52 protein-coding genes (2 of these 52 cut by a window edge) are annotated in these 57,203 nt (G+C 68.5%); 23 read left to right on the forward strand and 29 right to left on the reverse strand.

The window, feature by feature from the left end:
* On the reverse strand, positions 1-1,372 hold the 5' end (the start) of the coding sequence (locus tag ASF23_RS17360; protein ID WP_055956754.1) for a botulinum neurotoxin N-terminal receptor binding domain-containing protein. 1,748 nt of this gene lie to the left of the window's left edge; only the first 1,372 of its 3,120 coding nucleotides appear in the window; its start codon is at positions 1,370-1,372; its stop codon lies beyond the left edge, outside the window.
* A 745-nt stretch (positions 1,373-2,117) separates the two neighbouring features.
* Here ASF23_RS17360 and ASF23_RS17365 point away from each other — a divergent pair.
* The 3 genes from ASF23_RS17365 to ASF23_RS17370 all read left to right on the forward strand — a co-directional run bounded on the left by ASF23_RS17365 (position 2,118) and on the right by ASF23_RS17370 (position 10,837).
* Positions 2,118-8,348, forward strand: coding sequence for an RHS repeat-associated core domain-containing protein (locus ASF23_RS17365; protein WP_055956757.1), 6,231 nt, complete (start codon positions 2,118-2,120; stop codon positions 8,346-8,348).
* A gap of 1,212 nt (positions 8,349-9,560) precedes the next feature.
* Positions 9,561-9,995, forward strand: coding sequence for a hypothetical protein (locus tag ASF23_RS18475; protein WP_156364606.1), 435 nt, complete (start codon positions 9,561-9,563; stop codon positions 9,993-9,995).
* Positions 9,996-10,423: 428 nt separating this feature from the next.
* Complete coding sequence (locus ASF23_RS17370) at positions 10,424-10,837, forward strand: hypothetical protein (RefSeq protein ID WP_055956760.1); 414 nt, start codon at positions 10,424-10,426, stop codon at positions 10,835-10,837.
* A 51-nt stretch (positions 10,838-10,888) separates the two neighbouring features.
* Here ASF23_RS17370 and ASF23_RS17375 read toward each other — a convergent pair whose 3' ends face one another.
* Both ASF23_RS17375 and ASF23_RS17380 read right to left on the reverse strand, forming a co-directional pair.
* Positions 10,889-11,128 carry a hypothetical protein gene (locus tag ASF23_RS17375; protein ID WP_156364607.1) on the reverse strand — a complete coding sequence of 80 codons (240 nt, stop codon included), beginning with the start codon at positions 11,126-11,128 and terminating at the stop codon, positions 10,889-10,891.
* A 241-nt stretch (positions 11,129-11,369) separates the two neighbouring features.
* Positions 11,370-11,654, reverse strand: a complete 285-nt coding sequence (locus ASF23_RS17380) for a hypothetical protein (RefSeq protein ID WP_055956766.1) — start codon at positions 11,652-11,654, stop codon at positions 11,370-11,372.
* A 116-nt stretch (positions 11,655-11,770) separates the two neighbouring features.
* Here ASF23_RS17380 and ASF23_RS17385 point away from each other — a divergent pair, with 116 nt between their 5' ends.
* Both ASF23_RS17385 and ASF23_RS17390 read left to right on the forward strand, forming a co-directional pair.
* Positions 11,771-12,316 carry a TIR domain-containing protein gene (locus ASF23_RS17385; RefSeq protein ID WP_055956769.1) on the forward strand — a complete coding sequence of 182 codons (546 nt, stop codon included), beginning with the start codon at positions 11,771-11,773 and terminating at the stop codon, positions 12,314-12,316.
* Entirely contained in the window at positions 12,288-13,214 is a 927-nt protein-coding gene (locus ASF23_RS17390) for a DUF4231 domain-containing protein (RefSeq protein WP_200919398.1), read from the forward strand. Before ASF23_RS17385 ends, ASF23_RS17390 begins: the two co-directional genes overlap by 29 nt.
* 98 nt (positions 13,215-13,312) lie before the next feature.
* Here the strand turns inward: ASF23_RS17390 and ASF23_RS17395 are convergent, their stop codons facing one another.
* On the reverse strand, positions 13,313-13,939 hold the full coding sequence (locus ASF23_RS17395) for a hypothetical protein (protein ID WP_156364608.1): 627 nt from the start codon (positions 13,937-13,939) through the stop codon (positions 13,313-13,315).
* 106 nt (positions 13,940-14,045) lie between these two features.
* Between ASF23_RS17395 and ASF23_RS18730 the strand changes: the two genes are divergently transcribed.
* The 3 genes from ASF23_RS18730 to ASF23_RS17405 are packed head-to-tail and all read left to right on the forward strand — an operon-like array spanning position 14,046 to position 15,547.
* A complete protein-coding gene (locus tag ASF23_RS18730) occupies positions 14,046-14,675 on the forward strand; it encodes an N-6 DNA methylase (RefSeq protein WP_200919399.1) in 630 nt (209 codons plus the stop codon).
* Positions 14,587-15,309 (forward strand): hypothetical protein, encoded by a 723-nt coding sequence (locus ASF23_RS18735; protein WP_200919400.1) that lies wholly within the window; start codon positions 14,587-14,589, stop codon positions 15,307-15,309. Before ASF23_RS18730 ends, ASF23_RS18735 begins: the two co-directional genes overlap by 89 nt.
* 52 nt (positions 15,310-15,361) lie before the next feature.
* On the forward strand, positions 15,362-15,547 hold the full coding sequence (locus tag ASF23_RS17405; RefSeq protein ID WP_055956783.1) for a hypothetical protein: 186 nt from the start codon (positions 15,362-15,364) through the stop codon (positions 15,545-15,547).
* 136 nt (positions 15,548-15,683) lie between these two features.
* Here ASF23_RS17405 and ASF23_RS17410 read toward each other — a convergent pair whose 3' ends face one another.
* Positions 15,684-16,769, reverse strand: coding sequence for a PDDEXK nuclease domain-containing protein (locus tag ASF23_RS17410; protein WP_055956897.1), 1,086 nt, complete (start codon positions 16,767-16,769; stop codon positions 15,684-15,686).
* Positions 16,770-16,897: 128 nt separating this feature from the next.
* Between ASF23_RS17410 and ASF23_RS17415 the strand changes: the two genes are divergently transcribed.
* Positions 16,898-17,242: a histone-like nucleoid-structuring protein Lsr2 gene (locus tag ASF23_RS17415; RefSeq protein ID WP_055956786.1), complete on the forward strand. Its 345-nt coding sequence runs from the start codon at positions 16,898-16,900 to the stop codon at positions 17,240-17,242.
* A 76-nt stretch (positions 17,243-17,318) separates the two neighbouring features.
* Here the strand turns inward: ASF23_RS17415 and ASF23_RS17420 are convergent, their stop codons facing one another.
* The 3 genes from ASF23_RS17420 to ASF23_RS17430 form a co-directional block, all read right to left on the reverse strand.
* Positions 17,319-18,542: a toll/interleukin-1 receptor domain-containing protein gene (locus ASF23_RS17420; protein WP_055956789.1), complete on the reverse strand. Its 1,224-nt coding sequence runs from the start codon at positions 18,540-18,542 to the stop codon at positions 17,319-17,321.
* 180 nt (positions 18,543-18,722) lie between these two features.
* Positions 18,723-19,334 carry a recombinase family protein gene (locus ASF23_RS17425; RefSeq protein ID WP_055956791.1) on the reverse strand — a complete coding sequence of 204 codons (612 nt, stop codon included), beginning with the start codon at positions 19,332-19,334 and terminating at the stop codon, positions 18,723-18,725.
* Between the two features lie 678 nt (positions 19,335-20,012).
* Positions 20,013-20,849, reverse strand: coding sequence for an alpha/beta fold hydrolase (locus ASF23_RS17430; protein WP_055956794.1), 837 nt, complete (start codon positions 20,847-20,849; stop codon positions 20,013-20,015).
* 241 nt (positions 20,850-21,090) lie between these two features.
* Between ASF23_RS17430 and ASF23_RS18480 the strand changes: the two genes are divergently transcribed.
* The gene (locus tag ASF23_RS18480; RefSeq protein WP_156364609.1) at positions 21,091-21,243 is read left to right on the forward strand and encodes a hypothetical protein; all 153 of its coding nucleotides are present in this window, start codon (positions 21,091-21,093) and stop codon (positions 21,241-21,243) included.
* 75 nt (positions 21,244-21,318) lie between these two features.
* Here ASF23_RS18480 and ASF23_RS17435 read toward each other — a convergent pair whose 3' ends face one another.
* Together ASF23_RS17435 and ASF23_RS17440 are read right to left on the reverse strand one after the other, a co-directional pair.
* Positions 21,319-22,794, reverse strand: coding sequence for an MFS transporter (locus ASF23_RS17435; RefSeq protein ID WP_055956797.1), 1,476 nt, complete (start codon positions 22,792-22,794; stop codon positions 21,319-21,321).
* 182 nt (positions 22,795-22,976) lie between these two features.
* A complete protein-coding gene (locus ASF23_RS17440; protein ID WP_055956800.1) occupies positions 22,977-24,236 on the reverse strand; it encodes an FAD-dependent monooxygenase in 1,260 nt (419 codons plus the stop codon).
* A 64-nt stretch (positions 24,237-24,300) separates the two neighbouring features.
* Between ASF23_RS17440 and ASF23_RS17445 the strand changes: the two genes are divergently transcribed.
* Positions 24,301-24,804 (forward strand): hypothetical protein, encoded by a 504-nt coding sequence (locus ASF23_RS17445; RefSeq protein WP_156364610.1) that lies wholly within the window; start codon positions 24,301-24,303, stop codon positions 24,802-24,804.
* Between the two features lie 22 nt (positions 24,805-24,826).
* Here the strand turns inward: ASF23_RS17445 and ASF23_RS18485 are convergent, their stop codons facing one another.
* The 3 genes from ASF23_RS18485 to ASF23_RS17455 all read right to left on the reverse strand — a co-directional run bounded on the left by ASF23_RS18485 (position 24,827) and on the right by ASF23_RS17455 (position 27,761).
* Positions 24,827-25,024 carry a hypothetical protein gene (locus ASF23_RS18485; RefSeq protein WP_156364611.1) on the reverse strand — a complete coding sequence of 66 codons (198 nt, stop codon included), beginning with the start codon at positions 25,022-25,024 and terminating at the stop codon, positions 24,827-24,829.
* 112 nt (positions 25,025-25,136) lie between these two features.
* On the reverse strand, positions 25,137-27,068 hold the full coding sequence (locus ASF23_RS17450; protein ID WP_055956806.1) for an ABC transporter ATP-binding protein: 1,932 nt from the start codon (positions 27,066-27,068) through the stop codon (positions 25,137-25,139).
* Between the two features lie 132 nt (positions 27,069-27,200).
* Positions 27,201-27,761 carry a TetR/AcrR family transcriptional regulator gene (locus tag ASF23_RS17455; protein ID WP_055956808.1) on the reverse strand — a complete coding sequence of 187 codons (561 nt, stop codon included), beginning with the start codon at positions 27,759-27,761 and terminating at the stop codon, positions 27,201-27,203.
* A 61-nt stretch (positions 27,762-27,822) separates the two neighbouring features.
* Between ASF23_RS17455 and ASF23_RS17460 the strand changes: the two genes are divergently transcribed.
* A complete protein-coding gene (locus tag ASF23_RS17460) occupies positions 27,823-28,560 on the forward strand; it encodes an SDR family oxidoreductase (RefSeq protein WP_055956811.1) in 738 nt (245 codons plus the stop codon).
* A 39-nt stretch (positions 28,561-28,599) separates the two neighbouring features.
* Here the strand turns inward: ASF23_RS17460 and ASF23_RS17465 are convergent, their stop codons facing one another.
* The 4 genes from ASF23_RS17465 to ASF23_RS17480 form a co-directional block, all read right to left on the reverse strand.
* Positions 28,600-29,499, reverse strand: a complete 900-nt coding sequence (locus ASF23_RS17465; protein ID WP_082474291.1) for a carbohydrate ABC transporter permease — start codon at positions 29,497-29,499, stop codon at positions 28,600-28,602.
* Entirely contained in the window at positions 29,499-30,452 is a 954-nt protein-coding gene (locus tag ASF23_RS17470; RefSeq protein WP_055956814.1) for a carbohydrate ABC transporter permease, read from the reverse strand. Before ASF23_RS17470 ends, ASF23_RS17465 begins: the two co-directional genes overlap by 1 nt.
* A gap of 11 nt (positions 30,453-30,463) precedes the next feature.
* Positions 30,464-31,792 (reverse strand): extracellular solute-binding protein, encoded by a 1,329-nt coding sequence (locus tag ASF23_RS17475; protein WP_055956817.1) that lies wholly within the window; start codon positions 31,790-31,792, stop codon positions 30,464-30,466.
* Between the two features lie 94 nt (positions 31,793-31,886).
* On the reverse strand, positions 31,887-32,675 hold the full coding sequence (locus ASF23_RS17480) for a DeoR/GlpR family DNA-binding transcription regulator (RefSeq protein WP_055956820.1): 789 nt from the start codon (positions 32,673-32,675) through the stop codon (positions 31,887-31,889).
* Positions 32,676-32,822: 147 nt separating this feature from the next.
* Between ASF23_RS17480 and ASF23_RS17485 the strand changes: the two genes are divergently transcribed.
* The gene (locus tag ASF23_RS17485; protein ID WP_055956822.1) at positions 32,823-33,950 is read left to right on the forward strand and encodes an SIS domain-containing protein; all 1,128 of its coding nucleotides are present in this window, start codon (positions 32,823-32,825) and stop codon (positions 33,948-33,950) included.
* 89 nt (positions 33,951-34,039) lie between these two features.
* Entirely contained in the window at positions 34,040-34,777 is a 738-nt protein-coding gene (locus ASF23_RS17490) for a sulfite exporter TauE/SafE family protein (RefSeq protein WP_055956824.1), read from the forward strand.
* A 108-nt stretch (positions 34,778-34,885) separates the two neighbouring features.
* Here the strand turns inward: ASF23_RS17490 and ASF23_RS17495 are convergent, their stop codons facing one another.
* Genes ASF23_RS17495 through ASF23_RS17520 form a run of 6 tightly spaced genes read right to left on the reverse strand, consistent with a single transcriptional unit; the run spans position 34,886 to position 41,063 of the window.
* Entirely contained in the window at positions 34,886-35,773 is an 888-nt protein-coding gene (locus ASF23_RS17495) for a phosphogluconate dehydrogenase C-terminal domain-containing protein (RefSeq protein WP_055956826.1), read from the reverse strand.
* A complete protein-coding gene (locus ASF23_RS17500) occupies positions 35,770-36,609 on the reverse strand; it encodes a sugar phosphate isomerase/epimerase family protein (protein WP_156364612.1) in 840 nt (279 codons plus the stop codon). Before ASF23_RS17500 ends, ASF23_RS17495 begins: the two co-directional genes overlap by 4 nt.
* Positions 36,606-37,415: a triose-phosphate isomerase family protein gene (locus tag ASF23_RS17505; RefSeq protein WP_055956829.1), complete on the reverse strand. Its 810-nt coding sequence runs from the start codon at positions 37,413-37,415 to the stop codon at positions 36,606-36,608. Before ASF23_RS17505 ends, ASF23_RS17500 begins: the two co-directional genes overlap by 4 nt.
* Positions 37,415-37,906 carry a ribose-5-phosphate isomerase gene (locus ASF23_RS17510; protein ID WP_055956832.1) on the reverse strand — a complete coding sequence of 164 codons (492 nt, stop codon included), beginning with the start codon at positions 37,904-37,906 and terminating at the stop codon, positions 37,415-37,417. Before ASF23_RS17510 ends, ASF23_RS17505 begins: the two co-directional genes overlap by 1 nt.
* Entirely contained in the window at positions 37,903-39,669 is a 1,767-nt protein-coding gene (locus ASF23_RS17515; RefSeq protein ID WP_055956834.1) for a dihydroxyacetone kinase family protein, read from the reverse strand. Before ASF23_RS17515 ends, ASF23_RS17510 begins: the two co-directional genes overlap by 4 nt.
* Complete coding sequence (locus ASF23_RS17520) at positions 39,666-41,063, reverse strand: MFS transporter (RefSeq protein ID WP_055956836.1); 1,398 nt, start codon at positions 41,061-41,063, stop codon at positions 39,666-39,668. The genes ASF23_RS17515 and ASF23_RS17520 overlap by 4 nt, the downstream gene beginning before the upstream one ends.
* A 159-nt stretch (positions 41,064-41,222) precedes the next feature.
* Here ASF23_RS17520 and ASF23_RS17525 point away from each other — a divergent pair, with 159 nt between their 5' ends.
* On the forward strand, positions 41,223-41,972 hold the full coding sequence (locus ASF23_RS17525) for a FadR/GntR family transcriptional regulator (protein WP_055956906.1): 750 nt from the start codon (positions 41,223-41,225) through the stop codon (positions 41,970-41,972).
* A gap of 141 nt (positions 41,973-42,113) precedes the next feature.
* Here ASF23_RS17525 and ASF23_RS17530 read toward each other — a convergent pair whose 3' ends face one another.
* Both ASF23_RS17530 and ASF23_RS17535 read right to left on the reverse strand, forming a co-directional pair.
* On the reverse strand, positions 42,114-43,757 hold the full coding sequence (locus ASF23_RS17530; protein WP_055956839.1) for a hypothetical protein: 1,644 nt from the start codon (positions 43,755-43,757) through the stop codon (positions 42,114-42,116).
* 31 nt (positions 43,758-43,788) lie between these two features.
* On the reverse strand, positions 43,789-44,550 hold the full coding sequence (locus ASF23_RS17535) for an SDR family NAD(P)-dependent oxidoreductase (RefSeq protein ID WP_055956842.1): 762 nt from the start codon (positions 44,548-44,550) through the stop codon (positions 43,789-43,791).
* 263 nt (positions 44,551-44,813) lie between these two features.
* Here ASF23_RS17535 and ASF23_RS18490 point away from each other — a divergent pair, with 263 nt between their 5' ends.
* From ASF23_RS18490 to ASF23_RS17565, 6 genes are all read left to right on the forward strand, one after another.
* Positions 44,814-45,203: a Dabb family protein gene (locus tag ASF23_RS18490; protein WP_055956846.1), complete on the forward strand. Its 390-nt coding sequence runs from the start codon at positions 44,814-44,816 to the stop codon at positions 45,201-45,203.
* 119 nt (positions 45,204-45,322) lie between these two features.
* Complete coding sequence (locus ASF23_RS17545; protein ID WP_055956849.1) at positions 45,323-46,621, forward strand: ABC transporter substrate-binding protein; 1,299 nt, start codon at positions 45,323-45,325, stop codon at positions 46,619-46,621.
* On the forward strand, positions 46,618-47,520 hold the full coding sequence (locus ASF23_RS17550; protein WP_055956851.1) for a carbohydrate ABC transporter permease: 903 nt from the start codon (positions 46,618-46,620) through the stop codon (positions 47,518-47,520). Before ASF23_RS17545 ends, ASF23_RS17550 begins: the two co-directional genes overlap by 4 nt.
* A 134-nt stretch (positions 47,521-47,654) precedes the next feature.
* A complete protein-coding gene (locus ASF23_RS17555) occupies positions 47,655-48,455 on the forward strand; it encodes a carbohydrate ABC transporter permease (RefSeq protein ID WP_442855043.1) in 801 nt (266 codons plus the stop codon).
* Between the two features lie 66 nt (positions 48,456-48,521).
* A complete protein-coding gene (locus tag ASF23_RS17560) occupies positions 48,522-51,110 on the forward strand; it encodes a glycoside hydrolase family 31 protein (RefSeq protein ID WP_055956853.1) in 2,589 nt (862 codons plus the stop codon).
* A 13-nt stretch (positions 51,111-51,123) separates the two neighbouring features.
* Positions 51,124-51,492 (forward strand): GNAT family N-acetyltransferase, encoded by a 369-nt coding sequence (locus tag ASF23_RS17565; protein ID WP_055956855.1) that lies wholly within the window; start codon positions 51,124-51,126, stop codon positions 51,490-51,492.
* Between the two features lie 11 nt (positions 51,493-51,503).
* On the opposite strand, the gene ASF23_RS17570 is transcribed toward ASF23_RS17565, so the two are convergent.
* Together ASF23_RS17570 and ASF23_RS17575 are read right to left on the reverse strand one after the other, a co-directional pair.
* The gene (locus ASF23_RS17570; RefSeq protein WP_200919401.1) at positions 51,504-52,358 is read right to left on the reverse strand and encodes a Fic family protein; all 855 of its coding nucleotides are present in this window, start codon (positions 52,356-52,358) and stop codon (positions 51,504-51,506) included.
* Complete coding sequence (locus ASF23_RS17575) at positions 52,355-53,116, reverse strand: helix-turn-helix domain-containing protein (RefSeq protein ID WP_082474294.1); 762 nt, start codon at positions 53,114-53,116, stop codon at positions 52,355-52,357. Before ASF23_RS17575 ends, ASF23_RS17570 begins: the two co-directional genes overlap by 4 nt.
* A gap of 229 nt (positions 53,117-53,345) precedes the next feature.
* On the opposite strand from ASF23_RS17575, the gene ASF23_RS17580 reads away from it, so the two are divergent.
* Positions 53,346-54,716: a ricin-type beta-trefoil lectin domain protein gene (locus tag ASF23_RS17580; protein WP_055956861.1), complete on the forward strand. Its 1,371-nt coding sequence runs from the start codon at positions 53,346-53,348 to the stop codon at positions 54,714-54,716.
* A gap of 138 nt (positions 54,717-54,854) precedes the next feature.
* Here ASF23_RS17580 and ASF23_RS17585 read toward each other — a convergent pair whose 3' ends face one another.
* Positions 54,855-55,880 (reverse strand): aldo/keto reductase, encoded by a 1,026-nt coding sequence (locus ASF23_RS17585; protein ID WP_055956863.1) that lies wholly within the window; start codon positions 55,878-55,880, stop codon positions 54,855-54,857.
* A gap of 132 nt (positions 55,881-56,012) precedes the next feature.
* Between ASF23_RS17585 and ASF23_RS17590 the strand changes: the two genes are divergently transcribed.
* A complete protein-coding gene (locus tag ASF23_RS17590; protein ID WP_055956866.1) occupies positions 56,013-56,630 on the forward strand; it encodes a TetR/AcrR family transcriptional regulator in 618 nt (205 codons plus the stop codon).
* Positions 56,631-56,721: 91 nt separating this feature from the next.
* On the opposite strand, the gene ASF23_RS17595 is transcribed toward ASF23_RS17590, so the two are convergent.
* A protein-coding gene (locus ASF23_RS17595; RefSeq protein ID WP_082474295.1) for a LacI family DNA-binding transcriptional regulator crosses the window boundary here: on the reverse strand, positions 56,722-57,203 show its 3' portion. Its footprint extends 523 nt past the window's final position; only the last 482 of its 1,005 coding nucleotides appear in the window; the start codon falls outside the window, past its right edge; its stop codon occupies positions 56,722-56,724.

The following is a 57,203-nucleotide window of genomic DNA, read 5'->3' on the forward strand; positions in this document are numbered from 1 at the left end:
GGTCCGTAGCGTGGACCTGGAGAGTGAGCGCCTGTGCGCGGTTGTTGACGTAGGTCGGCGCGGACGCCGAAGTGGAGCACCCCCGTTGCGGTGACGTCATCACGGGTGCGGTGGGGGTGTTCGGACGGCTGTTGTACGTGACGATCAGGCTGGCACCGTTGTTGAAGTGCTTGCGGGAGATGTTGTTCTCATCACCCGAGCGAAGACCGATCTGGAACCGGTTCCCGCCGCTCCCGGCAATGTCGACAAGCCCGCGGGTCACGTCCCATCCGACTGCAGTGGCGGAGATTACGCATCCGCCGGTGGACGCGAAGTTCTGGGTGTCGAGCCGGTAGGTCCACTGGTTCGGGTCGGTGTTCCAGGTGAAACCAGGGTTCGCCGGCCCGTATCGCCATGCCTCGACAGCGACCGGACTGCAGCTGTACGTCGCGGTCGCGGAGAACTGGGCGCTGACGATGTGCTTGCCGACCAGCGATCCAGTTCCGAATTCCCAGAAGGCACGAGACATGTACGTCGTGCCGTCCTGCTGCGCGTATCCGACGCTCTGGAAGCCAGCGGGGGAGCCGTTGAGGTACGACTGGTTCGGGTAAGCGCGGTCGGTGAACCAGAAGTTCTGCTGGCCTGCCGACCAGTCCGGGTCGACATACAGCGGGTACTGCACGTCGCCGTCAGCGACCTTGGCGACGTCGAGGGTGACCGTGGACGCTGTGGACGAATGGGGGAGTGGTGTCGGAGCGGCGACACCACCGGGACCGTCCGCGGAGCCGTTGTCAGAGGAGTCCCACCACGTCGGCTTGGACGAGGTGACCGTTGATCCGTCCGACGCGCGGGCGGTCGAAGTGGTGTCGGACTCCGTGACCGTCGCACCACTCAACTTCAGCTCCACCGCTTCGACATCGGGGTTCGCTGCCGCCCCGGCAGTCTTGACGACCAGGACCTCCGACATGCCCGTCGCGGTCGCGTTCAGCTGCAGGTCCACATCAGGCAGGACGTCCGGGTAGGTCGCGGTCGACCCATCGACAGACGGTGCCGGAAGGTTGCCGCCATCGGGCCATGCCTCGGAGATCCACTTCCCGGTGTCTGTCTGCACCTGCGCGAGCACGTCGGAACCGCCGCGGGAGAACCGCACGGGAACGACCGTTGCCGCAGGTTCCAGCCACGACGCCGACGCCGGGTCGAGGGTCGTGTCGACAGGGATCCAGTCGTTCCCGTCCTGCACGCGGACCGGAACGGTGTCTTCCTGCAGCTTCGTCGATCCGTCCGGCTGGACGCTCACCAGGGCTGTCGGCGTTGTTTCGGACTCGACCGTGACGGGGTGCCCGTACTGCTTCGCGATCGCGTACGCCGCCACCTCATCGGTCGCCGAGGACACATCGGCGCCGGCAGGGGGTGCTGCAGGGGAGACCGTCGCAGGGGCCGCTGTCGGGGTCGCAGCTGGGGCCGGCTCTGGAGACTGATTCGTGGTCGGCTCGTCTGTCCCTCCAGACTCCGCAGACCCCGTCGCCGTGTCGCTTGGACTCGAGACGGTTGCCGCTTCCGAGGCAGACGCCTGTGCCAGCGGCGCTGCAAGCAGCGCAAGGACGGTCAGTGCGGTGATTGTGAGTGCGGAGCGTCGTGGCACTGAGATTCCCCCTGGGAGCGACGCAGCGAAGCAGCATCTGTAAGAGAGTGCTGGGAGCTGTGATCACCCTCACCGCTGCGAGGCCACCGTATCCGTCATCGAGCAGCGCGCAGGAACCCCCCGAATGGGTCACGTGACTGCCTCGAAAGCCCACCTCAGCGGTGGTGCCGCGCCCGAATTCCGCGGAATATATGACCTGTCCGGGGCCTGGAGGCGTGATGGTCTCGTGAATACCTCTCAATGAGAATACGCTCAGTTTCGCGTATGGAAAGCCCGGTTTTCCGGGAAATCGGACTGTTTGCCCCCCATTCAGGGGGGCAATGCGCATGTGTGGCCTGTGGATACGATCAGCGCGCAGTGTGAGGAACATCGCATTGACGGAACACATAGGGGACGCAATGCGCGCTTGTTGCACGCTGCTTGAGAACACCGGCCGGACCACCGAGACGGTGGTCTCGCGATGAGTCTGGGACGGCACCGTCGCGGTTCGAGCGTGATGACCATCCTCGCGCGCCGACTGCCCGTCGCCGGGCTCGGCATCGCGGCCCTGGTCGCCTCGCTGCTCACCGTGACCCCGGCAACCGCGGCGCCGATTCCGCTGCTCGCGTCGCTCGGCAAGCCCGTCCCCGGTCACAGCGCCCCGCGGACGCCCGCGACGGCAGCCCCGAGGTCATCGACCTCAACTGCCGTTCCCGCCGCGGCAGTCCTGACACCCGGCAAGTACGACCTCCACCTGCCGGTCGGGCACCAGCACGGCACCACGACTCGGAACACGGCGGGTGTGCGAGTTGCGACCGCGACCGGCTCGTGGGAGGCGGTTGGGTCCACTGGCATCACCGCAGCTCCCGCATCATCAGCTGCCGATGCGTCCCTCAAGCCCGTGACCGGCGTCTCGTTCGAGCTCGTCGACAATGCAACGGCGCGGAAGCATCACCTTTCCGGCCTGGTGCTCAAGATCGCCCGAACCGACGGTGGCACAACGGCTGCGCCCGTCGCCGTCCGCGTTCCGAAGAAGCTCCTGACGAGCCTCTACGGAGCGGACTTCGCGGACCGGGTGCAGTGGGTTCAGGTTCCCGCCGACTCCACCGCGAAAACACCGAGATCAACTCCGGTCGCAGCGGACCAGAGCGCGGCCAGCAGCACCGTGATGATGACACCGAAGGTCAGCTCGAAGGCGGTCATGGTCGCCGCAGCGAGCTCAGCGGTGTCAAGCTCGGGCACCGGGTCCTTCGCCGCGACGTCGTTGAAGCCGGCGACATCATGGGATGTGTCGGCGCAGACCGGGGACTTCTCCTGGCAGTACCCGATGACCGCGCCACCGTCGGCCGCAGGCCCGGCCCCCGATCTGTCGTTCCAGTACGACTCGCAGTCCGTTGACGGCGAGACCGGGTCCACGAACAACCAGCCCTCAGCCATCGGTGAGGGCTGGGCGATGAGCGGTGCCGGCTTCATCGAGCGGCAGTACGTCTCGTGCTCCCAGGACGATGGCTCGTCGGGCGCTGTCACCTCGTCCGGCGACCTGTGCTGGAAGACCGACAACGCGGTCCTTTCCCTCGGCGGCCACAGCGCCCCGCTCGTCCGTGACGCGACGACCGGCGCGTGGAAGATGGCTTCCGACGACGGCTCCCGCATCGACCACCTCACCGGCACCAGCCAGGGCTGCGCCGCGAACGGCACCTATGACACCGACTGCTGGCGTGTCACCACCACCGACGGCACCCAGTATCACTTCGGCCTGAACCAGCTCCCCGGCTACAGCTCCGGCAACGCCACCACGAACTCCACGTGGACCGTTCCAGTGTTCGGCAACGACGCCGGTGAGCCCTGCCACGCCAGCACGTTCGCGGCATCCTCTTGCGCGCAGGCGTGGCGGTGGAACCTCGACTACGTCGTCGACGTCCACAACAACGCGGAAGCGTTCTACTACAACGCCGAGACGAACAGCTACGCCAAGAACGGCGGCGCTGCGACCGCCTACATCCGCGGCGGTCAGCTGAACCGCATCGAGTACGGCCTCACCGCATCGACCATCTACACGGCCAACGCCGCCTCCGACAAGGTCACCTTCGGGTACAACGCCTACGGACGATGCAGCGACAGCAGCCACTCCTCGTGCACGGCCGAGAACATCACCAACGCCGCCACCAAGCCGGCAACCCCGTCCGCATACCCGGACGTGCCGTTCGATCAGCTGTGCACCACAAGCTGCAGCACCAACCTCGTGCCGACGTTCTGGACCGACGGGATGCTCGACACCGTCACCACCGCCGCACGCACCGCCTCAACCACCTACTCCACCGTCGATACCTGGACCCTCGGCCACTCGTTCCCCGCCCCCGGCGACGGCACGAACGCAGCCCTCTGGCTCACCCAGATCCAACACACCGGCACCAGCGGCAGCACGACCCTCACTGAGCCCGCCACCACCTTCACCGGGACGACGATGCAGAACCGGGTGTGGGCGGTCGACGGGCTTGCACCGTTGGACAAGTGGCGCATCGCGTCGATCACCGGTGCCACCGGTGCGGTCACGTCGGTGAACTACACCGGGCAGGACTGCCAGCCGTCGGAAGCGAAGACGATCGAGGCGAACGCCGCCACGAACACCCGCCGCTGCTACCCCGAATGGTGGGTTCCAGCCGTCACCCCCGCGCAGCCGGCGCAGATAGACCTGTTCCACAAGTACATGGTCACCAGCGTCGTCTCCGACCCCAAGACCGGCGGCGGCGCCGACCGGCCGCAGGTGTCGAACTACGTCTACACGGGCACCGCAGCGTGGAGGTACAACACCTCCCTGTTCACGCCCGCGAACCACCGCACCTGGGACCAGTTCGCCGGCTACAACACGGTCGAGGTGCGGGTCGGTGACCCCGCAACCCCGAGCACGCAGCAAACCACCGCGTACACCTTCTACCAGGGCCTCGACGGAGATCGAGCGAGCACGACCGGGGGGACGAAGTCCGTGTCCGTCACCGGTGCTCCCGGTGTCGCGGACTCACCGTGGTTCGCTGGGCAGGTCCGGGAGACAAAGACGCTGAACGGTGTCGGCGGCGCAGTCATCGGCGACACCGTCACCACCCCGTGGGTGTCCGCTGTCGAAGCGAACGACGGAACCAACACCGCCCGCATGGTCGGCGAAGGAACCACCACCGAGGTCGAGCCCACCGCCGCCGGCGGGAACCGCGCCGTCACCACCACCACCACCCACGGCGACTACGGCAACCCCACCTCGGTGAACACGACCACCTCCGACGCCGGGAGCAGCTGCACCACAACCACGTACGCACCGGCCAACACCACAGTCTGGTTGACGGCGGTGGTCCAAGAGGAGCGCACAGTCGGTGTCGCATGTGGGCAGAACCCGTCACTGCCGAACGACGCAGTCTCCGACACCCGGACCGCCTACGACGGCACCGCGGTCGGATCGGTTCCCTCGAGGGGTGATGCGACCTCCGCCGAGGCCGTGGACTCCTACAGCGGGTCCACGCCGCACTGGTCGACCACGTCCCAGGTCGCCTACGACACCCTCGGTCGGCCGACATCGACCAAGGATGCACTGAACCGCACCAGCACCACGGTGTACACACCTGCCACGAGCGGCCCCACGACGAAGACGGTGACCACCAACCCGTCGCCGTTCAACTGGTCGACGACGACGACGTTTGACCCGACCCGCGGATCGGTGCTGTCACAGACGACGGCCGATGGTGGCATCACGAGTGCCGCCTATGACGCGCTCGGGCGGCGTGTGAGCGTCTGGCAGCCGGAACGCCCACAGTCAGCGAACGCCACCTCACCGTCGATTGCTTACGCCTACGTTGAGAGCAAGACAGCGCCGCTGTCGGTCGCGACGACGACCGTCATGGCGCACGAGCTGATGACGACGTACGCCCTGTACGACGGCCTCGGCCGCCCCGTGCAGACGCAGCGGCAGTCCGGCAGCGGCGGCACCGTCGTCACGGACACGCAGTACGACTCCGTTGGCAACGCCGTCCTGACGAACAACGACTACTGGACGAACTCGGTCAGCCCCTCCGCGACACTGTTCGTGCCCGAGAATCAGCAGCAGATCGCCTCAAGCATCGCATCGGTATTTGACGGCGCTGGACGACAGACAGCATCCATCACGAACTCGTTCGGCAAGGAGCGGTTCCGCACCACGACGAGCTTCAAGGGTGCCGACGAGGTCGACACCACACCCCCGTCCGGCGGCACCGCGTCCGCGACGATCTCGAACACGCTGGGGCAGAAGACCAAGCTCGTGCAGTACCTCGGGTCGACGCCGTCGGCGGGCACCGCACAGCAGGCCACCACGTACGGGTACGACGCCGCCGGGAACATGACCAGCATGGCCGACCCGGCCGGGAACACCTGGACCTGGCGGTACGACCTCAACGGCAACAAGGTCCAGGCCGTCGACCCCGACACCGGCACCTCGAGCTTCTCCTACGACGCCGTCGGGAACCTGCTGTCGTCAACAGACGGTCGCGGGCAGACGCTCTCCTACGCATACGACGCCCTGGACCGGAAGACGGCCGAATACTCGGGCACCACGTCTGGGAGCCTGTTGGACTCCTGGACCTGGGACACCCTGAAGAAGGGACTCCTCACCTCCTCCAGCAGCTACACCGGGTCCACTCCCGGCACTCCGGGGGCGGCGTACACCAGCGCTGTCACCGGCTACGACGGCGGGAACCAGCCGACCGGCACCACGATCAGCATCCCCTCCTCCGCACCCGCGTTCGGTGGGACGACCTACACGACGTCAGCGACCTACAACCAGGACGAAACCCTCAACAACCAGAGCCTCCCGGCGATCGGCGGACTCGCAGCCGAAAAGACGACGTACAGCTGGGATGGGCTCGGTCAGCTCGGTTCCATCGGCGGAACGGCAAGCTACGCATCCGTGGTGTACACCGCGATCGGCCAGGTCGCGCAGATCAACCGCCAAGGCAACCTGACGAACTACTCCACCTACGGATACGACCCCGCAACCGGCGCCATCAGCGACATCATGGATTCCACCAGCTCTTCCGCGACGACCCAAGCGGACCGGAGCTACACCCGGAACGACGCCGGCGCCATCACCTCGGTGAAGGTCACGGGCGCAGCCGGCGCCGAGACGCAGTGCTACGGGTACGACGGGCTCCAAGAACTCACGGAAGCGTGGACGCCGTCCTCAGGAACCTGTTCTGACGCACGCAGCAGCTCGACACTTGGCGGACCGTCCCCGTACTGGAACAGCTACACCTACGACACCGCGACCGGAAACCGTCTCACAACCACCAAACACGCGGTCGGCACGGGCACCGACGAGGTCGACACCTACCAATACCGTGCCGCAGGCGCGGTCAATCCTCACGGGGTGCAGGCAGTCACCAAAGCCACCGGCGCTTCCTCGGTGACCGACGCGTACGGGTATGACGCTGTCGGTGACACCACCGCACGTCCGAACCAGGCATTGTCGTACGACGCCGAAGGCAAGCTCTCCACGGTGTCGGTGAACGGCAAAACGCAGTCGAACATCTACGACGCCGATGGCAACCTGCTCCTCCAGAGCGACCCGACGTCCGGTTCGACGCTGTACCTCGGCATGACCGAGGTGCACCAGAACGCCGGCAGCACCGCCACCACCGCCACACGCACGTACTCCATCAACGGAACCCCCGTCGATGAGCGCACCACCACCAGCGGCACGAACAAGGTGTTCTCAATCGACACGGATATCGACGGCACCTCCGACCTGGAGGTGGGAGCCTCCGACAAGTCGATCACGAGGCGTTGGGTCGACCCGTTCGGCAACCAACGCGGCGGCTCCAACACCTGGAGCTCAACGCACGGGTTCCTGAACCAGACCGCGTCGTCGTTCTCGAACCTCACACAGCTCGGAGCTCGGGCGTACGACGCGACGCTTGGGCGGTTCCTGTCGGTGGATCCCGTGTTCTCAACCGATAACCCGCAGCAAGACAACGGATACTCCTACAGCGCAAACAGCCCCATAACCTTCGCCGATCCATCCGGGGCCTGCTACGTCGGCTCGTCAGACTCGTTCAACTTCAACACGAACTGCTCCACCGGCAAAGGCAAAGCCGTATCTCACGGCAGTAGCGCGGCGCCCGGCCCAGGAAGACCGTACAAAGCACCAAAACCGTACATGGGTTCGACGAAAACTAAGCACGCAACCTCCAATTCTAGCGGCACTAAAGTAACGCCCCGTTGCACGTACGATGGCGGCGTCTCTTGCGGAGCAGCCTCAGCCCCGCCCGAAGCGAAGCCAACAAAAAATGACTCCGTATTGGCCCTCCTTCAGATTGAGTCGTACAACAACCTCCCGGGTTGGTATAAGCCATACGCCAGGTGGTACGGAGATCACGAAGGAGCCATTGCCGCGTCCGCGGGCGTACTTGGTCTGGCGGGAGGTACGAACAAAGGCTCGAACAGCTTCGGTTCGAAGGACTCTCTCGACTACCACTTCGGCAAACACCGGGACGAATTTGACTATCCAACCAAGTCTTCATACGCTAAGGGCGCGCAAGACTTCATCTTGCGCGGTGTTGAGGAGCATGCGCCTACAAAGGTGGACGACCAGGGTGTGATTAGAATTTGGGATCCAGAAACTGGAGAATTTGGCGCCTTTAATCCGGATGGTACAACGCGGACATACTTCAAGCCGGGCAAACCTGGAAAATACTGGGCAAAGCAACCGGGGGAGGTCATCTCATGGTAAATAATATTCTGTGCCCGGTCTGTGGGTACCCTGGACTCTCCGAGGAGCCTCGAGGCGGCAACGGAGGTGGATCATATGAGATATGTCCATGTTGTGGATTCGAATTCGGCGTTACTGACGATGATCAAGGATTTACCTACGAAGAGTGGCGCCATCAGTGGGTCATGGGCGGCATGCTCTGGTGGGCGGCTAACACTAAGCCGCCACTGGGGTGGAACCCAGCTGTGCAGGTACAAGGAGTATCCCGTGGCTGAGAGTCGCACGATAGGTGTCGAGGCGACGGCTCAGGAGCGGACAGTCCGGATGCTTCCAAAGTTGAGTGCCTGGAACCGTGGGGCTATCCTCGGCGGATCTACTTTTGGATAGGCATCCAGACGATGATGACCGGATTACATTCCGGCGCTCTAGTCATCATTAAGGCTCAGCCGGCTTGCGCCATCACAGTTTCTCGCTATGACCAAGTACGGGTACGACGCTGTCAGTAACTCCATTACTCGCCCGTCCGGGAGCCTGTTGGACTCCTGGACCTAAGTTCGATGTGCCCACTAGCACCCGGCTCGTGCAAGGCGGGGAATCTGACACCAGGTTCATTGTAGGCACTCACGCTCCTAACGAAATTATTGGGAAACGTCCTACCTAATGCCCCCAGCGCTGTGTATCGAAGTGATGTGCGCTCGATGACATATTCCGAGGACACGTATGAGTGGGCGGAGAGATTCGTCAAAAACCTACCCGAATTAGTTGAAGTAAGCATCATCAAGGGCCCAGCCTATTCGAACCGCATGGCCATGGTGTCATTGGTTGGTAGTACGCACTTTTGCGAACTTTCCGTATGGGACTCAGGGGACGCAGAGTACTATCTTGGCCCAAGGAGCGATATTAATACGGAGTATCGAAGCCTAGAGAATCACAACGACCTGAGGCAACTATTTCAGGAATTCGAGAGCTTCGCCTTAGGGAAATTAAACTAGAAGGCTGTAGCTTGGCGCTTAGCGTTCTCATCACGCGGGAACCGTTGGCGTCCCGGGCGAAGCTTCGTACCTACCTTTGTCTACGCTTGGTTTCGGAGGCTGTTCACCTGACGATCCATGTGTGTCACAATCGTTCATCATGACCATGAACGACTCTTCATTTGAGGACTTGCCAGTCAAGGGTTATGGAGGTGTCGACGGAGGGCTTAGCGACGGGTAACAGTTTTCACGGGATGAATATATGAAAAGCGCAATCAAAATATCTGTGGTGGTAATTGGCGCGGTGCTAGCAGCCATGTTATTCTCAGCCTGTTCGTCAAACTCTTCGCCTGAAACACCCAATATCGAGACCCGATTAAATGCGGGTGAGACAGACAAATTCGCCATCAAGACGTGCGCGTTGTGGAAAAAATATAGCCAGTCAACGAACGGCCTAAAGATGGAGCCGGGCGTTTCGGTAACAATGAAGCAGGTAAAGTCACTCGCGGAAGCTGAGGGTAAATTCGGGGCAAAAGTCGAAGACGATCCGAACTTCACTGCACGCTCTGCGAACGAACGAGTCGCTCTATGCAAGCTCGTAGGGGACGTGAGCAAAATCGGCGCCCCCGGGGAAAAATATGTTGTCGTCTATGTCAAGAAGGAAGGCTTCTTGTCGGGTTTCGTTTACTCGAAGTAGTACTTCCCAGCCCCAACAATAGTCGGGCGGCGGCGCGTAACAGACGTTCCGGTAGCCGATCGTCTACCAGACAGGCCCGCATGCCGCGACGCACCTACTTTCAAGTCGCCAACTCAGCTGTCTCTGGTCTCTCGATGCGCCAGAGCGTCGCCGGCGGCTCGTCGAATCACCCGTCGCTTGTGCGTCGTCAGGCCTCGAAAATCGTTGGGACGGCGCGAGCGCGATGGCTCGATACCGATACTCGGAATCGTTTCCGTAATGGCACCCCGCAGGCACAGTGATGCGAATATGCCCACAAGCAGGGAATCAAACTGTGGGGCTCCAGTCAATCGCGTGACGTGCCCGCCAAAGGATCCCCTGTCGGCCACCACGAACAGCTGCTGACGGGCACATCATGGTCCCGGCTCATTTCTGTTCAGAATGCGGCTATGAGCCCAGCTCGAACCGCCTGCCTGATCGGCGGGATCCTCCTTGCCGTCGGCGGGCTCCTGTGCGGGGGTGCGGTCCTCGCCCAGGTCACGTCCGAACCGGACGTCGGCGCGAACATTCGTGCTGCCGCCCTGCTGTTCTTTCGGCAGCCACTTGCTTACCTCCGCGCGGTACTCCTCTTCGTCAGCTTGACTCTCTACGGCCGGTCCGTCCCACCGGCGCAACGGGGATACTCGATGCTTCAGAATGAGATCGTCTTCGCCGCGATCCGCACCATAACCACGTGGCGCCGCCTGGACGATCGCCGTGAAAACCGGCTTGATTACAGAGTGACCGACCTCCGCGAACTTGAGGGACAGGCCAAAGTTTTCGTGCAGCAGCGTGACACCCCCGGCCGGCCTTCCTCGCGATGATGGTACGCGAACCATCAGACGATCCAGTAAGCGCCGATAATATAAAGTATGTCAGTCTGAGTCTTTGCCGTGCCCCGCAGGCTCACGTAACAGGGTAAGGACCGCGTCTGCTGCCGGGCCCATCCCCTGGTCGCCGCTGATGCGGAACGCCTCAACGATGACCTCCGCGAGGATCTCGCGGTCCGGGAGGACGACCGGCACGGTCGGTGCAGTGACGGATGCGAGCCAACGGTCGAACTCGGCCTGGTGCTCAGCGGTGCTGGCGACGAACGCGTTGCGGAGCTGTCGCACGTACGCCTCCCGCACCTGCGGCCCCGGCCGGAAGCTCTGGACGCTTCCCTGCGCGCACGACCGGGCTCGAGAACTGCCGGCGGGCACAGAGAAGCCCCCGGGCGGTTCGGGGGAGAACCAGCGCCGGGGGCTGTCGTCGTCAACCGAGGAGGGGCCTCGATCGACGGTCCCCGTCGACTTGGGGGGAAGCCGACTCCATCACGGTACGCCTGGGGTCTGACGTCGCCGGCACGAGTCCGGCTCAGGCCGCGTCGATCGCTGCCGGCGTCGCCCGGTGCCGGACGGCCGCTCGCCACACCCACGCCTGGAACGCGCGACCGTCGTCGAGCCAGCGGACGCACACGGCGTCCGGTGTCGAGGACACCGCCACGGCGTCGACGCGGGACTGAGTGCCGTCGAGCGCCTGCACCCATGCGCGCACCGGACGGAGGCCGCTGCCCTCGATCGGGGCTCCAATCGCCTCGGGCGAGAGCGAGTACCGCGCCTCCTCGGGCGCGGTGTACCGATCCCGTCGACGGCCTCCCACGCCTCGCAGCGTAGGAGTCAGCTCCGACACGCTCGTGACACCCGGACAGATGATGTCCCCACCGCTCGTGTCTGCTGCTCCGGCTAAGGTTTCCTCACCAACCCGAGGGAGTCATTGTGGCAAGTCTGTTGAAGTCGTACACGCGGCATAAGACGTTTATCTCCTACCACCACGCGGACGAGGCGGAGGTGGCGGCTTTCATCGATCACTTCGACCACGACCACGACGTACTGATTTCGCGCGGCATCGGTGCTTCGATGGCTGGGGACGTCATTGACAGCACCAACGCGGACTACATCAAGCAGCGCATCCGTCAGCTGTATCTCCGGAACAGCTCGGTGACGCTGGTCATGGTCGGTGCTGAGACCTGGGGACGACGATTCGTGGATTGGGAGGTCGCGGCCTCTCTGCGGAACACAGCAACGTCGAGCCGCAACGGACTTCTCGCGATCACGTTGCCATCGATCGCGAACTCCACCCGGCAGCTCCCTGCTCGGGTGGACGACAACGTCGACGGGACCGATGGATACGCGCGCTGGATGAAGTACCCGACGAGCACGCTGGACCTGGGGCAGATTATCGACGCTGCTTACACGCGGCGGACGACGCATGCCTCGGTTGTGGACAACAGCCGTGCACTTCGTCAGCGCAATGCAAGCTGATCCGCTCGGGCTGGATGACTCGCAGCTACCCGGCTTCTTTCACGCGGCCGACGCGGCGTCCCTTCGGGGACAGCGAATTGCTCTCTGGGGCAACCGCGTTCGGTCCGCGGGCGCGGTTGCTGCCGCGATTGGCGGCGCGCTCACGCTAGTTGTTGGGTCGTTCGATCTGTGGGCGCTCGTGACGCTGGTTGGCTTCATCGTTGCGTTTGGGGCAGAACTTGTTCTCGGTGTACGGCCACCGGAGCGCAAGTGGTACATGGCGCGAGCGGCCGCCGAGTCGGTGAAGACGTTGAGTTGGCGCTACTCGGTAGGTGCTGACCCGTTCTTCGTCACCCTCCCGGCGGGTGACGCGGAGAAGCTCTTCCGTACCCGAATCGGGCAGGTTGCTCGCCAAGTTTCGGAAGCGGTCGCGCCTCCGGAGGGTGACGGAGCCGCCCCAACTGAGGCCATGGAATTCCTTCGTGCTGCAACCACAGCGCAGCAGCGCGAGGTGTACTTACGCGATCGGACCAGGGCGCAGCGAGATTGGTATACCCGCAAGGCGACGTCCAACGCACGAGCGTCGTTTGCCTGGCGTGCGACGCTCGTCGGCGCAGAGCTTGTCGCTATTGCACTGGCAACGCTCCGCTTTGCCGGCGTCTGGGACGTCGACCTCGCGGGTGTCCTGGCGGCTTTCATCGGTGCCGGCGCAGCCTGGCTCGCGCTGAAACAGCACACCACTCTCGAATCCGCCTACTCGCTCACTGCAGCCGAGCTACAGAAGCAAGATGCGACACTCACGTCGGCTCTGGACGATGACTGGGCAAGAGCAGTAGCCGACGCGGAGGAGGCGATCAGCCGTGAGCACACGATGTGGCTCGCCTCTCGAAGCGACGTCAACGAACAGATCGGCAAATAGCCGTCAGGCACGCGTCCGATAGCCGCCCGACTACCGAGACGGTCAACGGTCGTGCTGGATGCCCACGCCACACTGGACCCGAAGAGGTGGTGCTTCGTTCACATCGCCTGTTGTGGCCGCTTCGAATGGTTTCGCGTCGGGCGATGGGGCTGGGTCAGTGACTTCGAGTTCGTACGGCACACCTCGCGCGCTGGCGAGGAGCACGTGGGGCAGGGATAGGACAGATCCTGCGACGCGCGTAGGTCGCGTTCCAGGCCGGCGTAGAACTCGTCGTCGGAGGTGCTTGCCGCATCGAGGATCGCTTGCTCGACCATGTCACGGTGCTTGATGAGGGCGCGGTGAAACCGTTTCGGGTTGTCTGCAACTCGCATCACCTCGGGGGCGACGTCCCACAGCGCTCGTTGCACAGCAGTGAAGGGGCGCGGCCCACCGAAGTCGCCATTGAGGAGCTGCCGGTCATCGCGGCGAGCCTCAGCGATGAGCAGCATCTCGAGGTAGTCCAGTTCGAGCTGACTGGTAGCCGTGGCGAGGATGTGTTTGTCGAGGCCGCCTGGCCCTCGACGGTCAAGCACTTGACGGATGAATTCGCCGCTACCGAAGTAGCCGGACAGGTGCTTCGGGTCGAGCCGAGTGCTCTGGCCGATGTACGACCAGCCGTCCTCGACTGCGTCCGTGCGGAAGACGTAGCCCATCGCATCAGCCGGTATCTGCACGCTGTGATCCATCGTTGCCTCCCCCGTCACCCGATCTTCGCCGCAGCCTAACGCTGGCCTTGACCAGCGTGACGGTGGGTCGAGCACCATTGTCGTCCGGGTGGTCGACAATGGTCTGTTGAGCACCGCCGACCTGCCCCAGCCCGTCGACACGTCGGAGCTGCGGAAAGCGCGGGGTGCGTTCTTCACGCCGGAACCGCTGACCCGGTTCATCACGGAGTGGGCTGTCCGTGATTCTGGGGATGCGGTCATGGAGCCGTCCGCCGGTGATGCGGCGTTCCTGGTGGAGGCGGTGCGGCGACTCACTGAGCTAGGAGCCGTTCAGCCAAGCGTGACCGGTGTGGAGATTCACGAGCACAGCGCTCGCGTCGCTGCGGAGCGCGTCCCTGATGCTGGCGGTGTGCCGACAGTGATCCACAGCGACTTCTTCCTCGTCGATCCGACCCCGACGTACGACGCGGTGATCGGCAACCCGCCTTACATCCGGTATCAGGACTTCACCGGTGAGTCGCGCACGCGGTCTCGGGCGGCGGCACTCAACGCCGGTGTCGCACTGACCGGCCTGGCGTCCAGTTGGGCCGCGTTCACCATCCAGTCCGCACTGTTCCTCCGGCCCGGGGGGGCGGATGGGACTCGTGCTGCCCGCCGAGCTGCTGAGCGTGAACTACGCCGCCCCGGTCCGACAGTTCCTCTTCGACCGGTTCGCCAGCGTCGAGCTGGTGCTGTTCACCGAGCGAGTGTTCCCTGAAGCGGAAGCAGATGTCGTGCTGTTACTCGCGGACGGGTTCGATCAGGGCCCCACTGATCACGCCACCATTCGCGAAGCTCAAGACGCTGACGCTCTCACCACGCTCGGAGACGCGCTGCGGTGGTCGCCGAAGCGCCCAGCAGATAAGTGGACCGGGCTCCTCGTTGGTGCAGACGCGCTCCGTCCACTCCGTCGACTACGGGAGTCCAGGGCGTTCACGGACCTCGAGGACTGGGGCGACACCACGCTCGGCATGGTGACCGGTAACAACAGCTACTTCGCTCTCTCGCCGGCACGAGCCCGTGAACTCGGCCTGGGCCGAGCCGACCTCGTTCGCCTTTCACCGCCCGGTAGCGCGCACCTCCGCGGGCTGTCCCTCACCCGGCACAACCTCACGGACCTCGGCGCGGCGGGCAAAGCGACGTGGTTGTTCCGGCCCGGGTCTCGGCTGACTCCAGCCGCAACTGCCTACGTGCAAGCAGGCCATATGGCTGGCGTTGACCAGGCGTACAAGTGCCGGGTGCGACGCACCTGGTACCAAGTACCGCTGCTGCCACCCGCTGACCTGCTTCTAACGTGCATGAACGTCGACCGGCACGAGGACGCCCGCGAACGACTCGCAGCACCCCGGTAGGCACCGCTCGCGCGGACCTGGGAATGTCGGGTGCCGCCGATACCTTCAGGCCATGGAATTTCTGCACACCGGCCTCGGTGCTCTCGTCGCTGCAGTGGCGGTTGCCTTCACCGCTATTGTAGCGAGCAAGGCGGCCGCCGCCCTCTGGGTCGCCGTCACGTTCGTCGCGCGAGGCATCTACTGGCTCACCATTGGGTGGTGGGTCAACCGGATCAAGGCAGCTCTGATGGGCTACTGACCCGTCTCGATAGCCGATCGGCTACCGGACGGTGCTCTGCTCCCGTGTCCATGCCGGATTTGCGGGGATCGCGCTGCCTCGCATGGGTGGTCCGAAACGGGTTCCGGTGACGGTGCCGCTATTGACAGCCTGGGGATCAGTGGGCGCCGACGACAGGTGAGTCTGGATCCACATCTGATGTCAGGGCCGCGGCGAGGTCGGCTTCTGACGGTAGCGCGGCTTGCACTGCGGGTGGGAGGAGGTCGTAGCTGGCGACACCGATCGGTGTCTGATGTGCGCCGAGGGAGTACCGGACGACGGCGTCGTTCTTGTCGGCCACCAGTAGCAGCCCGACCGTCTCGGCGTGCTGAGCGCGGCGGAGCTTGTCATCGACGAGGGCGACGTAGAAGCCGAGCTGCCCGAGGTACTCGGCTTCTACGTCGTAGAAGCCGAGCTGCCCGAGGTACTCGGGCTTGAACTTCCCGGTCTTCAGTTCGATGACGACGTAGCGGAGCTGCTCGACGTGGAAGAACAGCAGGTCGACGTAGAAGTCGTCTCCGTCGACGTCGAAGTGCACCTGCCGGCCCACGAACGCGAACCCCTCCCCGAGCTCACGGAGCGTGTCGATGATCCGGTCCACCAGCGCCTGCTCGAGCTGGCGTTCCTTCGCGTCGCCGCCGAGGGCGAGGAAGTCCAGGACGTACGGGTCCTTCGTGATCTGCTGCGCCAGATCCGACTCCCCCGCCGACAGCACATCCGCAAAGTTCGACGGCGCCGCTTCCAGCCGAGTGTGCGCGCTGATACGAATGTGGTGCTCAACCACGTTCCGCGACCATCCATACGTGAGCGCTTGCCCGGCGTACCAGTCACGGAGTTCACGGTCATCGAGGCGATCCAGGAGCACGGTGATGTGACCCCAGGGAAGTTGTCCAACAAGCTGTTGGACAACTTCCTCCTCTGGCCATGCCGCCGCGACCCGACGCATATAGAACAGGTTCGAGCGGGAGAACCCCTTCATCTCCGGGAACTCAGTGCGGAGGTCGGTGGCGAAGCGGCCGATGACGTTGCTCCCCCACCCCTCCGCTCCCTGCCGCTGCAAGATCGTCGAACCGATCCCCCAGTACAAGCGAATCAGTTCCGTGTTGACGCGGCGTTGCGCGGTAAAGCGCGCGGCTCGCACCTGGTGCTTCAGCTTGGCAAGCGTGGCGGCATACCCGAACGACGCCGGCGACGTGTCTGTCATCACCACCCAGTCTGCCCGACTTCCACCCCACCCTGCCCCACCCCACCGTCACGGTATCGGTCGACACGACAACTCGAGGTGCATATGCCAGGGTAGACGCGAACCCCAAAGCGAAAGGCGGCCTTCCTATGGCGCAGAAAGTCACCACCCATCTCGTCGACGATCTCACCGGCGACACCATCGGAGACGGCCAGGGCCGCACCGTCACGTTTGGTTTCGATGGCAGCCACTACGAAATCGACCTGACCAACGACAACGCCGACGCCCTTCGCAACGCGCTCTCGGACTACATCGCCGCTGCGCGCAAGACCACCGGACGAACCGGCCGCGCCACGAGCGGGAGCACCGCGAAGCGAGGCAACACCGAAGAGCTCGGCAAGATCCGCGAATGGGCTGCAGCCAACGGGCACGAGGTGTCCTCACGCGGACGCATCAGCCAGGCCGTCCGCGACGCCTACGACGCCGCACACTGACACCACCCCCAGACGGACAATGACCGGCCGCCCCGCAGGGCAGCCGGTCATTGCCGTTCGCTCCGATATGGCACTCTTATGGCAGTTGGGTGTGAGACGGGTTGTCGGAAACCCCAGTCGGGAGCGCGTCATCAGCGGGGAACTGGACTTCATCGAGTAGATCGGCCCACTCCTGCATGACCGCCTGTCCGTCAATGATATTTTGAGATCCCGTCTCGTATCGCTTCAGTGCTGGACGCATATCTCGCGATAGCCGTGCGAGGTTACGCCCACTATTGATAGCGGACCGCACTTGTTCCGTAGCTTCCTCGCCCGCCTGCACCATTCCTCGGACCGAGTCTTGAGCCTGTGCGAGCGCAGTGCGATCCTCCGGAGTGACAGTCGTCTGCGCGTTGCCAATCTCAGCCAGGGCTCGGAAAGCGGGATCGATGCCGAGTAGCGTCCGCATGTACTCGTCACCCGCATCCACGATTCGTTGCGTGGGCGACTCAAGCTCCGCCGCGACGCGCCTGAGGACGACGAGCTTTGCGGCAAAGTTGCTAGCCGGACGCCCATTCAGTTCAGCTGTCCCGGCCTGAAGGATTGCATTAAATTCCTCGGCAGCATCCTGAAACCTCTTCATGGCAACGGTCCACGCTTCGGTGCGCTCAGGGAACTCCGCAACAAGCTCCAACGGAGAGGGCGCGTCTCCGTAGGGGTCGTCATTGGGCACGCCGGGAGCAGTGCTGTCCTGGCTCGCGGCGTCGGACGTCCGGACCCCTGGAGCTGAGTCCTGCGCTGGCTGCCTTTGGACCTCCTGCATCAAAACACGCAGCTCTTTGGCCAAATCGTTGACCGCTTGGCGATGTTCCGCCCCCGCTTCGTCCACCAGACGCAGGCGTTCCCAATCTTTGTATTGCGTCTCAGCAGCAATAGCCTTTGCTTGATTGCGGCTAGTGGACACCAGATCCTCAACCGCCGTGTATCTGATGGCGAGAAGATACTTCGAAACTCCGAGTGCGCGTGTGGTGTTATAGAACTCGAAGAATTCTCGCCTGCACTCGTCGCTCGCAAAGAAAGATGGACTTAGCACCGGAATGAAAAAGGTTGTCGATTGGAGGGCGCCGTCGATGCGCTCTTTCCACTTTTGACCCCAACGAATATCGGAGCGATCCACGAATATTTCTAGCGTCTCGCCCGTAAGGACCCGGTATTCCATTTGGATCTTTTTGGCGAGACGCCGGATGCGACCCTGATCGGCTTCGTCGTCAATATGCGCGTAACTCAAAAAGCCCACCGCATTGTCCAGGTCGTAGTCCATACGTGGGAGTACATCGGGTTGCTGGCACGAAGTCAAGCCCACGAGGAGACAGTGGTTGTGGGGTACGCCCCAACACCGCTGTTCAAACAGCCGTTGCCCGCGTGGCATGGGAAGGGAGACGCGGTCGCCACAGATCCGTGCGCGGGTCTAGAACCTGGGGCGACATCGCAGGTGCGCCTGTCAACCCGGCTCACCTAGGGCTACGCCGGCGTTGGCCGGATTGACGGCGGCCTGGTGGCGGTAGAGCGTGGCCCGCGACCACCCCACTAGATCCGCAGCGTCCTTCGCGGTGTGGCCGGAGGCGCGGGCATCGGCGACGATCGCGAGCTTCCGCGCCACGACGTCCGGGTTCACCGGCGGGCGTCCAAATCGTGTCCCCGCAGCACGAGCGACCGCGATGCCGGCATTGACGCGTTCCACGATGAGTTCACGCTCGTACTCCGCCAGTGTCGCCATCAGGTTCAACATCAGCCGCCCAGTCGACGTCGCCGGATCGATGCCATCCGAAACCGACCGAACCCCGATGCCCCGCTCCCCGAGCATCGTCACCGTCATCAACACGTCGACCAGGGACCGGCCAAGTCGATCGACTCGCCACACCACGACCGTGTCCCCGGCGTCGGCGTACTCGAGCAGCCGCGCCATCCCCGGACGGGACGCAGCTTCCTTCCGCCCCGAGGTGATGTCGGCATAGATGTCTCGCTCGTCGACGCCGGCGTCGACGAGCGCATCGATCTGCAGCTGCGCGTCTTGCGCTCCGGTACTGATCCGGGTGTATCCGAGAAGCCTCACCAACCCAGTGTCTCAGCAACCCAGTCAAATGGGGTTCGAGACACGAGGCGCGTCGAGACGACTTTCTGAGACAACCTGTACTCCCGGTAATCCGGGAGTTGCGCGAAGCAACGACCATCCCCCTCACGTGTCTCGCAAACGTATAGCTTAATGAGGCACCAGCAGTGTTGCGTCTAGGCGATCGAACCGGCCACCCATGACCTGGCCCAAGTGGATCCAATCCACCGTCTGTACCCCGTCCACAAGCGCGGCTGGTGTCTGAGCCTCCGCTCGAAGCAGGCCACGTCGGCACGCGACCAAGATGGACGACCGCGTCCGGCAGGGAATCGGTCGCCGGGCGGCGCTCAGGCCAGCGGATTGGCCTCGGGGCCAAGGGCAATCAGGGTCCCTATGAAGCGTGCCGGTCTCTCTTCGTCCGTAAAGGTCACCGGATCGCTCTCGGAAACCGGGATCATTCCGCTAGCTCCCTGATCCGTCCTGAACCAGACCGCCGGTGCTTTCTCCCGGCCCTCGCGCACGGCGAGCAGCGCGGCGGCTGCAAGCCCCGGCCAGTCCGCCTCCTGGCTCGCTGCACGCGCTGGACGCGCACCGACCCGACCCGACGACGGACTGGAGGCGCGGTGCCAGCCGACACCGCGCCTCCAGTCCGACCACTGCTCGCGTCGCGAGCGGTCAGCGCTACTTCTGCAGGAACTCCAGCACGACCCGGTTCCACTCGTCGGCGTGGCTGACCGTGACGCCGTGCGGCGCGCCCTCGACGACGTAGAGCTCGGAGCCGGCGATCGCCTCGTGCGTGCGCTTGCCGGACCCGGCGAACGGCACGGTGCCGTCGCCGTCGCCGTGGATGACGAGGGTCGGGACGGTGACCTTCGGCAGGTCCTCGCGGAAGTCGGTGTTCGCGAAGGCGGCCATGCACTCGAGCGCGGCGGTCTTCGAGGCCTGGTGCGCGAGCGTCAGGGCCTCCTGGCGCTGTGCCTCGGTGACCTTGAGCTCGCCATCCACGGAGAAGAAGTCCGTCGTGAACTGGTCGTAGAAGTCGTCCTCGCTCTTGGTGAGGCCGGCGGTCATCTCGGCGGCCTGTTCCTTGGGCAGCGGGCCCTCGGGGTTGTCATCGGTGTGCAGGAGGTACGGCGGCACGGCCGAGGCGAACACCACGCTGTGGATGCGCTCGGTGCCGTACTTCGAGAAGTACCGGGCGACCTCGCCGCCGCCCATCGAGAAGCCGACGAGCGTGACGTCGTCCAGGTCGAGCTCGGTGAGCAGGGTGTGCAGGTCCTCGGTGAGGGTGTCGTAGGTGTAGCCCGAGTGCGGCTTGTCGCTGCGCCCGAACCCGCGGCGGTCGTACGTGACGACGCGGTGGCCGGCTGCCTCGAAGGCGGGGACCTGGTTCGACCAGGACTCGCCCGACAACGGCCAGCCGTGGATGAGGACGACCGGGCGTCCGCTCCCGCCGGTGTCGTCGACGTGCAGGTTCGTGTCCTTGAAGAGTCCGTGGTGTGCGGTGATCTCTGCCATGGTGGTGCTCCTTCCGGCGCGTGGTTCACGCCTCGACGTCGTTCGTACGCTGCGGTGGTTGGCGGACGGTGGATGGTCCGGTAAGCGCAGGCGACGACTGTCGTCGATCGATCTCGGATCAGGACCAACCCCGATCGAGGGGTGCTCCGAACCAGTGGCATCGATCCCGTGACGACGCGGTGCTCCGACCCGGAGACCGCTCGCGCGGACGGATCAGGGGTGCGTCGTGAACGAATCGATCATGAGTGTGGCCATCTGCATCGTGGGGCTGGCGGCCCTCGGCGTCTTCGTGGTGGAGGTCTTCACGCCGCGGCACCGCCGCGAGGAGCGTGCCCGTGTGCGGCGTGAGCGGCGCGCGGCTGGAGGGCGGGGCGGGGACGCGGCCCAGCACTGACGGCCGGCATCCCAGCACTGACGGCCGGCGTCTCAGCACCGACGGGGACGCCGGGCCCGCAGCGCATGCAGTCGACTAGACGCTGGCCTCGGTGCCCCGCACCTTACCGATCACGACGTCGACGATCCCGGCGACGAGCGCCGCCGCGACGAAGCCGAGCGAGACAGCGAGCCCGAGCGGCAGGCCCTGGCTGTAGTCGCCGTGCGACGACGCCAGCGAGGAGTAGAAGACACTCCCGACGGCGGCGATCCCCACGGCGGAACCGACCCGCGCACCGACCTGGATGAGCCCGCCGGCCGAGCCGCCCTGTTCGACGGGCACCTCGGACAGGGTGAGCGTCTGGTTCGGCGAGATGGTCAGCCCCGAGCCGATCCCTGCCACGAGCAACGGGATGACGAGCCACCATCCCAGGTCGCGCTCGAAGTGCATGCTGACGACCCACACGACGCCGCCGAGGCCGAGCAGGACCAGGACCGTCCCGACGACGATGAGCTGCCGGCCGAAGCGGCTGACCATCCGCCCGCCGATCGTCGACGCGACGCCGGAGCCGATCGCGAACGGGATCGATGACAGGCCGGCGAGCAGCGCCGAGTACTTGAGCCCGGACTGCAGCGCGATCGTCAGGACGAAGAACAGCGGGGTGAACCCGGCGAAGTAGACCGTCGCGAGCCCGACGCCGAGCGAGAACGACCGGCGGGAGAACAGCCGGAGGTCGATCACGGGCTCCTTCGTCCGCTCGTAGCGACGTTCCCAGAGCACGAAGACCACGGCGAGCACGACGGCGACGACGATGAGCCACCACTTCGCGCCGCCCTTCCACTCCTGCGACTGCACGAACGGCAACAGGAGTGCGACGACCGATGCGCCGAGGAGCACGATGCCGACGGGGTCGAAGTCGTGCTTCCGCCCCGCCTGCGACCGGTCGCGGCCCGGCAGGTACCGGAAGGCCAGGAGGATCGTCACGAGTCCGATGGGCAGGTTCACGAAGAAGACGGCACGCCACCCGTTCTCGGTGCCGAACGCTGTGATGAGGAGACCGCCGACCAGCGGGCCGATCGCCGTCGCGATGCCGACCGTCGCGCCGAAGAGCCCGAACGCCGTGCCCCGCTCCTTGCCGCGGAACAGCTGCTGGATGAGCGCCGTGACCTGCGGGGTGAGGAGTCCGCCCGCGAGACCCTGCACGAGCCGGGCGATCACGAGGAAGACGCCGTTCGGGGCGAACCCGCAGAGCGCACTCGCGAGGGTGAACAGCAGCACACCGATCACGAACATCCGACGTCGTCCGCTCACGTCGCCGAGTCGTCCACCCGGGACGAGCAGGAGCCCGAACGACAGCGCGTACCCGGAGAGGATCCACTGGATGGCCTCCGGGGAGGCGCCGGGGAGCCCGGACGAGATCGACTGCAGTGCGACGTTGACGATCGACACGTCGAGCAGCACGACCCCGCCGCCGAGCAGGCAGACGACGAGCGCCTTCCACCGGTTCGGGTCCGGCTCGGAGGTGGGGTCGTCCTGCCGGCGTGCGGCACTGTCGCGAGGGGTCGATGTCACTCGCTGGACACTATGCCGGCACCGCGACCGGGGTTCCGAGCCGGTACGAACTCGCAGCCCGGTGTCCGCACAGCGCGGTGGCGGCGGCTGGGCGCTGTCGGGTTGCGCGCAGAGCGACAGGATCGCCCGATGTTCGGGCCCGATCGGTCGCTTTGCCCGCAATCCGCGCGGCCGCGCGGGCGTCAGGCCGCCGGGCGGGCCTCCGCGCGCTCGGGCATCGGGGGGAGGGTGAAGTCGTCCGCCGGCGGCCGCTGGAACATCCGCTGCAGGGCGCGTCCGAACGGCGAGGCCGCGATGCGCATCACGGTGTTGAGGGCTGTGATCCCCGCGCGGCTGAACGGGTTCGCAGCGCCGGGCGTCCCCGGCGGCAGGTCCTGTGCTCGTTCCGTGTAACCGCGGAACTCGCGCTCGTAGGTGCGGAGGGCCTCCCGTCCGTCGTCACTGCGGCGCAGCGCGCTGCCGAGCATGTACGCGCCCACCAGCGAGAGCGTCGTGCCCATCCCGCTCACCGGCGAGGCGCAGTACGCGGCATCGCCGAGGAGCACGACCCGACCGGTCGACCACCGCGGTGCCCGCACCTGCGCGATCGTCTGCGAGTACACGTCGTCCGCGTCGTCGAGCGCGGCGAGGATCCGCTCCGACTGCCAGCCGGCGCCGGTGAACCGCTCGCGGAGCGCGGCCACGAGTTCGTCGCGGTCGAGGCGGCCGATGTCGGGGGCGTCCCGGTCGATGCGCGAGTTGAGGAGCGCACGCGTCGTGCCGTGGTTGTCCGGGCGCAGGGTGACGGACCGGCCGCCCGGCGCGTTGTACCAGCGCCACCAGCGGTCGTCGTCCTCGGTCCGCGGGATCGTCAGGAACGTGCACTGCAGGCCGAGCGGGCGGAGCTGGACCTCGGCGCCGAACACCATGCGGCGCGTGGTGGACCTGAGGCCCTCGGCGATCACGACGAGCTCGAACTCCTCGTCCGCGGCGTGCTCGAACGACACCGTCGCGGGTCCGCCGTTGCCGGGGCCGGACGGGTCCTTCGTGGTCGGGTCGTCGATCGCGGTGATGCGGTCCCCGAAGCGGTACTTGACACCCTCGGTCGACCCGATGACGATCTCGGCGAGGTCGCCGCGGAGGATCTCCGCCTCGGCCGTCGCACCGCCGGTGTCGTCGGTCCCCGCCGGGAACTCGGCGATCGCGCTGCCGTCGGCCGTGACGAAGCGGGTCCCGACCTCGCCGGTGCCCGCCGCGAGGACGGCCTCGTCGAGGCCCATGCGGCGGAGCACCTCGCGCCCGGCGCCCCGGACGTCGACGTTCTGCCCGCCGGTGCGGAGTGCGGGGGCCCGCTCGACGATGGTGACCTGCCAGCCGTCACGTCGCAGCCAGTGCGCGAGGGCGGGTCCGGCGATGCTCGCACCGGAGATCAGGGCGCGACGGGGTGTTCCTGGGGTGGTCATCCGGCCACTCAACTCCGGGCCGCCGACCTGTCGCTGTGCGACGCTGCGCTGCTACGGTCGGTGGATGGGGGAAGAACTGCTGACGGCGCCCGTCATGGCAGCGCACGGCCGACCGCTCCGGGTCCGTGGCTGGACGGTCGTCCTCGTCATGGTCGTCGCGCTCGCGGTGTACGGGGTCCTCGGGTCGTGGAGTGCCAGCATCGGACTCGGCGGTGAGGACGGCGACGGCAACTGGATCGACCTGCAGGGCACCGTCGTCGACAGAGCGCCCCTCACGGTCGACGTGGTCGGACACCCAGCACCCGCGGTCACGATGCTCCTGGTGCTGATGGGGGTCGCCGGGGTCGTGGTGCCTCCGACGCTCGCGCGGTACGGCCATGCTCGTGCCGGGCTGCTCGTCCGTCGGTGGGCGCTCGTCGCGATGCCCGTGCTGGTCGTCGCGGGGTTCCTGGTCTTCAGCGTGTGGCAGTCGCACGTCGTCGGTGCGGCGCTCCCGACCGCGGGGACGCATCCCCCGGTGTTCCCGTTCGGCGGCGCCTCCGTGCAGATCGGCCGCATGCACCACTGACGAACGGCGCGCCGCGCGCGGGTCAGTCCTCGGTCTCGGCGGGCCCCTCGTCCTCGACGCCGGTCTCGTCCATCCGGTCGCGGAGGTGATCGGCCATCGATGCCGCACCCTCGTGCCCGTGGTCGTGCTCGACCTGCTCGATGAGGCCGTGCAGCTTCTCGTGGTTGGTCGCGTCGGTGGCGCCGTCCATGACGGGCTCGGTCTGGTCAGGCTTGCTCATGTACCGGACGCTACGCGGGCGCTGCCGAGAATGCGGGAACACGGAGTCTGTGGGTAGCCGGACCCCCGGTTTCCGCAGGTTCGCCGGCCCGGTGAGCGGGACCGGCGCCGGACTAGGCCCCGCTCAGCGCCGCTTGCTCGGCCGCGAGGTCCTCGGCCGAGAGCTCCTCCGCCGCCAGGTCCTTCTGCACCGCGAACTGGGTCCGGTGCAGCTCCTCGTACCGCCCGCCCACGGCCAGCAGCTCCTCGTGCGTCCCCTGCTCCACGATCGAGCCGTCCTCGACCACGAGGATCTTGTCCGCACTGCGGATGGTGGAGAGGCGGTGCGCGATGACCATCGCGGTCCGTCCCTCGAGCGCCTCGCTGAGGGCCTCCTGCACGGCCGCCTCGGACGTCGAGTCGAGCGCCGCCGTCGCCTCGTCGAGGATGACGACGCGCGGCTGGGCGAGGAGGAGCCTGGCGATGGTCATCCGCTGGCGTTCACCCCCGGACAGTCGGTAGCCGCGCTCGCCGACCATGGTGTCCAGCTGATCCGGCAGGGACCGGATGAGCGGCTCGAGCCGGGCACGGCGCACAGCGTCCCAGACCTGGTCCTCGGTCGCCTCCGGTCGCGCGAGACGCAGGTTGGACAGGATGGTCTCGTGGAACAGGTGGCCGTCCTGCGTCACCATGCCGAGCGTGTGCCGCATCGAGTCGAACCGGACGTCGCGGACGTCCGTCCCCGCCAGGCGCACCGCACCACTGTCGACGTCGTACAGGCGCGAGAGGAGCTGCGCGACCGTGGACTTGCCGGCGCCGGACGTGCCGACGAGGGCGACGGTCTGCCCCGGTTCGATCCGGAAGGACACACCGTGCAGCACCTCTTCGCCGCCGCGGGTGTCGAGCGTGGAGACCTCTTCGAGTGAGGCGAGGGAAACCTTGTCCGCCGAGGGGTAGGCGAACCGGACGTCGTCGAACTCGACCGCGACGGGGCCCTCCGGGACGGTGACGGCGTCGGGCTTCTCCTGGATGAGCGGTTCGAGGTCCAGGACCTCGAAGACGCGCTCGAAGCTGACCACGGCACTCATCACCTCCACCCGTGCGTTCGCGAGGCTGGTCAGCGGTGCGTACAGGCGGGTGAGGAGGAGCGCCAGGGTGACCACGTCGCCGGTGTTCAGCGATCCTCCGAGTGCGAGTGACCCGCCGAGTCCGTACACGAGCGCGAGGGCGAGCGCCGAGACGAGCATGAGCGCGGTGACGAACACGAACTGCAGCATCGCGGTCCGGACCCCGATGTCACGGACGCGGGCGGCCCGGACACGGAACTCCTCGGCCTCCTCGTCCGGCCGACCGAACAGCTTGACCAGGGTCGCACCGGGTGCCGAGAACCGCTCGGTCATCTGCGTGCTCATCGCGGAGTTGTGGTCGGCGGCCTCGCGGCGGAGTGCGGCGAGGCGGCTGCCCATGCGGCGTGCGGGGATCAGGAAGAGCGGGAGCATGACGACCGCGATGACGGTCACGAGCCAGGACGTGCTGAGCATCACCACGAGCGTGAGCACCAGCGCCACGAAGTTCGTGACCACCCCGGACAGGGTGCCGCTGAACGCCTGCTGCGCGCCGATGACGTCGTTGTTGAGGCGGCTCACCAGGGCGCCCGTCCGTGTCCGGGTGAAGAACGCGATCGGCATCTTCTGCACGTGGTTGAAGACGGCGGTGCGCAGGTCGAGGATCACGCCCTCGCCGATCCGCGCCGAGTACCAGCGCGTCACGAGCGACACGGCGGCGTCGGCCACGGCGACGAGGGCGATGACGACCGCGATCCAGACGATGGTGGACACGGCGCCGCGGGCGACGATGACGTCGACCACCCGGCCGGCGAGCACCGGTGTCGCGACCGCGAGGAACGCTCCCACGATCGAGAGGGTGATGAAGACCACCAGCTTGGACCGGTAGGGCACCGCGAACGTCAGGATCCGCCGCACGGATTCACGGGAGAAGCCGTGCTTGCCGTCCCTGGCGCTCGAGATCTTGTACAGCGAGCTCCAGGCCGCGCCTTCCATGCTCATTGCGATTCCTTCCGTGGGCACCGGACCGCCGTGCTGTGGTGGGGTGCCCGTGCTCGAGGTCCGCCCGGGCGGCGGCGAGCCGTGGCAAGACTACGGCGCTGTCCGCGACGGACGTGTGCCTGGTGTCCGCAATCAGTGTCCCCGGGTGGGACGGAGTCCGTCCACCACGAGGTCGAGCAGGTGCGGGAACCGGTCGGCACCGTTCGATCCGAGCTGCCACAGGAACGCGACGAGTGCCAGGAGGTCGGCCGGTCCGGCGTCGGCGCGGACCTCACCCGCGCCGATGCCCGCGTCGAGGAGCGCTCCGACGGCGTCGATGATCTCGTCGTACTGCTCGTCGTGCAGCCGCTGCCGCGTGGCCGCGTCGAGGACCGCCACCAGTGCGTGCTTCTGGGAACCGAAGCCGGCGAGTTCGTCGAGCCAGGCGCGGAGGGCGCCGGCCTGGTCCGCCCGCATCGCCAGCGCACGTGCGGACGCGACCAGTGCGTGGAAGTCCTCGCGGTGGACCTCGGCGAGCAGCGCCTCCCGGCTGGGGAAGTGGCGGTAGATCGTGCCCTGCCCGACCTCGGCCAGCCGCGCGATGGACTGCATGGTCGCCGCGGGGTCGGTGACCAGCGCGGCGCGCGCGACGTCGACCAGGCGGGCGCGGTTGCGCTCGGCGTCGGCACGACGGGGTGGTGGCGAAACGGACATGTGTCCGGTAACCTCTCGACGAATCGGACGCTTGTCCGTTTGAGAGTACCGGAGGAAGCACATGGACGGGATCCAGGGCAAGGTCGTCGCCATCACGGGCGCATCGTCGGGCATCGGCGAGGCGACCGCGCTCCACCTGGCGGCGCGGGGCGCACGGGTCGTGCTCGCGGCGCGCCGGGTGGGGCGGCTCGCGTCGGTCGTCGAGCGCATCACCGAGACGGGCGGCGAGGCCGTCGCGGTCGAGACCGACGTGCGCAGCCGGGAGGCACTGCACGCGTTGGTCGCGTCGGCCCGGTCACGATTCGGTCGCCTCGACGTGCTCCACCAGAACGCCGGCTCCATGGCGGTGTCACCGTTCGACGCGCTCGACGTGGACGGCTGGCAGCAGATGGTCGACGTCAACCTGGTCGGGGTCCTCAACGGGATCGCGGCCGCACTCCCGGTGTTCCGCGAGCAGGGTTCCGGGCACTTCGTCCACACGGCGTCGACGTCCGCCCACCGCATCGTGCCCGCGCAGGGGGTGTACGCGGCGACGAAGACCGCGGTCCGGGTCCTCAGCGAGGCACTGCGGCAGGAGGCCGGAGCGGACCTCCGGGTCACGGTCGTCTCGCCCGGGTTCACCGCGACGGAGGGTGTCACCAAGACCGAGGATCCGGCGCAGCGCGCGGAGCTGCAGGCCCGGATGGACGCGATCGCGATGCCGGCGGACGCCGTGGCGGCCGCGGTCGCCTACGCGATCGCCCAGCCGGCGGGCGTCGACGTCGGCGAGGTGGTCATCCGGCCGACCGCGCAGCAGTGACCGCGCGGCGCTGCGCGTGCGGGCCCAGCGGACCGGACGTCACCCCTTGAGCCCTGCCGAGGCCATCGTCGCGACGAACTGCTTCTGCGCGAACAGGAACAGCAGGATGAGCGGCAGGGTCGCGACGACGTTGCCCGCCATGAGCAGCGACCAGTCCGTCCGCCGGACGCCCTGGAAGTTCGTCAGCCCGAGCTGCAGCGTGAAGGCGTGCTCGTTGTTGATCGCCACGAGCGGCCACACCAGGTCGTTCCACGAGCCGAGGAGGGTGAAGATCGCGAGCGTGGCGAGTGCCGGCCGGGCGAGCGGGAGCACGATCCGGAAGAACACCTGCAGTCGGGTGCAGCCGTCGATCAGCCCGGCCTCCTCGAGCTCGGCCGGGAGCGACAGGAAGAACTGTCGCATCAGGAAGATCCCGAACGCCGATGCGAGCCACGGCACGATCGCCGCGCCGAGGTGGTCGACGAGGTGGAGCCGCGCGAACATCACGTACGTCGGGATCATCAGCAGCTGCGACGGGATCATGATCGTCGCGAGGACGGCGAGGAACCCGAACGTCCGGCCAGGGAACCGCAGGCGGGCGAACCCGTAGCCCGCGAGCGAGCAGAGCACGAGGTGCGAGACGATCGCGGACGCCGAGACGATGACGGTGTTGAGCAGCCAGTGCAGGATGTCCGACTCGGCGAAGAGCCGTTCGTAGCCGTTGGTCGTGAACTGCGTCGGGATGAAGGGCGGCGGGAACCGGTTGATCTCCGACGCCGGCTCCAGCGACGTCAGGAACATCTCGATGAACGGCAGCAGGAACAGGAACGACACCGGCACGAGGAACAGGTGCCACGGGCTGAAGGGCCAGCGGCGGCCGGCGGGCCGTCGCTGCTCGCCGGACACGGTGACGCTGTCGCGGCGGTTCGGGGTGCTGAGGACCCGGGTCTCGACGGACATCAGAACGAGCTCCTTCCGGCGCGACGCTGCACCAGGGTGACGACGACCGTCACGATCAGCGTGGCGAAGAACATGGCGTAGGCGATGGCCGAGCCGTACCCGAACTGCAGGCTCTGGAACGCGGTCTTCCACAGGTAGTAGACGATCGTCTGCGTCGCGTCGAGCGGGCCGCCGCGCGTGGTGGCGTACACGAGGTCGAACAGCTGGATCGCCTGGAGCGTCTGGTAGATCGCCACGAAGGCCGTCACCGGTCCGAGCTGGGGCCACACCACGCGCCAGAACGTCTGCCAGGAGTTCGCACCGTCGATCTTCGCGGCCTCGATGACGTCGGTCGGCACGTCCTGCAACGCCGCCAGGTAGATGACCGTGGTGAACGCCGCCTGGCCCCAGAGGGACATGATGATGATCACGACCATCGCCTCGCCGCGGTCCTCGAGCCAGCCCTGCTGGGGCAGGTGCAGCACCCGGAGCACGTTGTTGATGATCCCGAACTGCGGGCTGAACAGGTAGGTCGTCAGGATGCCGGTCGCCGCGGCGGACGCCACGAACGGCACGAAGATCGCGGTCCGGTAGAGCCCGATGAACCGGATCCTGCGGTTCAGCGCCACGGCGAGGAACAGACCGAGGAGGAGCGACGCCGGGACGAACAGCACGGTGTAGAGCACCGTGTGCACGACCGCCGCCTGGACCCCCGCGTCGGTCACGAGGTCCTGGTAGTTCTGCGTCCCGACGAAGGACGCCGGACTGAAGCCGTCCCACGACTGGAACGACAGGATGAGGGCCCAGACGCCGGGGAACAGCGTCAGTCCGAGCACGATCACGAGCGCGGGCGCGACGAAGCCCCAGCCCGCGAGGCCTTCGCGGGTCCGTCGGGTCGAGCGGCGCTTCCGGGTCCGGTCGTCGTCCGGTGCGCTGTGGCCGCGGTCGGTCGGTCGGAGTGCGAACGTCGTCATGGGATGTGCTCCTAGCCCTGTCGAAGTGCCTTGTCGGCGGCGACGGTCGCCGTCCGGAGTGCCTCGCGGGGCTGCCCGTCGCCCTGGAGCACGCGCGCGACGGCGTCGCCGAACGCCTCGGACAGGCCGTTGTAGCCCGGGACGGTCGGCCGGGTCTGCTTGGCGTTCGCCGAGTTCGCCTGCATGGTCGCGAGTCCCGGCAGCGCCGCTGCGGCCTTCCGGAACGCGTCGCTCGACGCCTCGCTCGAGCGCAGGGGCAGGTTGCCGACGGCGATGTTGAACCGCTCGTCCTGCTCCTTGGAGGTCAGCCACCGCACGAAGTCCTTCGCCCAGTACGCGCGGTTGACGTCCTTGTTGTCGAAGAGCGTCCAGAGGTCCGGCCCGGACACCGTCTGGTGGTCGCCGTCGGTGCCGGGCAGCTGGACGACGCCGTACGAGGTCCCGGCGGTCTGCAGTGCGGACAGCTCCCACGGTCCGGACGTGATCATCCCGATCCGGTCGCTCTCGAAGAGCTGCGCGAACTTGGTGTCCGTCTGGTCCAGGTACACGCTCTCGTCGTCCACCGCCATGCTCTGCAGGAACGCCACCGCGTCGATGCCCGCCTGCGAGTCGAACGCGGCACGATCACCGCTCTTCGTCAGGATCGAGCCACCGTTCTGCCACAGGTGCGGCCACATCTGCCAGGTGGTCTCCTCGCTCCCGGACACCGAGTAGCCGTACCCGTAGGTGTGGCTGGTCTTGTCGGTGAGCCGCTTCGCGGCGCGACGGAAGTCCTTCCAGGTCCACTCCGCCGTCGGGTAGGCGACGTGGGCGCGGTCGAAGACCGTCGTGTTGTAGAGGAGCGAGATGTTGTCGACCACGGCCGGGAACCCGATGACCTTGCGGCCGGTGGGCTGCGCGGTCCCGCGGGCGGCCGGGGTGAACTCGTCCCAGTGCAGGTCGGGGTCGGTGATCTCGTCGCGGAGGTCGAGCGTGCGGTCGGACCGTTCGAGCTGGCTCGCCCACGACCCGAACGTGTACGAGATGTCCGGGGAGTCGTTGCCGGCGAACGAGGCGGCGAGCTTCTGGAGCAGCTCGTCGGTCGACGACGCACCGGGTGACATGTCGATGGAGACGTTCGGGTGGTCCCGCTGGTACTCGGCGACGAGTCCCTGCAGCAGCTTCTCCGCCTGGTCGCTCTGCCCGGACCACATCGTCAGACGGACGGGCGCAGCGCGGTCGAGCTTGGTGGCACCCGGTGTGGCGCAGCCCGCGAGCGCGGTCGCTGCGGCCACCGCCAGCACCGCGCCGATCGCCGAGCGACGCGTCCACTCCGTGGGGTGGTCTCCTGGTCGAGTCATGGGGAGCAATATCGAGGACTCCCGCACGGCCGCACAAGCGGATCGGCCGAACCGGTCAAGGGGAATGAGTGGTGGTCACCCGCCGGCGTCGTCGTCAGGCGACGAACACCTCGACGCCGGCCGCCCGGATCGCCGCGACCGCGTCGGCGGGTGCCGCGTCGTCCGTGACCAGCACCGCGACGTCGCCGATGTCGCCCATCCGCGCCATCGTCCGCCGCCCGACCTTCGAGCCGTCGCACACCACCACGACCCGGTCTGCGGCCGTGACCATCATGTGGTTCGTCCGCGCCTCGGTGTCGTCGTGCGTGGTGATCCCGCCCTCGACGCTGATGCCGTCGGTGCCGAGGAACGCCGTCGCCACCGTGAACGCCGCGAACGCCGCCTCGGCGAGCGGACCCACCGCCTCGAGGGAGGTCGTGCGGAGCGTCCCGCCGGTCAGGATCGTCGTGACGCGCGGGCTGCGGGACGCTTCGAGCGCGATCGTCACGGCGTTCGTCATGATCGTCAGCCCCCGCCGATCACCGAGGGCGCGGACCACGGCCTGCGTCGTCGTCCCGCCGCTCACCGCGATCGCCTGCGGCCCCGGCAGCAGCAGCCGGGCGGCGAGCAGCGCGATCCTCCGCTTCGACTCGTCGGCCTCGGAACCACGCATCAGGACGGGCATCTCGGTGAGCTGCCCCGCGGGTCGCACCCGGCCGTAGGTCCGCGCGACGAGTCCGCGCGCGTCGAGCTCGCCGAGGTCGCGGCGGAGGGTCGCGGCCGACACCCCGAGTCGGAGGACGAGGTCCTCGGTCCCGGCCTCACCCTCCGCGCGCAGGATCGCGAGGATGTCGCGCATCCGGTCCCGGCGCTTCCGGCTCACGTCCGACAGGTCTCTCGTCATGGAGCCATCCTCATGCACGGTGTGGGGCGCAACCGCTCATTCCGAACGCTCGGATTCCGCATCCGCGTAGCCCTCGGGGACGTCCGTCACGCACACTTGCGACAGCGACGGGCCGGCCGTCGCCCCGCCACCCCACGAGGAGCCTCCGTGACCGTGACCTCCGCGATCCGCGCGGTCGAGACCGCGACCCACGCCGAGATCCTGCAGCAGCCCGCCAGCTGGCACCGTCTCGCAGCGTCGATCGACAGTCGTCGTCCGGGCATCGACGCCTTCCTCGCTCCGGTGCTCGCCACGGCGGGCCTGCGCATCGTCCTCACCGGCGCCGGCACCTCGGCGTTCGTCGGCGACATCACGAGTGAGACGCTCCGACGCCGCCTCGGCCGCCGCGTCGACTCGGTGGCGACGACCGACATCGTGTCGGACCCGCGGGGGGTGTTCGCCGAGGACGTCCCGGTGCTCCTCGTCTCGTTCGCACGATCCGGCAACAGCCCGGAGAGCATCGCCGCGACCAGGATCGTCGACGCCGTCGCACCGCAAGCCCACCACCTCGTGATCACCTGCGACCCGCAGGGCGTCCTCGCGCAGGAGCACCGGTCAGCCGATCGGTCCCTCGTCCTCGAGATGCCACCGGAGACGAACGACACCGGCTTCGCCATGACGTCGAGCTTCTCGACGATGCTCCTCGCTGCGCTCGTGACGTTCCTGCCGGACCAGACGGGCGTCGTCGACCGGCTCGCCGACGCGGCCGGCTCGCTCATCGGCCAGGAGGAACGGATCGCGTCGTTCGCGCACGGCGCCGAACGTGTGGTCTACCTGGGCAGCGGTGCACTCCGCGGGGCCGCCCAGGAGTCCGCACTGAAGCTGCTCGAGCTCACCGCCGGTCAGGTCGTGTCGTTCTTCGACTCGCCGCTCGGGTTCCGCCACGGTCCCAAGGCGGTCCTCGACGCGAGCACGCTCGTGGTCGTCCACGGGTCGTCCGACGACTACACGGCCCGGTACGACGCCGACATCCTCCGCGAGCTCCGTGGTGACGGTGCGATCCGCGTCGTGTCGGTCGGTGTCGCCGACGACGCCGACTCGTTCCCGCTCGACGGCATCGCGGACCTGGACGACGGGTTCCGCGTGGCCGCCATGATCGTGTTCGCGCAGCTCCTCGCGTTGTCGGCGTCCGTCCAGCACGGGTGCACGCCGGACAACCCGTTCCCGAGCGGCACGGTGAACCGCGTGGTGCAGGGCGTCACGATCCACGAACTGGGCGAGCGCGCAGCGGGATGACGGACCACCGGCTCGACGCGCCGGCGATGGTCTGAGGGCAGCATCGCGCAGGGACACGAGGGCGGCCGGGCCTGTGCCAGGGTTGCGGGGTGACGACCGCCGCGATCCTCCTCGTGGCCGGTGTCGTGGCCGGGGTCATCGGCACGGCCGGTGGGATCACCTCGCTCGTTGCGTACCCAGCGCTCCTCCTGGTCGGGATCCCGCCCCTCGCTGCGAACGTCACGAACTCGGTCGCCCTGCTCGGCAGCGGCGCGAGCTCGGCGCTCCGCGCACGGCGGGACCTCGTCGGGCACGCACCGACCCTCCGGCGATGGCTCCCGGTCACCGTGGTCGGCTCCGCGCTCGGGGCCGGTCTGCTCCTCGTCACACCGTCGGAGGTGTTCGACCGGATCGTGCCGTTCCTGGTGGCCGCGGGGTCGGTGCTCCTCCTCGTGCAGCCGTGGATCGACCGTCGGCGGAGTGCCGCCACGATGCGGCCGGTCGCCGCCACCGCGAGCGTGTCCGGCGTCTCGCTCTACAACGGGTACTTCGGCGCGGGGTCCGGAGTGCTGATGATCGCCGTGCTGTTGCTGAACGGTGAGCCCGTGCTGCACCGGGCGAACGCGCTCAAGAACGTGCTGCTGCTCGCGGCCGACGTCCTGCCGGCGGTGCTCTTCGCGGTGTTCGGCTCCGTGGTGTGGTCGGCCGTGTGGCCGCTCGGCGTCGGCGCGGTGATCGGCGGCCTCATCGGCCCCTCGGTCGCGCGGCGGGTCCCGGCGACGGCGCTCCGCATCGCGATCGCGGCGTGTGGTCTCGTGCTCGCGGGATGGCTCCTGGTCGGCCCCTGACCGGACCTGCCCCGTCGTCGGGACCGGCGCGCACGAGCGCCCACCGAACGGACTGGAGGGACGGTGCCAGCTGGCACCGTCCCTCCAGTCCGGATCCGGGCCGCGCTGTCAGCGCTTGACGGCGTCGATCTTGAGCATCTTCGCGATGACGCCGTCGAGCTCGGCGTCGTCGAAGATCTCCTTCCAGGTGGGCTTGATGATCTTGTCGCGGCCGTAGCCCATGGCGATGTGGCACGCGTCCGAGAACGGGTTCGAGCCGCGAAGGCCGTTCGTCAGCGCGATCCAGGTGTGGCCGTAGAGCATCGCGCGGGCGGCCTCGCGGGGCACGCCGACACCGTTCACGGTCTCCTCGAGCGCCTCGTTGAGGAAGTCGCCGATCATGCACGCGATCGTCTCGACGAGGGTCGGCTCGAGCACGGCGAGCTGCTTCACGGTGACCCAGTGCACGGCGATCACCGGTGCGTAGATCGTCGCGATGACCTTCTCGGCGATGTCGCGGACCTCGTCGGAGGCGTCCTCGAGCGCGGCGATGACCTCCTGCGGCGCAGCGATCCCGCCGAAGGTGTCGTCCCACTCGGCCTTGGTCGTGCGCTCGAGGAACACCGACGGGTGGCAAGGGTGCGCGACGGCGTAGTGGATGTCCTCGCGGGCGGCGAGGAGGCCGGCGTACGCGGCGGCCGGGTCGAGCGTCAGGATGATCGCGCCGGACTTCATGACCGGGACGACCTCCTCGGAGACCTTGCCGAGGATGACGTCCGGCACGGCGAGGATCACGACGTCGGCCTGGGCGGCTGCGTCGACGGTGTCGGTGAGCGTGCGGCCGAGGGCCTCGATGCGCTCGCGGCCGGCGGGGGACGCCTCGGAGTACAGCGTCGTGTAGGCGCTCTGCGCGAGGTTGTTCGAGACGCGGGTGCCCATCTTGCCGCCGGCGCCGATCACGGCGACGGTGAGCTCGGCGGTGCCGGACTGCGCGGAGGTGGTGATGGTGTCGGTCATGACTGGGTGCTCCTGAGGTACTCGAGGGTGGATCGGACCCATGCCGCTTCGGTGCGGATGGTGGTCTGTGCGGCGGCAGCGGCAGCGCTGGCGGTGTCGGTGGCGGGCTCCTGCCATGGCAGCCAGAACTCGATCACCTGGTTGATGTCCCTGGCGTCGGGATCGAGCGCGGCCCGGATCCCGGCATGGTCGAGCCGCCCGGTGCCGATCGGGACGCCGGTGTACTGGAACCCGACCCAGCCGGGGGACCGGGTGAAGTCGAAGTCCTTGACGTGCCAGTTCTTCGTGAACGGGGCGCATCGGGCGACGACGTCGGCGGGGAGCTCGAGGTTCGCGACGGTGTTCGCGGGGTCGAGGCAGATGCCGAGTGCGGGGGAGTCGATCGTCTCGACGAGCCGGACGAGCTCGGTCGTGGCGACCTGCTCGTACGTCTCGAGCGCGAGCGTGACCCCGGCCGCCTCGTACGCGGGGAGTGCTGCCCGGAGCCGTCGTTCGCTCTCCGCGGCGTCCGGTCGGTCGTCCCCGCTCGTCCACATCGAGCGCACGAGGGTCGCCCCGAGCGCGCTCGCGACGTGCAGGTACCGGGCGAGGTGGTCCGGTGCCGTGCCGCGGGTGCCGACCTCGAGCACGATGCCGAGCTCGTCCGCGAGCGCACGGATCGCGCTGAGCCGGTCGTCGTCGGCGGTGTCGAGCGGCAGGTGGTCGCAGATCTGCACGAGGGTCACGTCGTGTGCGGCCGCGTCGCGGAGGACGTCGTCGAGTGACATCGGCGACGGCACCCGGTCCGACATCCGCCAGAAGTAGGCGTACGTGCTGAGGCCGATCACGCTCGTCACGGGGCGACCTCTGGTGCTGCGGCTTCGCCGAGTGCTGCGGCCTCGTCGAGGATCGTCCGGATCGCCGCAGGGTCGTGCGCGAAGCGGCCGAGGAACAGCCCGCGGATCCCGCCGGCACCCCGCGTGAGGAGCCCTGGGCCCGCGCTGCCGCCGTAGATCACCCGGCTGCCGGCGAGCTCCGGCCTGGCCGCGACGTGCGCAGCGATGCCGGCGAGCACATCGACGATGAACGCATCCGGTGCGGGCTCGGGCGCGCCGATCGCCCAGACCGGCTCGTACGCCACGACGACGGGACCTGCGATCCCGGCGGCGACGGCGCCGTCGACGGACCGGTCGAGCTGCCCGGTCACGTCCGCGATGGCATCCGCACTGGAGGCACGGCTCGGCTCACCGACGCAGATCAGGGGCGTCAGGTGGTTGCGGAACGCGGCCTGCACCTTGTCGGCGACGACGCGGTCGTCCTCGCCGAACAGGGACCGGCGCTCTGCATGGCCGATCTCCACGAGGTCGCAGCCGATCTCGTGGAGCTCGGCCCCGGAGACCTCGCCGGTGAACGCACCCTCGTCCGCGGTCGCGAGGTCCTGCGCCCCGAGGTGCACGCGGGTCCCCGCGAGCACCTCGTGCACGGGGACGAGTGACGGGAACGTCGGGGCGACGAACAGGTCGACGGCGCCGGAGGTCACCGCGGGGTGCTCCCGGGCGATGTCGGCGACGGCGCGGGCCCACGCGATCGTCCGGGCGTGGCCGAAGTACATCTTCAGCGACACCCCGACGGTCAGCGCGGGTGCGCTCGTGGCGGTGAGCATCAGGCGTCGGCGTCCGTTCCCACCGGGGCGGATCCGTCGTACGCGCAGATGGCCTGGACCTTCTCGGCCGAGGCGCTCGACGTGTCGAACGTGTAGCCGAGCCACTCCTTGGCCATGCGCCGTGCGACCTCGACGCCGACGACGCGCTGGCCCATGCAGAGCACCTGCGCGTCGTTCGAGAGCACCGAGCGCTCGACGGAGAAGGAGTCGTGCGCGGTGACGGCGCGGATCCCGGGGACCTTGTTCGCCGCGATCGCAACGCCGAGTCCGGTGCCGCAGATCAGGATCGCGCGGTCGGCGTCCCCGGCGGCGACCATCCGTGCGGCGTCGACGGCGACGTGCGGGTAGGCGGTGTGCCCGTCCGCGTCGACCCCGACGTCGACGACGCTCACGACGCGGGGGTCCTGCTCGAGGTCCCGCTTGATGATCTCCTTGTAGTCGAATCCGGCGTCGTCCGATCCGACGACGATGCGGTAGCTGGGCTCGGTCATGATGCGGTCCCTCCGGTGGCGGTGTTCTTCGTTGCGGTGTCCGCGGCTCCGTCGAACAGCGCTCTGCGGACGGCATCGGTGATGAGTGCGAACGAGATCGCCCCGGCGTCCGGGGTCCCGACCGCGTGCTCGGCGTGGGTGCGGGCGCGGCCCATCTTCGGCAGCAGCCCGGCGGTGTCGTCGGCCGCGGTCCGGGCTGCCTCGGACGCGGTCGTCCACGCGGTCGCCAGGTCGTCGCCGGCGTCGATCCGCGCCGCGAGGGTGGTGTCGAAGGGCACGAGCGCATCGACCATGGTCTTGTCCCCGACCGTCGCGCCGAAGGCCAGCACGGCGTCGGACGCCGCGTGCACGGCCTGCGCGACGTCCGCCGCCGACGGACGGGACTCGTCCCCGACCACGCGACCGAGGGCCTCCAGTGCGGCACCCCAGATCGCTCCGGACGTGCCGCCCGCGCGGTCGGACCATGCGTCTCCGGCGATCGCGACGGTGCTGCCGGCACCGGCGCCCCGCGCGACGGCCGAGCGGGCTGCGTCGTCCGCGGCGTGCGAGCCGCGCTGCATGCCGATGCCGTGGTCGCCGTCACCCGCGACGGCGTCGATGTCGCCGAGACGGTCGACGTTCCCGTCGACGACCCGTCGGATCGCGCTGATCGCGTCGGCCATCCGCACCGCGGACGTTCGCGACTCGTCGGTGGCGTCCGGGATCGGTGCCTCGAGCTCCGCGGCGAGGGTCTGGTCGTCGACCGGGGTCGTCGTGATCGCGCCGCCCTTGCGGTACGCGGGGGAGTCGGCGGGGGCGGCCCAGAGTTCCTCGAGCTCGGCGTCCGGCCAGAAGAGCGTCAGCGAGACACCGGCCATGTCGAACGAGGTGACGAGCTCGCCGACCTCGGGCTCGACGACCACGGCACCGGCCTCGTCGAGCAGGCGCTGGACGGTCGCGTAGACGACGAACAGCTCCTCGTACTTGACCGAGCCGAGGCCGTTGAGGATCGGGACGACGTGCGCGCCGTCGACGGACACACCCTCGGGGAGCTCGTCGAGCAGCCGGCCGACGAGGAGTTCGGCGAGACCGGCGGCCGTCGGCACGTCGGACTCGTCGATGCCGCGCTCGCCGTGGATGCCCATGCCGATCGCCATGCGGCCCTCGGGGACGGTGAAGAGCGGCTCGTCGGCACCGGGGAGCGAGCAGCCGGAGAACGCGACGCCGAAGCTCCGGGTGCGGTCGTTGGCGCGCTCGGCGATCGCGGTGACCTCGTCGAGGCTCTGCCCGCGCTCGGCCGCCGCGCCCGCGACCTTGAACACGGTGAGGTCACCGGCGATACCGCGACGTTTGTGCGCCTCGGCGGCCGGGGCGGACGCGATGTCGTCGGTGACGCGGACGGTGCGGACCTCGATGTCGTCGGCCTCGAGCGCACGCTGGGCGGCGTCGAAGTTCAGGACGTCGCCGGCGTAGTTGCCGTACGACAGCAGCACACCGCCGCCGTGGTCACTCGCCCGCGCCACGGCCGCGACCTGCTGTGCGGAGGGGCTGGCGAACAGGTTGCCCATCGCGGCGCCCGCGGCGAGCCCGGGGCCGACCAGGCCGCCGAACGCGGGGTAGTGGCCGGAGCCGCCGCCGATCACGAGCGCGACGGTGCCGTCGGGGCTCGTCGTCGAGCGGGCGACGCCGCCGTGGACCTTCCGCACCCAGTGGCGGTTGGCCGCGACGAAGCCGTCGACCATCTCGTCGGCGAAGTCTGCAGGGTCGTTGAACAATCGGGTCATGCGCCGATCTCCGTTCGGTTCGTGGTGTCGTCAGCGGAGATCGTACGGGCGACGCCGGGTTCCGGGTCGTCCTTCCGACCGCGGGCGACGAGCACCATGAGCACCGAGGACAGCACCATGAAGAACCCGACGATCATCATCGGCACCTGGTAGCCACCGGTCGCGTCGGCGACGGCACCCGTGATGTACGGTGCGGCGAACCCGGCGAGGTTCCCGAGGGTGTTGATCAGGGCGACGCCCGCAGCAGCGGCGGCACCGGTGAGGAACCGGGTCGGCACCGTCCAGAAGTTCGGCAGGGCCGCGAAGATCGACATCGCGACGATGGCGATGACGGCGATCGTCGCCGCGGGGCTCTGCATGTAGAGCGCGAACGGGACCGCGATGCCACCGACGAGCGCGGGGACGGCGATGTGCCAGGTCCGCACGCCGCGGCGGAACGCGTCACGTGACCAGAAGTACAGCGCGATCGCGGCGGGCACGTACGGGATCGCCGTGATGAGGCCCTTCTGGAACAGGTCGAACTCCGTCCCGAACTGCTCCTGGAAGCCGTCGATGATCGTCGGCAGGAAGAACGACAGCGCGTAGAGGCCGTAGATGAACCCGAAGTAGACGAAGCTCAGCATCCAGACGCGGCCGGACCCGAACGCGGCACGGAGTCCGCCCTTGGCGCCGTCGGCACCGAGCTTGCCCTTGTTCTCCTGCGCGAGCGAGGTCTCGAGCCACTGCTTCTCGTCGGCGTCGAGCCACGACACCTGCGACGGGCGGTCCTTGAGCACGAAGAGGCAGAGGATGCCGACGAGGATCGCCGGGATCGAGACGCACAGGAACATGAAGCGCCAGCCCTCGAGGCCGCCGAGGATGCCCTCGTGGGTCATCAGCCAGCCGGCGAGCGGGGAGCCGATGACGCTCGTGAGCGGCTGCGCGAGGTAGAAGAAGGCGAGCATCTTGCCGCGGTGCCGGGCCGGGACCCACGTCGACAGGAACAGGATCGCGCCGGGGAAGAACCCGGCCTCGGCGATGCCGAGCAGGAAGCGGAGCCCGACGAGCTGCGGGTAGTTCTGCACCCACGTGAACAGCAGCGAGACGATGCCCCACGTGATCATGATCCGGGCCAGCCAGATCCGGGCGCCGAAGCGGTGCAGGGCGAGGTTCGACGGGACCTCGAGCAGGATGTAGCCGATGAAGAAGACGCCCGAGGCGAAGCCGAACTGGGCGGCGGTCAGGCCGAGGTCGGACTCGAGGCCGTTCGGGGCAGCGAACGAGATCGCCGTGCGGTCGAGGAAGTTGATGAAGAACATCAGGGCCACGAACGGCACGATGCGGAGCGAGATCTTGCGGATCGTCGACTTCTCGATGAGCGAGGTCGGGATGCCTCGGGTGGCGGGGATGTCCACGGTGACTCCTGCGGTTGAACGTCGTTGGTCGGACGCGCCGACGGGACGACGCGCATCCCAGTGTGCGGCGTGGTGACCAGGTTGTCAACCGGTTGACCAATCGTCGCAGGCACCGCCGCGTCAGGGGGCATCGTGCAGCACCCCCGGTACGCTCTCGACATGCCCGCGTTCAGCGAGAACGACCCCCTGAACATCCGGCTGGAACTCGAGACGGTGCCAGCGGGGTCTCCGGCGTCCCTCGTCGCGCGGCAGCTCGTCGAACTGCTCACCGGCGGCGAACTCGCCCCCGGGTCACGGCTGCCGTCCGAGCGCATCCTCGCCGAACAGCTCGGCGTCGGCCGGTCCGCCGTCCGCGAGGCCCTGGCCGCCCTCGAGATCCTCGGCATCGTGCAGATCCGCCCCGGGTCCGGCACGTACCTCCGAGGTGGGACGTCCGAGCTCCTCCCGACGACGCTCTCGTGGGGGCTGATGCTCGCCGCGAACCGGACCCGTGAACTCCTCGAGGTGCGATCGGCGCTGGAGCGGAGTGCTGTTCGCCTGGCCGCCGAACGTGCCACGGACACCGAGCTCGCGCGTCTCGGTGAGTACCTCGAGCGTCAGGCCGACAACCTCGACGACGCTGACGCGTTCATCGACGCCGACGTCCGGTTCCACGTCCAGATCGCCCGGATCGCCGGCAACGAGGTCCTCGCCGACCTGCTGCAGAGCCTCCGATCGATGCTCGGTGTGTGGGCGGACCGCGGCGTGCGGACCTGGGCTGCCTCGGCGGTCGCGTACGAGGAACACCGACGCGTGTACGACGCGATGCTCCGACGGGAACCGGCCGCCGCGGAGGCCGAGATGCACGAGCACATGGACAGCGCGAGCGCGCGGATCCTGGCGACCGAGCAGGAGCGCGCGGCCGGCTGACGCCGCGATCGGACGGGAGGCACGGCACCGGTCGCACATGTCGGCGTCCGTCCCGAGACGGGGCGCGTCCGCAGCCGTCGGCAGCAGTCGGAAGCCGTCCGCAGCCGTCCGCAGCCGTCCGCAGCCGTCGGGACCGGCGGCTCAGGAGACGAGCGACACCCAGCGCTCACCGACCGGGGTGAGGTGGCCGTCCGCACCGACGAGCCCCCGCGGACCGGTCGCTTCGAACCAGCTCGCGCCGAGGACGCCCGGCACCGCGAGCGCCTCGACGCTCCGGACGAACCACGCCGCCGCAGCCTCGGTGGCGTTCATCGTGTCGACACCCCGCTCGGCCTCGACCACGGACCCCGGGGAGGGCGTCGTCGCGACGGCGTTGAACCGTCGCCGCAGGGTCACCGGGCCGACGACGACCGGGATGCCGTCTGCGAGCATCACCGCATCACGGGCGACGAGGGTCTGCATCGCCAGGCTCTCCTCGACGTGCTCCGGGTCGGTCGCGTGCATCGTCGGCGTGATGCTGAACGCCACGAGGTCCGCGTCCCGAGGGAGCCGCTTGATCGTCCGGTTCAGCTCGGTGAAGTGTGCCCGGGTCCCGGCGACGAGGGGCAGCGGCACGGCACGACCGTCGGTGTCGGCACGGCCGTCGGTGTCGGCACGGCCGTCTCGCCACCGTCGGAGTGCGTCCCAGATCGGCCGCTCGGTGGCGTGGGTGACCGGGTCGAAGACGCCGACGCGGGCCAGGCGCAACCGGTCCGCGGCGAGGAGTCCCGCGTACAGCTCCTCGGCGTCCGCGGCGACGATGCGCAGGTCGACCGGGACTCCGAGCGCGTCCGCCTCGAGAGCCGCACGGTCGACGATCGTCGACCACGAGGAACGGTCCGCCGTCAGCTCGACGAGCAGCGGCCCGGCGTTCGCGACCCGCGGAGGCAACGGCCCGTCGACGTGGCGGCCGCTCGACGTCCCGATCTGGAGCGAGGACACCACCGCCGACCCGGGCGCCGATCCGGGCGCCGACGGTACGGAAGCCGACCCGGGCGTCGACGGTACCGAAGCCGACCCGGGCGCCGATGCGCGAGCAGCCGGACCCGACCGCGCTGTGACGGTGACCGGCGCGTCGGGCGTGATCCGATCCTCCCGTCCGACCGTGATCCGCACCGCCTGCCGGACGGTCTCCGACGGCTCGACGCGGTACGGGAACGGCAGCGCCAGCGGCCGCCCGTAGGTCTTGAAGGAGGCGTCCGTCCAGTTCCGCTGGTCCTCCATCTCGAACACGTCGCCATCGAGTGCGATCCCGACGTCCAGCCCGTCGATCGCGTACCCGAGCGCACGGATGTCGGCGGCCGGCTGGTGTGGCGCGATGTGCTCCGGGAACCTCGTCGCGTCGGCGGAACCGTCCGGGTGCGCCACCGTGAGCGCCGAGCCGGCGAGCATCGGCGGGTGCAGCACGACGATCCCGAGCCGGTTCGTCGTGAGGGGCCGGAGCGGCCGGATCTCTGCCGTCACCGTGCACGCGGCGTCGAGCCGCACCGAGACGGTCGCGTCCGCCAGGGGTGTCCCGTCGTCGTCGAGCACCTCGATCTGGAGGCCCACGCTCACGCCGTCCGCGTCCGGCACCACCGTGGGCGGTGCGGTCCGGTGCGGCCACGTGTTCCAGTCCGCGTCACGTCCGACGACGCGGACCGCGCGGACGACCTCGACACCGTCGAATGCGATGTGCCCGACCTCGCCGAGTGAGAGTGCCACGCGCCACGAGCCGTGCTCGACGACGGTGCGTTCCGCGGTCATGCGTGCGATGCGGTCATCGGGTGCGGGCCGCTCAGAGGCTCGTCATGCCGCCGTCGACGACGAACTGCGCGCCGGTGGCGTAGCTCGACTCGTCGCTGGCCAGGTAGACCATGATCCCGGTGACGTCCTCGGGGGTGCCGGGGCGGCCGAGCGGTGTCCGGCTGACGATCCCGGCGCGTGCATCGGCGTCGCCGGAGATGCTCGTGACGAGGGCGGTCTCGGTGTACCCGGGCACGACGGTGTTCACCCGGATGCCGTCGTGGGCGTACGCCATGGCGGTCGAGCGGACGAGGGAGTGGATGCCGCCCTTCGTGGAGCTGTAGGCCGCGAACTCCGAGCCCTCGCCGTTGAGACCCGTCGGGCTCCCGGTGCAGATGATCGAGCCGCCGGATGCGCCCGAGGCGGCCAGCATCGCGCGGACGGCGTGCTTGACGGTCAGGAAGGTCCCGGTCAGGTTGATCCCGACCGTCCGGTTCCACGTCTCGAGGTCGACGTCGGCGACCTTGGCGTCGTGGCCGAACAGCTGGACGCCCGCGTTGGCGACGACCACGTCCGGGGCTGCTCCCTGCGCTGCAGCCTCCGCGAACGCCGCTTCGACGCTCTGCTCGTCCGCGATGTCCATCGTGATCGCGATCCCACCGGTCGCCGCGGCGGCCTCGTCGACCGCGGCACGGTCCCGGTCGGTGTAGACGACGGTGGCGCCCTCGGCGACGAACCGGTCGGCGATCGCCCGCCCGATCCCGGACCCCGCCCCGGTCACGAGTGCGGTCTTGCCGGTCAGTCGTCCAGTCACGTTGAGCTCCTCGGTCTCGCCGCCCCGCGCTGGGCAGCCTCGGGGACCATCGTGGCCTACCGGCGCCGAGAATGCAGGATCCCGGGGTGCCCGCCGGTCCGGGTGTCCGGCCGTCCGGGCCGACCCGCACCTACCCGGACCTACCCGGACCGAGAATGCAGGATCCCGGGGTGTCCGGGTGTCGGGACTGCTGCTTCGTGCATGCTCGTCGGTCCCGCTCGGCTGGCCGGACCGGGGGAGCGTCGGCGTGGCAGGCTGCTGGCATGTCCGACGACGAGGGGACCAGCATGTCCGGAGTGACGCACGTGGTCCTGGTGCAGTGGCAGGACGGGGTCGATCGCTCGGCCGAGGCCGATGCGCTGTCCCAGGAGCACCTGCCGCGGATCGAGGGCGTGCGCTCCGTCGTCTCCGGGCCGAGCGTCAGCACGGAGGGGCTCGAGGCGGAGTTCGACTGGATGCTCGTCGTCCGCTTCCGCGATCGCGCTGCACTGGCGGGCTACCTCCCGCACCCCGAGCACCGTCCCGTGGCGGACTTCATCGGCGCAGGGAACGAGCGCGTGGTCGTCTTCGACGTCGACGAGCACGTCGACGATGACGTCGACGAGGACGTCGACGAGGACTCGCGCGCCGGCACCGGCACCCCTGGTTCCTGAACGGGCCCGGCGCGGGCTGAGCGGCCCGGAATCGCGACCCATCATCCTGACGCGGGTTTGACTCGGATTTTACAGCGCTGTAAATTAACGTTACCAATCGCGATCGAAGGAGATGCCGCGTGAGCTCGCCCACCCACCGGAGCACCGCACTCAGCCGACGGACGTTCCTCGTCGGGTCGACCGCACTCGCCGCACTCGGCCTCGCCGGGTGCGCGACCGCCCCGCAGCAGGCCGCTGCCGGTGCGGGCACGACGATCCGCTTCTACGAGCAGAAGCAGGAGGTCATCGCGTACTTCGACAAGCTGCTCCGGCAGTACGAGAAGGCGAACCCCGGCATCTCCGTCATCCACGACACGACGACCGCGATCGCGCCGCAGTTCGTCCGCGGTGAGCCCGCCGACGTCGGCTGCTTCAACGACAACCTGGAACTCGCGCGGTACATCTCGCGCGGGGTGCTCTCCGACCTGTCCGACCTGCCGTCCGCGGACTCCGTCCGGACCGACATCCGGGCGCTGACGAACCAGTACGCCACCTACCCCGGCCGGACGAGCGTGCTGCCGTACTCGCTCGCGGCGGCCGGTGTGATCTACAACAAGAAGATCTTCGCCGACCAGGGCCTGCCCGTCCCGACGACCTGGTCCGAGTTCGTCGACGTGTGCACCGCGCTCAAGAAGGCCGACATCACGCCGATCTACGCCACCGACCGGGACACCTGGACGCTCTGGCAGGGCTTCTTCGACTACTCCGTCGGCAGCCTCGTCGATCCCGCGCCGTTCTTCCGGAAGATGAAGGAGATCGGTGCCGACGTCGGTCCCGACTCCGAGGTGTCGTTCCAGAAGACCCTCGCGGAGCCGATGGAACGCGCGAAGACCATCGCGACGTTCTTCAACCCCGACCACGCCGTCCGCTCGTACGCCGACGGCAACCTGGCGTTCGGCAAGGGCAGAGCCGCCATGTACTTCCAGGGGCCGTGGGCGCTCAGCCAGATCGCGCTCATCGACGAGGACCTGGACATCGGGACGTTCGCGCTCCCGGTCACCGAGGACCCGAAGGACCGGAAGGCCCGCGTGAACATCGACCTCGGGCTGTACATCCCTACCGCTTCGGAACACCGCTCAGAGGCGGAGGACCTCGTCGAGTTCCTCATGCAGCCGGACGTCATCGACGGCTACAACCGCGACAACCTCGCCTACTCGACCCGGAAGAACGCGCCGCCGCAGTCGGATCCGCGCGTCGCGGGCCTACAGCCGTACGTGGACGACGCCGCCTTCTACCAGGGCACCGGCACCTTCATCCCGACGTCGATCCCGCTCGGCAACTACCTGCAGTCGGCGACGCGGAGCGGGAACTTCGACGGCATGCTCCAGAAACTCGACGCCGACTGGCGCCGTCTGGCCGGAAGGAACGCGACCGTATGACCTCCACCGCATCGAGGACCCGCGCGCCGCGGAGGCGTCACGGCAAGCTCGAGCCGCTCTACTACGTCTTCCTCATCCCGGCACTCGTCCTGTTCACCGGGTTCGTGGTCGTGCCCGCCGTGATCGGCATCTTCTACAGCTTCACGGACTACCTCGGCTACGGCGCCTGGTCGTTCCTCGGCCTCAAGAACTACACGACCCTCTTCACGGACCCGAACATCCTGCAGTCCTACGGGTTCACGCTCGGGTTCGCGGTGGTGACCGTGATCATCGCCCAGGTGATCGCCCTCGCGCTCGCCGTCGCCCTGACCCGACGGATCCGGTTCGCGGCACCGCTCCGGAGCATCTTCGTCATCCCGATGGTGATCTCCGGCATCGTCGTCGCCTACGTGTTCAGCTTCCTGTTCTCGAACACGCTCCCCGCGCTCGCGACGAGCGTCGGGTTCGGGCCGCTCGAACAGAGCATCCTCGGGAACCCCGACCTCGCCTGGCTCTCGATCGTGATCGTGTCCGCATGGCAGACGATCCCCGGTGCGCTCCTCGTCTACACGGCGGGGCTCACCTCGATCCCCGGTGACCTGTACGAGGCGAGCGCACTCGACGGCGCCTCGAGCTGGAAGCAGTTCCGCTCGATCACGATGCCCCTGATCGCGGGCTTCATCGTGATCAACACCGTGCTCGGCGTCAAGGGCTACCTCGGCGCGTACGACGTCATCGTCGGTCTGACCGGCGGTGGCCCAGGGACCTCGACGTCGAGCGTCGCGATGACCATCTTCAGCGGGTTCACCGGCGGCGACTACGCGTACCAGATGGCGAACGCGACGATCTTCTTCATCGTCACGATCCTCATCTCCGTCATCCAACTCATCGCGACCCGCGGAAGGGCGGTCCGACTGTGACCTCCGTCAACCTCACCGAGCAGGGACTGGTCGAACGTCAGGCCGCCGAGCAGCGTGCCGACGGCGGGACACCGCCGCGCGGCCCCCGCGCGCCCCGGAGTCGCCGCGGTCGCCTCGGCCGGACGAACTGGCCGCTGACGATCCTGCTCATCCTGGCGTCGCTCACGGTCCTCGCCCCGCTCTACGTCACCCTGTCGATGGCGTTCAAGACGAGCGCGCAGTCCGTCGACGGCAACGCGTTCTCGCTGCCGGCGCCGTTCAACCCGCAGAGCTTCGTCGACGCGTGGCAGCTCACGCGCTTCCCGGTGTCGTTCAGCCTCTCGCTCGCGTCGGCCGCCCTGGCAGTCGTGCTGACCCTGTTCCTCAGCTCGCTCGCGGCCTACGCGATCGCCCGCAACTGGGACCGCAAGCTCTTCCGCTGGTCGCTGTTCTACCTGCTCGCCGCGCTGTTCCTGCCGTTCCCGGTCGTCGCGCTCCCGCAGATCCAGCTCACCGCGATGCTCGGCCTCGACAGCCCCGTCGGCGTCGGCATCCTGCACGCCATGTTCCAACTGTCGTTCAGCGTGCTGCTCTACTCGGCGTACCTCCGCTCGATCCCGATCGAACTCGAGGAGAGCGCCCGCATCGACGGCGCGAACACCTGGCAGATCTTCTGGCGGATCGTCCTGCCGCTCCTCGGGCCGATGAACGCCACGGTCGGGATCTTCGCCTTCCTCGCCTCGTGGAACGACTTCATGCTGCCGTCGCTCATCACGGCCGATCCGTCGCTGCAGACGCTCCCGGTCGTGCAGAACATCTTCCAGAGCCAGTTCGGCACGAACTACAACGTGGCGTTCGCGTCCTACCTCATGGCGATGGCGCCGACGATCGTCGTGTACCTCTTCGCGCAGCGCTGGGTGATCAGCGGTGTGACGCAGGGCGCGATCAAGTCCTGATCCCCGGCACCCGAACCACACCCGCGAGAACGACCAGACAGCACGACCACGAGCACCAGGAGTCGCATGTCCAGCACGCCCGCCATCCGTCCCCTCCCCGGAACCGCACCGCGCGCCCGTCAGGACCAGCAGGTCCTCGGGGACGGCTGGCGGATCACCGTCCTGACCGAGGGGCTGTTCCGCATCGAGCGGTGGAGCGTGGACGCCGGTGCAGCCACGGACGCCCGTGTAGCCACGGACGCCCGTGTAGCCGCGGACGCAGACGCCGGTGCAGCGCCGGGCGTCGGCCTGGAGGATCGTGCCTCGTCCTTCGCGATCCGTCGCGACCTGCCCGCGGTCCCGTTCACGACCGAGCGGGTCGGTTCCGGCGTGGTCGTCACGACCGATCGCGCCCGCGTCCGGTACGACGGCGGCCCACTCACCGCGAACGGCTTCGTCGTCGAGACCATCGGCCGGGACGCGCAGCGTTGGCGGTACGGCGAGCCCACCCACGACCTCGGCGGCACGGCACGGACGCTCGACGACGTCGACGGTCGCACCGAGCTCGAGCCGGGCGTCGTCGCGGCGGACGGCATCACCGTGATCGACGACTCCGAGTCGTTCCTGTTCGAGGACGACGGCTGGCTCGGCGAGCGGCGCTCCGGCGGCACCGACCTCTACGTGTTCGCCTACGGACGCGACCACGAGGCGGCGGTGCGCGCCGTGTACACGGTGTCCGGGCCTCCCATGCGTCTCCCGCGGTGGGCACTCGGCAACTGGTGGTCGCGGTACCACCCGTACAGCAGCGAGTCGTACCTGGCGCTGATGGACCGGTTCCGCGAGGAACGGCTGCCGTTCTCGGTCGCCGTGATCGACATGGACTGGCACCGTGTCGACTCGGTCCCGGCGGAGTACGGCAGCGGCTGGACCGGGTACTCGTGGGAGCCGTCGCTGTTCCCGGACCCCGCGGCGTTCCTCGGTGCACTGCACGAACGTGGCATGCGGACCACCCTGAACCTGCACCCGGCCGACGGGGTCCGCGCCTTCGAGGACCGGTACCCCGAGATGGCCCGCGCCGTCGGCATCGACCCGTCCTCCGGCGACGCGGTGCCGTTCCGCGCGGCCGACCGGACGTTCCTCGAGGCGTACTTCCGCGAGCTCCACCACCCGCTCGAGGAACAGGGCGTCGACTTCTGGTGGATCGACTGGCAGCAGGGGAGCACGTCGGACATCGCCGGCGTCGACCCGCTCTGGGTCCTCAACCACTTCCACCACCTGGACGCCGCACGCGACGGCGGACCCGGCATGACGTTCTCGCGGTACGCCGGACCCGGCAGCCACCGGTACGCCGTCGGGTTCTCCGGGGACGCCGTGGTGTCGTGGGACTCGCTCGCGTTCCAGCCCGAGTTCACCGCGGCGGCCGCGAACATCGGGTACGGCTGGTGGAGCCACGACATCGGGGGTCACACCCGGGGCGTCCACGATGACGAGCTCGCGACCCGGTGGGTGCAGTTCGGGGTGTTCTCGCCGATCATGCGGCTGCACTCGGCGAACAACCCGTTCATCCGCAAGGAGCCGTGGGTGTTCCCCGCCGAGCACCGGTCCGCGATGGACGAGGCCCTCCGCCTGCGCCACCGGATGGTCCCGTACCTGCACACGATGAACCACCGGGCGACGGAGGACGGCATCCCGCTCGTCCGGCCGATGTACCACCGGTGGTCGCGCGACCGCGAGGCGTACGGGGTGCCGAACGAGTACGAGTTCGGCTCGGAGCTCGTCGTGGCACCGATCACCGCGCCGCGCGATCCGGCCTCCCGACGGGGGAGCGTCCGGGTCTGGCTGCCGGCGGGCACCTGGACCGATGTGTTCACCGGCACGGTGTACCTCGGCGGCCGGTCCGTCAGCATGCACCGGACGATCGACTCCGTGCCGGTGCTGCTCCGCGCGGGTGGGATGCTGCCGCTCGACGCCACGTCGGAGCTCGACGCGACGGTGAACCCGGGTGCGCTCGAGGTCCTCGTCGCGCCGGCGGCGGACGGCACGTTCGTGCTCGTCGAGGACGCCGAGGACGCTCCTGCTGGTGCCGCCTCGTCCGGTCCGGCAGATGGTTCTGCCGCGTCCGGTCCGGCAGCTGGTGCTGCCGCGTCCGGTCCGGCAGCTGGTGCCGGAGTCGACCGGGAGGCACGGGTCGACTCCGCCACGCCCGCTCCGGTCGACGGGACCGTCCGCTCCGCACGGACCGAGCTCTCGTGGGACGCATCCCGCGGTGCGTTCCGCATCGCCCCGGCCTCGGGCGCGGTCGAGGCTGCCCCGGCGACGCGCACGTGGACGATCGTGTTCCTCGCGGCGCTCCCGTCCGGCCCGGTGACGGTCGACGGCTCCGCGGTGTCCGTCGCCGGCGGGGACGGCCGGTGGAGCGTCTCGGCCCCCGTGGCTCGCGGGGCCGGAGCCGTCGTGCAGGTCGGTCCGCTCGAGGTCGGGGTCGATCCGCTGTCCGCGATGCAGACCGTCCTCGAGGAGGCCCAGATGGGCAACCCCGAGAAGCTCGAGGCGTGGGAGGTGCTGACGAGCGGTCGGACGACGACCGAGCGGCTGGCGGAGCTCGGCGCGGTCGCGATGCCCGAGTCGGTGCGCGCTGCCCTCGTGGAGCTCCTCGGTTCGGTCGACGCCGCCTGACCCGGCGCCCTTCTTGTCGGCACACCGCAGGCCCGAGGACGTCATCGTCGCGACTGACGGGACGTCGATCGTCGGGTACGTCCACCTCGCGCGGCACGTCCCCATCGCGAAGAACGACCACGTGCTGCACTTGAACGCCCTCGCCGTCGCGCCGAGCCATCGCGGACAGGGCCTCAGTCACCGTCTCGTCCATGCTGCGATCGAAGAGGCACGGCGCCGAGGGGTCCGCAAACTCGGGCTCCGCGCACTGTCGACGAACAGCGTCGCGGTCGCGCTCTACCGCCAGCACGGCTTCGAGGTCGAGGGACGGCTCCGCGAGGAGTTCCGGCAGGCCGACGGCACCTGGGCCGACGACCTCTGGATGGCTCGCTTCCTCGACTGACGACCGCGTGGCTACCGGACCGCGCAGTCGGCGATGAACGCCATGATCGGCGTGGCGTCGTCGTCGGCGAACAGCGTGTCGAGCGCCTGGTTGAACTCGAACGCGCGGGCGAACGGGATGCTCACCGCGTCGTACGCCTCGGACATCAGCAGTCCGGTCATCATCAGTCGGGCGGTCCGCTTGTTGCCGTCGAAGTAGTACTGCGCTCGTGTCGCCGACGCGAAGTACGCCAGGGCTCGTTCCCGCGGGTCCTCGAGCGACGCCAGGTACTCGACGGAGTTCGAGAACCTGGCCGGGAGTTCGTCCTGCGGAACGCCCGTCACGAATCCGCCGGAGGCCAGCTGGACCGTCCCGCCACCGCCGACGCTGCCCTCGCCGCGGAACGCTCCGGACTCGATGGCTTCGTGGACGGCAACGCGTCCGTGCAGGTCGTCGGAGACCTCCTTGTCGAGCAGGAACCTCCCCTCGCCGACGAGTTCGTCGAGCTGTGAGTACCCGCCGACGAGCGCGAGCACCTGTCGTTCGTCCTCGATCGGACGGCCGCCGACGGTGACGCCGTCCAGGAGCGTCCGGACCTCGGGCAGGGTGAAGGTGTTGCCCTCGAGCGCGGCAGCGTTCCAGACGAGGTCGGGGAGGGATGCCTCGAACCGCTGGCGGGCACGCGTGACGGTCGAACGCCCGATGCGGTCGAGCGCCACCATCTCGGGGTCCCATCGGACGCCCGTCGCAGCGAGCATCTCGTCGGACGAGGTCGACGTGGTCGGTCGTCCGCTCCCCACGGGGCCGCCGACACCGCGCGGGCGGCCGGGACGCCTGACGTACTGGCCTCCACTGCCCGCGGCCGCAGGTCGGGGCGCGTCGCTCATGCGTCGCCCCGAGCTCGGCCGGCGTCACGGAAGTGGTCGAGTGCCGCATCGCGGACGGAGCCACCGAGGCCCACCGCGTCGATGTGGGCCTGGAGCGGAGCGACGAGTCGCACGTCCTCGATCTCGACAGCCCCGGCGAACACGGACGGGTGGGCCGGCACGACGACGAGGTCGAAGTGGTCGACGCGCCCGATGCTGAACGTGTCACCGAGCAGCTGCGCGAACCCCCGCGCATCGGGAGCCCACACGATGCTCGGACCCGTCGTGTCCACCCCGAGCGCGTCGAGAGCAGCCCAGCCGGACAGGGCCCAGTCGCCGCCCGACGCTCGACCCGCGGACACGATGCGGTCGACCCGCCAGGACTCTCCGCGGAGGTGCACTGCACCGTCGCGATGGTGCGGAGCGGACGCTCGTCCCGCCTCGTCGACCACCGCGGCGTCCGCCCCCGCCTCCGTCGAGGTGTAGCGGCGGAGACGCTCGCGCCAGCCCTCGGCGTCATCGGTCCACTCGAGGATGAACGGGTCTCCGAGGATCGATCGGGCAGCGACCGCTGCGAGTGGATCGCTCAGGGTGGTCAGCGCCGCATCGATGTCCACACCAACGGCCGCAGCGAGATCCCGGAGGTCGTCGACGCGTGGGGACGTCCCGGCGAGCATCCGGTAGAGCGTCGGCCTGCTGATGCCGGAGCGCGTGGCGAGTTCAGCGGTGCTCATCGGCGTCGCCCGGCGGACAGCTTCCACGAGATGATCGATCTGCATCGTATGACTGTATCAGGAGTGAGACGAGTACAAACGAGTTCTCAATGATGAGACAGGGACTCGGGGACGACAGGTGTCGGTCGTTCTGCCGACTTGGCAACACCCGTCGGCGGGCGGAGAGTGGCGAGTACCCGAACCGACGACGCTGTCGCCGGGTACACACCGGAACGACTGCCGCTCCCGCCCGAGGCCACCCATCCCGGACGTGACGGCGTGAAAGCAGGCAACGATGCCTCGACACATCAGCACCTCCCACCCGCGCTCCGCGGTCCGCCGCGCAGCCTCGGCCGCACTGACGCTCCTCGCCGTCGCCGCCCTCCCGCTCGCGGCCGCGGTCGCCGTCCCGCACGCCGCCCACGCCGCGGTCCCCTCGGCGCCGCCGGGGTTCTCGCTGACCTGGAGCGACGACTTCACGGGCTCGTCCGGCTCCGGGATCGACCAGAGCCAGTGGAAGTACGACACCGGACCCGGCAGCAGCTTCGGCACCGGTGAGATCGAGACCATGACGAGCGGCACGTCGAACGTGTACCGCGACGGCCAGGGGCACCTCGTGCTGCAGGCGTTGCACTCCGGCTCCGACCCGTCGAGCGGCTGGACCTCCGGCCGCGTCGAGACCCAGGCCGCCACGTTCGGGGCGGCACCCGGCGGAGTGGTCCGGATGGAGTCCGTGCTCCAGCAGCCGAACGTGACGACGGCGAACGGTGCCGGGTACTGGCCGGCGTTCTGGATGCTCGGCGCACCCCTGCGGTCCGGTGTCTCGTGGCCGGGGGCGGGCGAGATCGACGTGATGGAGGACATCAACGGCCGCAGCTCGGACTTCAGCACGATCCACTGCGGGGTGAACCCCGGCGGCCCGTGCAACGAGTCGACGGGTATCGGATCGGGTGAGCGCGCATGCTCCGGCTGCCAGACCGGGTTCCACGACTACGCCGTCGAGATCGACCGTTCGACGTCGCCGGAGCAGGTCCGCTTCTACCTCGACGGCTCGAACTTCTTCACGATCAGCGCGAACCAGGTGGACGCGACGACGTGGACGAACGCCATCGACCACCCGTTCTTCATCATCTACGACCTGGCGATCGGCGGCGGGTTCCCGAACGCGTTCGGCGGCGGTCCGAACGCGGCGACGGTCTCCGGCGGCAAGCTCGTGATCGACTCCGTGGCGGTCTACAACAAGGGTGCGTCTTCGGGGTCCGGCGGGTCCGGCGGCTCGGTCTCCGGGTCCACCATCGCGGCTCCTGGCGGCAAGTGCGTCGACGTCGCAGGGGACGACAACGGCGGTGACGGCACGGCCGTGCAGCTCTGGGACTGCCTGGCGAACGCGAAGGACCAGCACTGGACCCGCAGCGGCCAGACCCTGCAGACCCTCGGGCGGTGCCTCGACATCGCCGGCGGTTCGAGCGCGGCCGGCACGAAGCTGCAGCTCGCGAACTGCAACGGCGGCGGATACCAGAACTGGACGTCGCAGTCCGACGGATCGCTCCGGAACCCGACGTCCGGTCGGTGCATCGACGCGCCCTCCGGCGCAACGGCGAACGGCACGCGCCTGCAGATCTGGGACTGCAACGGGACGGCCGCGCAGCAGTTCAGGCTGTCTTGACCAGCTGACGGACCTGACCAGACGACGGACGGGAGGGACGGCGCGGCCTGGCACCGTCCCTCCCGTCCGGACGACAGACGCGCGGTCGTACGACGGCGCGTCTGTCGTCCTTGCGTGCACCTCGCGACGGTCGCGCCGTCAGGCGGCGGAACGCTCGCCGACGGGGCGTCGCCGCATGCTTGCGTCCTCGACCTCCGGCCCGCGGTAGACCATGTCCATCGCCCCGATGCTCTCGCCGGGCCGGACGATCTGGTCGATGCGGTCGAGCACCTCGTCCGAGAGCACGACGTCCACGCCAGCGAGCGTGTCCTCGAGCTGCTCCATCGTCCGGGGCCCCGCGATCGCCGAGGTCACACCCGGGTGCGCGACGACGAACGCCATCGCGAGGTGGGTGAGCTCCACACCGACCTCGTCCGACAGGGCGACGAGTTCCTCGACGGCGGCGAGGCGGCGCTCGTCGCGGAAGTGCCGCATCCCCGTCTTCGTGGACCGGAAGTTGTCGTTCTCCTGCCCCGCGCGGTACTTGCCGGTCAGCGTGCCGCCGGCGAGCGGGCTGTAGACCAGGGTGCCCATGCCGTACCGCTCGGCGACGGGGAGGATCTCGCGCTCGATCTCGCGGTCGAGGATCGAGTAGTTCGGCTGCTCGGTGCGGAAGCGCTCGTACCCGCGGCGCTCGGAGGTCCACTGCGCCTCGACGATCTCGGAGCCGCGCATCGACGAGGTGCCGATCGTGCGGACCTTGCCCTGCCGGACCAGGTCGGTGAGCGCGGAGAGCGTCTCGTCGATGTCCGTCTCCGTGTCCGGGCGGTGCAGCTGGTACAGGTCGATGTGGTCGGTCTGCAGACGGGTGAGCGAGCGCTCGACTGCCTGCATGATCCAGCGCCGGGAGGCACCGCGATGGGTGACGTCGTCGTCCACCGGGCCCCAGAACTTCGTCGCGAGGACGACGTCGTCGCGACGGCCCTTGATCGCCTCGCCGACGACGTCCTCGGAGTCGCCGTAGCGGTCCGCGGTGTCGATGAGGTTGATCCCGGCGTCGAGCGCGCGGTGGATGATCGCGATGCCGTCCTTGCGCTCCGGGTTGCCCATCGAGCCGAGCATCATCGCTCCGAGGGCGTACGGGGTCACCTTGATGCCGGTGCGGCCGAGGGTGCGGTACTGCATGGTGGATCTCCTGGTTCGTCGTGCCGTAGAGTCGAATCAACTGGAACGGGATTCCGGATGGTATCCGGAACAACGTTCCGCTTGTGGTGGTGACGTTACACGGAACATTGTTCCGATTGCAAGAGGAGATCGATGACGCCCGCAGAACCGTCGGCTGCCGCGCGACCGGCGACCGGTGACGGTCGACGGCTGCGGTCGGATGCCCAGCAGAACGCCGACGCCCTGATCGAGGCGGCGAAGGCGGTGTTCGCGACGAGCGGCGTCGATGCCCCTGTACGGGCGATCGCCGAGCGCGCCGGAGTCGGGGTCGGCACCCTGTACCGGCACTACCCGCTCCGCTCCGACCTCATCTCAGCGGTGTTCCGGCGTGAGATGGACGCCTGCGTCGACGCCGCCCCGGCGCTCGAGGCCGAGTTCCCGCCGGGGGAGGCCCTCGACCGCTGGATCATGCGGTACACCGACTTCGTCGCCGCGAAGCAGGGGCTGGCCGCGGCCCTGCACTCGGGCGACACCGCGTACGAGCCGTTGGCCGAGTACTTCTCCACGCGGCTCGCACCGACGCTCGAGCGGTTGCTCGCGTCGGCGGCGGCGACCGGTGAGATCGCGGCGGACGTCGATGCGAGCGAGTTCCTGGGTGCCGTCGCGAACCTGTGTCACGGGGGAGGCCCGGGTGCGGCCGCGTCGGGCGGTCGCGCCGAGCGCATGGTGCGGCTGCTGCTCGCGGGCCTGCGGGTCGAGCGCAAAGGCTGAGCGCGAGGGTTGAGCGCGAGGGTTGATCGCGAGGGTTGAGCGCGAGGGTTGAGTGTGCCACGGCGGGCGGAGGCCCGCGCTGGGACTCGGGTCAGGGAGCGCTCTCGCGCAGGACCAGCTCGTGCCCGACGACGACGTGCCGCCCGGGCTCCGTGCTCCCGCCGATCCGGAGCAGCAGGAGGTCGAGGGCCTGCTCCGCCAGAGCCCTGGTGTCCGGCGCGACGGAAGTGATGCTCGGGTCGGTGCTCGCGCCGAGCTGGATGGCGTCCCACCCGATCACGGCGACGTCGCCCGGCACCGAGATGCCGTGCCGACGAAGCGAGCGGAGGGCACCGATCGCGGCCAGGTCCTCGCGGCAGAGCAGCGCGTCGAGCTCGAGCCCGCGGACCAGGGCGGCGTCGAGGGCGACCTCGGCACCGTGCGCGTTCTCGTCCCCGCGGGCGATCAAGAGGTCCGGGTCGAACCGGAGACCGGCGTCGTCGAGGGCCTGCCGGTACCCGCGGAGTCGGAGCGCCGACGTCCGGCCGGGGTGGCCCGGCTCGTGTCCGAGGAAGCCGATCCTCCGCCGGCCGC

It is taken from the genome of Curtobacterium sp. Leaf261, from assembly GCF_001422205.1.
GTDB lineage: Bacteria > Actinomycetota > Actinomycetes > Actinomycetales > Microbacteriaceae > Curtobacterium.

Coding starts and splice junctions, on each gene's coding strand:
- ASF23_RS17365 (WP_055956757.1), top strand. CDS start 2,118: ATGACCATCCTCGCGCGCCGACTGCCCGTCGCCGGGCTCGGCATCGCG.
- ASF23_RS18475 (WP_156364606.1), top strand. CDS start 9,561: ATGAAAAGCGCAATCAAAATATCTGTGGTGGTAATTGGCGCGGTGCTA.
- ASF23_RS17370 (WP_055956760.1), top strand. CDS start 10,424: ATGAGCCCAGCTCGAACCGCCTGCCTGATCGGCGGGATCCTCCTTGCC.
- ASF23_RS17395 (WP_156364608.1), bottom strand. CDS start 13,939: ATGGATCACAGCGTGCAGATACCGGCTGATGCGATGGGCTACGTCTTC.
- ASF23_RS17405 (WP_055956783.1), top strand. CDS start 15,362: ATGGAATTTCTGCACACCGGCCTCGGTGCTCTCGTCGCTGCAGTGGCG.
- ASF23_RS17410 (WP_055956897.1), bottom strand. CDS start 16,769: ATGACAGACACGTCGCCGGCGTCGTTCGGGTATGCCGCCACGCTTGCC.
- ASF23_RS17415 (WP_055956786.1), top strand. CDS start 16,898: ATGGCGCAGAAAGTCACCACCCATCTCGTCGACGATCTCACCGGCGAC.
- ASF23_RS17420 (WP_055956789.1), bottom strand. CDS start 18,542: ATGGACTACGACCTGGACAATGCGGTGGGCTTTTTGAGTTACGCGCAT.
- ASF23_RS17430 (WP_055956794.1), bottom strand. CDS start 20,849: ATGGCAGAGATCACCGCACACCACGGACTCTTCAAGGACACGAACCTG.
- ASF23_RS18480 (WP_156364609.1), top strand. CDS start 21,091: ATGAGTGTGGCCATCTGCATCGTGGGGCTGGCGGCCCTCGGCGTCTTC.
- ASF23_RS17440 (WP_055956800.1), bottom strand. CDS start 24,236: ATGACCACCCCAGGAACACCCCGTCGCGCCCTGATCTCCGGTGCGAGC.
- ASF23_RS17445 (WP_156364610.1), top strand. CDS start 24,301: ATGGGGGAAGAACTGCTGACGGCGCCCGTCATGGCAGCGCACGGCCGA.
- ASF23_RS18485 (WP_156364611.1), bottom strand. CDS start 25,024: ATGAGCAAGCCTGACCAGACCGAGCCCGTCATGGACGGCGCCACCGAC.
- ASF23_RS17450 (WP_055956806.1), bottom strand. CDS start 27,068: ATGAGCATGGAAGGCGCGGCCTGGAGCTCGCTGTACAAGATCTCGAGC.
- ASF23_RS17455 (WP_055956808.1), bottom strand. CDS start 27,761: ATGTCCGTTTCGCCACCACCCCGTCGTGCCGACGCCGAGCGCAACCGC.
- ASF23_RS17460 (WP_055956811.1), top strand. CDS start 27,823: ATGGACGGGATCCAGGGCAAGGTCGTCGCCATCACGGGCGCATCGTCG.
- ASF23_RS17465 (WP_082474291.1), bottom strand. CDS start 29,499: ATGTCCGTCGAGACCCGGGTCCTCAGCACCCCGAACCGCCGCGACAGC.
- ASF23_RS17470 (WP_055956814.1), bottom strand. CDS start 30,452: ATGACGACGTTCGCACTCCGACCGACCGACCGCGGCCACAGCGCACCG.
- ASF23_RS17475 (WP_055956817.1), bottom strand. CDS start 31,792: ATGACTCGACCAGGAGACCACCCCACGGAGTGGACGCGTCGCTCGGCG.
- ASF23_RS17480 (WP_055956820.1), bottom strand. CDS start 32,675: ATGACGAGAGACCTGTCGGACGTGAGCCGGAAGCGCCGGGACCGGATG.
- ASF23_RS17495 (WP_055956826.1), bottom strand. CDS start 35,773: ATGACCGACACCATCACCACCTCCGCGCAGTCCGGCACCGCCGAGCTC.
- ASF23_RS17505 (WP_055956829.1), bottom strand. CDS start 37,415: ATGCTCACCGCCACGAGCGCACCCGCGCTGACCGTCGGGGTGTCGCTG.
- ASF23_RS17510 (WP_055956832.1), bottom strand. CDS start 37,906: ATGACCGAGCCCAGCTACCGCATCGTCGTCGGATCGGACGACGCCGGA.
- ASF23_RS17515 (WP_055956834.1), bottom strand. CDS start 39,669: ATGACCCGATTGTTCAACGACCCTGCAGACTTCGCCGACGAGATGGTC.
- ASF23_RS17525 (WP_055956906.1), top strand. CDS start 41,223: ATGCCCGCGTTCAGCGAGAACGACCCCCTGAACATCCGGCTGGAACTC.
- ASF23_RS17530 (WP_055956839.1), bottom strand. CDS start 43,757: ATGACCGCGGAACGCACCGTCGTCGAGCACGGCTCGTGGCGCGTGGCA.
- ASF23_RS18490 (WP_055956846.1), top strand. CDS start 44,814: ATGTCCGACGACGAGGGGACCAGCATGTCCGGAGTGACGCACGTGGTC.
- ASF23_RS17550 (WP_055956851.1), top strand. CDS start 46,618: ATGACCTCCACCGCATCGAGGACCCGCGCGCCGCGGAGGCGTCACGGC.
- ASF23_RS17560 (WP_055956853.1), top strand. CDS start 48,522: ATGTCCAGCACGCCCGCCATCCGTCCCCTCCCCGGAACCGCACCGCGC.
- ASF23_RS17570 (WP_200919401.1), bottom strand. CDS start 52,358: ATGAGCGACGCGCCCCGACCTGCGGCCGCGGGCAGTGGAGGCCAGTAC.
- ASF23_RS17575 (WP_082474294.1), bottom strand. CDS start 53,116: ATGCAGATCGATCATCTCGTGGAAGCTGTCCGCCGGGCGACGCCGATG.
- ASF23_RS17580 (WP_055956861.1), top strand. CDS start 53,346: ATGCCTCGACACATCAGCACCTCCCACCCGCGCTCCGCGGTCCGCCGC.
- ASF23_RS17585 (WP_055956863.1), bottom strand. CDS start 55,880: ATGCAGTACCGCACCCTCGGCCGCACCGGCATCAAGGTGACCCCGTAC.
- ASF23_RS17590 (WP_055956866.1), top strand. CDS start 56,013: ATGACGCCCGCAGAACCGTCGGCTGCCGCGCGACCGGCGACCGGTGAC.